Origin of the sequence: Caballeronia sp. ATUFL_M2_KS44 (genome assembly GCF_023630965.1) — a bacterium.
Taxonomy (GTDB): Bacteria; Pseudomonadota; Gammaproteobacteria; order Burkholderiales; family Burkholderiaceae; genus Caballeronia; species Caballeronia concitans.
This window is the reverse complement of the sequence record NZ_JALQEA010000045.1, coordinates 1-56,724: the sequence shown is the minus strand read 5'-3', so window position 1 is coordinate 56,724 and position 56,724 is coordinate 1. Positions and strand designations below refer to the sequence as shown.

The following is a 56,724-nucleotide window of genomic DNA, read 5'->3' as shown; positions in this document are numbered from 1 at the left end:
TTCGGCGGACGGCATCGCAACCGGCTCTTCATGGCGGCGAGCCACGGTTTGTATGCGTTGTACGTGAATACGCAGGGCGTGCGGGGCGGCTGAGCGCAGTCAGCTTCGCGCGATCCGTTCCATGATCCGCTCGGGATGCTTCGGCGCCTGGAAGCCGAAATGCGCGTAAAGCCCGTGCGCGTCCGACGTCACGAGCATCATGCGCCGCAAGCCCTGCAAGTCGGGATGCGCCATCACGCACTCGATCATCCATTTGCCGAGGCCCGCGCCCTGATGCTCGGGCAGCACGAAGACATCGGCGAGATAGGCGAAGGTCGCGGTATCGGTGATCATGCGCGCATAACCGATCTGCCGCTCGCCCCTGAAAAGCCCGAACGCGAGCGAATGACGCGCCGCGCGTTCCACCTTCTCGCGCGCGATGCCCGGCGACCAGTACGCCACTTCGCTCAGGTAACGGTGCACGACGCCGAAGTCGAACGCATCGATGTCGGTCGTCACGCGGTAATCGTCACGTGTCCATTGCATTGCGCCGCTCCGTTCGCGATCAATGCACTTTGTACACGCGCCCCGTCTCCGCACCTTCGACACTTCGGCTATAAGCGAGCGCCACGCGCGCGCCGCTCGCCGCTTCGAAGCCGCGAAAGTAGGGGGCGTAGCTGTCGAGCGCTTCCACGAGCACCGTCGGGCTGACCGCATTGATGCGCAGGCCGCGCGGCATTTCGATCGCGGCGCCGCGCACGAAGCCTTCGATCGCGCCGTTCACGGCGGCCGCGCTCGCGCCCTGACGGATCGGCTCGGCGCCCACGATGCCGCTCGTCAGCGTGAACGAACCGCCATCGTTCAGATAGTCGCGCGCCGTGAGCACGAGATTGATCTGGCCCATCAGCTTGTCGTCGAGACCGACGCGGAATTGCGCGGGCGTCATTTCCACGAGATTGCCGAAGTGGACGCGCCCCGCCGTGGCGACGATCGCATCGACGCGGCCGATCGCATCGAAGAGGCGCTTGATGCTGTCGGCATCGAGCAGGTTCACGCGATGCGTCCCGCGCGTCGCACCGATTTCGATGACTTCGTGACGCGCTTCGAGTTCGGCGCGGACGGCCCGGCCTACCGTGCCGGTCGCGCCGATGACGGCGATTTTCATGAGCGGCCTCGCTATGCGTTGCGGTTGAGGAGTGGCAACGCATTGTGCACGCGACGCGGCACGAAGAAAAGCCGCGGACGCTGCGAGGATTCAGAAGGCGTGCGCTTACGCGACTTTGTAAGCGGCTTTGCGCGAAGGCATCGGCGAAAGCAGTAAGAGCGATGCCGCGAGCCTGCACGCGAGCATCGCGCCCGACAGCACGGCGGCCGAGGGGAACACATGCCATTGCATCGCGAGCGTCGGTGCAACGAGCGCAACCGATACCAGCCCGAGCGCCACCGTCAGCCAGCGCGCCCATTGAAACCGCGAAGCGACGCACAAGTAAAGCAAGCCGAGCAGCACGCGCGATACGACCGATGCCGCGACCGGATGGCTCGCTGCATCGCCGGGAAAGCCCATCGCAATCGACAGCCCCAGTTCGGCCCAGGACAGCGCGTAAGCAGCGCCCAGACACGCGAGCGCGGTCTTGAAGCGCTGTTCCGCCGGCGATCGCGCGGGCGCGGCGGCGCGGGTTGCTTCCAGTGGCGGCTGTGCCGCGATTTCAATGGTCTCGTCGGTGGTCGCGCTGCTCGCGCTGCTCATATAGCCGTCGTATGCCTGACTCGTGCTCATGTTGGCCATCCTTTTTTTCTCGGTTGACGCAGTCGGTCGTCTAGTTTTCGTTGCGGCGAAGGGATTGCGCAATCGCTGTGCCTGCTCCTGAGCGGGAACGTTGGTTGCTCGACACACTCGCGACATCAACCGACTCGCCGCGTGCGAGTCCACGACAAAGGAGCCGACGATGAGCAACACCAAGGAACAGAATCCCACTTCCGAGCGCGATGAAGATATCGTCGACAAGGCTGTCGAAGACACCTTTCCGGCAAGCGATCCGCCCGCGACGGGCGGCGTGACCCGGATCGAGCCTGAAAAGGACGGAGAGAAAAAGAAGGACGAGTAACGCGATAAGACGATCCAGGCCGCGCTTCATACGCGGCCTGTTTTTTTGCGCCTGACGAGCGATACGTCACGAACGCTCGATCTCGATCAGCCGCGATGGCCGCAGATGATTCATTGCATAGTGCTTACGGCCACGTAACGTATGACCGCGCGCATCGCGTGCTTCGAAGCGCAATTGCGCTTCCACTTCCGGCACCGCCGGCGCGACCATTCCCCGGTCGATCATCCGATAGCCGCGTTCCAGCGCGAGCGCAAGGCCATTGCGCGCGGGACGGCTGTCGAAGCCGCCAAGTCCGTCGCCCGGCTCGGGGACAAAGTTCACGAGCGTCGCGTTCGACGAGATGACCGCATCCGGATCGTGCGCGCGCATTTCCGCTTCGCGCTTCGCATGGACGTTCTTGCCGTCGGTGTCGACGGTGTCGTCGAGCGTCTCGTCGTTGATCACGTCGATGCCGCGCGGATGGCGTGCCGACCGCGCATCGCCACGCGCCGACAAGTCGTCCCCGGCGCCCGCGCCTGCGTGCGCTTCGCGTCCGGCCTCGGCTTTTCTTGCATCGGACATGCTGACGTGAGCGGTCTCGGTGGAAGGCGTCTTGATCGGGCTCTTGGCCGCGCGATCGCTCTGATTGTCTTGCGATTCGTTGGCTTCGGCGTTGTTCATGGTGACCTCCAGCTAAAGGCGTGATGGGCGATGCGCTCTTGCAAGACGCGTTCCAAATTTTTGGCGGCGGAGCTGCGGGCCTTGCGCGCCAAGCCCTTCATCGACGTAAAAATTCAGAGTTTTTTTCGATGCTCAGGGGTTTCACTACCAGTATTATTTGTAGCTTGTCCGCAGCAAAGCGCAACATGCGGGACGCGAGTAATCAGGAGGGCGCGTCGATACGCCGCCGGATCCACGCAACGCCATTCGAAAGCAGGGCACTTATAGACGGGTGACTCATGCAACACGATGCAGCCTTTTCACATCGAGGCTATCTTCTCAACTGCGCGCCCGCCCGGACCGCGGACGGGAAATATCAACCGTATGTCGTGATTTCACGTTCGAGCGATGGCGAGCTCGTTGCGAACCGCTTTTTCCCCGCGGATTTGCACTTTCGCAGCGAGGCCGACGCCATCGCGCATGCACGCGACTGGGCCGTGCGCTGGATCGATGCAAGCCACGTCACGGTGTAGCAGGGGTACGACCGTTCGACAAAATGGCGTGAGAATGCGCCAACTTCCTGCCGTGCGGGTCCGCGCGAACGCACATCCGGTCGAAACCGGTTACGCTTGAGCTTGTATCCGTCGTGCACGCCACGGCGGCCGTTTCCTTTCGACTGTGTGGATATGCAGAACACGCCTTCGCTCATGACTTCAATGCCACGCGACGTTGCGTCCGATTCGCTCGACGACGCGCCGCTTCATACTTCGCGCGAATGGGGCTTGTCGCGCATCGTCGCTGAACTGCGCGAGTCGCGTGAGGAGTTGCATCGCACGCGGCATCCGCTCGGCATACGTGAATTACCTTCGCGCGACGCGATCCTGAAGATCGTCAATGGGCTGCGCTCCGCACTCTTTCCAACGCATTACGGCGCGCCGGATCTAACGGACGAAAGCGTCGATTACTACGTCGGCCAGACGCTCGAAAACACGCTGCGCCTGTTGCACGAGCAGATTCGCCGTGCATTGCGTTTCCTGCCCGAGCATCGCGATACGAACGAGGCCGAACTCGCTGCGCGAGCCTTCGCCATTGCGCGTGAATTCGGCACGCGGTTGCCGGCCATCCGCGCGCTGCTCGTGTCGGATATCAAGGCCGCTTTCTCGGGCGATCCCGCCGCGCAGCACATCACCGAGATTCTGTTGTGCTATCCCGGCGTCTGGGCAATGACGCATCATCGGCTCGCGCATGCGCTGCATGAACTCGGCGTGCCACTGCTCGCGCGTTTCATCAACGAGATCGCGCATTCGCTGACGGGCATCGATATTCACCCCGGCGCGGCAATCGGGCCGAGCTTTTTCATCGACCACGGCACGGGCGTGGTGATCGGCGAGACGGCGGTGATCGGCGAGCGCGTGCGCGTTTATCAGGCCGTGACGCTCGGCGCGAAGAGCTTCCCGTCAGGCAACGACGGCATGCTCGTGAAGGGCAACGCACGGCATCCTATTGTCGAGGACGATTGCGTGATTTACGCCGGCGCGACGATTCTCGGGCGCGTGACCATCGGAAAAGGCTCGGTGATCGGCGGCAACGTGTGGCTCACGCACAGCGTTCCGCCGGGCAGCAACGTCTCGCAAGGCAAGGTGCGCGAAGGCGCCGGGGCCGATGCGCCGCGCAATGGCTTCAACAACGGCAACGGTGCATGAACAAGAAAGAGCCTTCGTTTGAAGGCTCTTTTTGCGTAGGCCTCAGGTGTTCGTCACACTAAAGGCGCTCGACTGACCGACGATTGCAAGGAACTCGCGCCGCGTGGAAGGATCGTCACGGAACGATCCGAGCATGCGCGACGTCACCATCGCGACGCCCGCCTTATGCACGCCTCGCGTCGACATGCACTGATGCGCGGCTTCGAGAATCACGCCGACGCCGAGCGGTTGAAGCACTTCATCGAGCGTGTCGGCGATCTGCGCGGTCATCTTCTCCTGAATCTGCAGACGCTTGGCGAAGGCATCGACGAGGCGCGCGAGCTTTGAAATGCCGACGACGCGCTTGTTCGGCAGATAAGCGACATGCGCCCGGCCGATGATCGGCACCATGTGATGCTCGCAATAGCTCTCGAAGCGAATGTCCTTGAGCACGATCATCTCGTCATAGCCCTGCACTTCGGAGAATGTGCGCGCGAGGATGTCGTGCGGATTTTGCGCATAGCCCGCGAAAAACTCTTCATAGGAACGCACGACGCGCGCGGGCGTGTCGAGCAGACCTTCGCGGCGCGGATCGTCGCCGGCCCAGCGCAAGAGCACGCGCACGGCGGCTTCGGCTTCCTCGCGGGTCGGACGATCGGCTGAATCAGCGGGCATGTCCGAGCCGGTGAGATGATTTTTGCGCGGGCTGCTCATTGATAACTCCTTTTGTTTCTGTTCGGATTTGCGGATAGCGCCTTATTGTTCCACGTTTTCGAAGGCCCATACGCCTGTCCGGTCTTTCGGAGTCGATGCGCTGCCCGCGCGGCGGCTTGCGTCAGGCGGGCTTGTTCTCCACGCCGCCCAGCACCATCCACGATACGCCGAACCTGTCCTGAACCATGCCGAAGCGCTTGGCGAAGAAAGTTTGCGTCATCGGCATTTGCACCTGGCCGCCGTTGCCGAGTGCGTTGAAATACTTCTCGGCCTGCTGTTCGTCGTTGGCCGTTAGCGAAAGCGATACGCCCGCGAAATTCGGCTTGCCGCTGCACATGCCGTCGGAGGCCATGAGCATGGAATCGCCGATGGTGAATGCGGTGTGCATGACCTTGTCTTCCGAACCCGCGGGCATGCTGCATCCGCTCGCCGCTTCGCTCGCGCCTTCTTTCGATGCATCGGGGTTGTCCCTGAAGCGCATCATCATGAGCACTTGCGCGCCGAGATGTTCGCGATAGAACGTGACCGCTTCTTCGCAACGGCCTTCGAAAAACAGATAGGGTTGAACTTGCATGTTGGCTCCTTGAAATGGGACTGTCAGGACTTCTCGTCGGGGTCCATATCCATCATGAGCGGCACCGATGCGTGTTCGTGCACCACGCGCCAGTCGCCCTCGATTCTTCTGAAACACACGGTGGCGCGCACGATGTCGTCGCGCCCGCCCGCCGTCACGCGATTCAGCACGTGCATGTACGCGAGATCGCCGCTCACTGCGACATGCATGTCCCTGAACTCGAACGAAAACGGACGGCTGATGCTGTCGAACCAGCGCTGCCAGTTCTCGCGATAACGCTGCACGCCTGACATCGATGCAGGCGGCACGACGTCGAACACAACCGCATCCGGCGCGTAATGCGCGACGAGCGCGGCCGTGTCTTTTGCGAGTACCGCTTGCCGCCACGCTTCTGCCAGCTCACGAATGCGCGCTTCGTCATTTGCATCGGGACGAGGGACGGACATGCTTGCCTCCACGAATGACCACGTGATTACGATGCGCGCCTGTCGTGACAGCACAACGACAAGCACGAAAGCGAAATTATTCTTCGCTTGTGTACACCGTCCACAAAAAGTAGCAGAGATAATGGACACTGTCCACATGAGGGATAGTCCGGGCAATCAAAATGACAAAACGAAACGTCGCACATGCGATGAAGGCGACGAAAGCGCGAAGCACTTACAGACATGGCGATTTAAGGCGCGCATTGATCGACGCCGGCCTTGAGCTTGCGCGCGAAGGCGGGCCGGATGCAATCGTGCTGCGCGAAGCCACGCGTCGGGCGGGCGTGGTGCCTAACGCCGCGTATCGGCACTTCGAGAACAGGCAGGCATTGTTGTCGGCGGTGCGCTCGGCGGCGTTGTCGTCGCTCGCGCAGGCGATGGAAGATGAACTGGCCGCGCGCCCGAAGAAACGACGCCGTGCCGACGCAGCCCGCTCCGGATTGCGCGCGATCGGCACTGGTTATTTGCGATTCGCGCAAGAAGAGACGGGATTGTTTCGCACGGCGTTCGCCGCTCCCCAGGCCGAATGGGCAGAGCACGAAGCGGCTTATGGCGCCGGACCGAGCGGGCTCGATCCGTTTCAGTTATTGAGCCGCGCGCTCGATGAAATGGTGGAGGCGGGGGCGCTGGAAGCGCGCCGTCGAACGCAGGCGGAGTACCTGGCGTGGAGCGCGGTGCATGGCTTTGCGCTCCTGTTGATCGAAGGGCCGCTGCAAGCGCTCGGACCTGAAGAAGTCGAGCCGCTTGCAGCGCGTTTGCTCGCGATGGTCGAGCAAGGGTTATGAGTTTAGGGCAAAACGCAGGATTGATTACGCGAGTCCGAGCGCGCTGGCGGTGGCATCGATTGCCGCTTTGGCTTTAGCGATCATTTCGTCGATTTCCTCATGCGTGACCACGAGCGGCGGCGATAACAACATGCGGTCGCCGCTTGCGCGCATCACGAGATTAGTGTCGAAGCAGAAATTGCGGCACATCGTGCCGACGTCATCGCCATTGGCGAATCGCTTGCGCGTGGCCGGATTTTCCGCGAGTTGAATGCCTGCAACGAGTCCGGCGCCCTGAATCTCACCGACAATCCGATGACCACTTAGCGCATCGCGCAATCGCATTTGAAAATACGGCCCTGTGTCTTCCTTGACGCGCGCCACGATGCCTTCATCGCGCAACAGCTTCAGATTCGCGACTGCCACTGCCGCCGCGACGGGATGCCCCGAATACGTGAATCCATGATTGAACTCGCCACCATTTACAAGCGCGTCCGCAATGCGATCCGATAGCGCAACCGCGCCCATTGGCACATAGCCGCTCGTCAGACCCTTCGCCATCGTGATGACATCCGGCTCGAAACCCATATGCCGATGCGCGAACCATTCACCGGTGCGCCCGAATCCGCCGATCACTTCATCGGCGATTAGAAGCACGTCGTGCTCGCGGCAGATGCGCTGAATTTCAGGCCAATAGCTCGATGGCGGAAAGATCACGCCGCCCGCGCCCTGAAACGGTTCACCGATGAACGCCGCAACATTCTCCGCACCGAGTTCGATAATTCTGGCTTCGAGCTGACGCGCACGCGCAAGTCCAAAGGCTTCGACATCCATCTCACTGCCTTCGCCGAACCAGTAAGGCTGTTCGATATGCGCGACGTGCTCCATCTTCGACGGCATCTGCTCATGCATATAACTCATGCCGCCGAGCGTTGCGCCCGCGATGGTCGAGCCGTGATAAGCATTGCTCCGCGCGATGATATAGCGCTTGTTCGGCTTGCCTTGCAAAGCCCAATATCGATGCACCGCGCGCAGCGCCGTATCGTTTGCTTCTGAACCGCTGTTGCAATACAGAAAGCGATTGAAACACCGCGGAGTAAGTTGCGCGAGCAATTCGGATAGCTCGATTACCGGCGGATGCGTCGTTCTGAAGAACGTGTTGTAGTAGGCCAACGTCTGCATTTGCGCGTAGGCGGCATCGGCGAGTTCGCGGCGTCCATAGCCGACGTTCACGCACCACAGGCCCGCCATTCCGTCGATGATGCGCTCGCCCTCCGAGTCCCAAAGATAGACGCCTTCCGCTTTCACGATGACGCGGCTGCCCGCGCGATTGAGTTCCGCCATATCCGAAAAGGGATGCAGATGATGCGCGGCATCGAGCGCGCGATAGTGAGCCGTCGAGTGAATACGATCGTTCATGTTCGCCTCCGCAATCAAACGTGCAGCAATAAGTGTTTGCGTTCCCATGAACTGATGACACGGAAGAACGCTTCGTATTCGGTTTCTTTCAATGCCAGATAGGCGCGCACGAATTTCTCGCCGAGCATGTCCGCGAGCGGTTCGCACGCGCCCATCAAGGTGAGACCTTCGTCGAGATTGCGCGGCAATTGAAAGGGCAGGCGATAACCATCGCTCGCAAGCGGCGCAGTAGGTTCGAGATGCTGTGTCATGCCGAGATAGCCGGCGGCAAGCGTCGCGGCAATCGCGAGATAAGGATTGCAGTCCACGCCCGGTATGCGATTCTCGACGCGCCTTGCCTGCGGCGATGCATGCGGCACGCGAAATCCCACTGTGCGATTGTCATAGCCCCATTGCACGTTGATCGGCGCGGCCATGAAACGCGAAAGCCTTCGATACGAATTGATATACGGCGCGAAGATGGGCATGAGCGCGGGCGTGTACTTTTGCAGGCCCGCGATATAGCCATGGAAGAGGCCGGTCGCCTCGCCATCGCGTCCGGTGAAGAGATTACGCCCCGTCTCTTCATCGACGATGCTTTGATGCACATGCATGGCCGAGCCCGGCTCGTTCTCCATGGGTTTGGCCATGAACGTTGCATACATCTTGTGACGCAGCGCCGCCTCGCGCACGGTGCGCTTGAAAAGAAACACGCGGTCCGCGAGATTCAGGGCGTCGCCATGCAGAAAATTGATTTCCATCTGTGCCGCGCCGACCTCGTGAATCAGCGTGTCGACTTCGAGTTCCTGCACCTCGCAATACTCGTAGATGTCTTCGAAGAGCGGATCGAACTCATTGACGGCATCGATGGAATAGGCTTGCCGGCCCGTTTCCGCGCGCCCCGTGCGTCCGACGGGCGGCTGCAATGGCAAGTCCGGATCGCGATTGACATCGACGAGAAAGAATTCGAGTTCCGGCGCGACAACGGGCCGCCAGCCTTTCGCCTCGTATTTCTGAAGCACTTGCCGCAACACGCGGCGCGGTGAAATGGCGACGGGCGTGCCGTCGAAATGCACGCAGTCGTGAATGACTTGCGCGGTCGGATCGGTGGCCCACGGAATCAGGCGGATCGTCGATGCATCGGGCACGCAGACCATGTCGGGATCGGTTAAGCCGGTGAAGGTTGCGTCGTCGGGATAATCGCCCGTGACGGTCTGAATCATCACGGCTTGCGGCAGTCGCATGGATTCGCCCGATTCGAACTTGCTGCGCGGAATGATCTTGCCGCGCGCAGTCCCTGCCATGTCGGGAATGATGGCTTCTATCTCTGTGATGCGATGCTTGCGCAGGAATTCGTCTATGCGTTCCATTTCAATCTCTCTCTTTCACAAGCGTTTTGACTGGGCGCGCGAAGCCCCGGCCGATGCGCGCGAACGAACCGCATCGGACCGCATTGAGTGCAGACGAGCACAAGCCGCGCAAATGCGCGCTTAACGGCTGTCCAAGGAATCAAACGAAGAGAGGCGCTACGGCAGCAACGAAGCCGCGCCGACGCAATGCACGGCGATGAACGCGCGCGCCGCGATGGCGTTACGCCGCCGCACGAAGCGGCGAGAGAGAATGGTGATGACCGACATGAAGCGGCAATCGGGATGGATGCCGCAGCGATCGGCGAGGGAACGGCTTGCGTTCCTGCTTACCAGAGGGCTTTGGACGCTCACGATCATGCTCGTTTGGCGAGTTGAACTGCGTGAGGGAAGCGGCGCATGCCGACAATTCCCTTTAGCGAGGATATACGAGCCATTAACGCCGTCAAGCCGTGTTTTCCACAGACGCAAGCGTGCCGCGCGGCGAAGGCTTTTTTTCGCAAAGGCGAACGTCGCGCGCAATTCACCGATAATGTCGCCTCGTCGCTCTTTCGCTTCTTCTGGTCTTTATCCGGTCTTTCACGCGCCCGATGCTTGCCAACCTGCTCGTCCAACTCGTCAACGGCCTTGCCGACGCCTGCGCGCTCTTTCTCGTCGCATCGGGACTGTCGCTGATATTCGGCGTGACGCGCATCGTCAATTTCGCGCATGGGTCGCTGTACATGCTCGGCGTGTATGTCGCGTACAGCCTGACGAGCCGCTTCGGTGCGAGCGTGCTGGGCTTCTGGGCGTCGATTGCAGGGGCGGCCGTCATCATCGGCGCATTGGGTGCGTTGATCGAAGTGGGCGTGCTGAGAAGGATTTATCGCGCGCCCGAACTCTTTCATTTGCTCGCGACGTTCGCGCTCGTGCTGATTTTCCGCGACGCCGCGCTTTATCTGTGGGGCCCGGAAGATTTGTTCGGTCCGCGCGCGCCGCATCTCGCGGGCGCGGTGCAATTTCTCGGCCATGCGTTGCCGACTTATAACCTCGTGCTCATCGTGACCGGTCCGCTGGTGCTGGCGGCGCTCTGGTATGCGCTGACGCGCACGCGCTGGGGCACGCTGGTTCGCGCGGCAAGTGCCGACCGTGAAATGCTCGGCGCGCTCGGCGTGAATCAGGCATGGCTCTTTACCGGTGTGTTTTTCGTGGGCGCATGTCTCGCGGGGTTGGGCGGCGCGCTGCAAGTGCCGCGCATGTCGGCGAATCTGTCGCTCGACATTGCGACCATCGGCGATGCCTTCGTTGTCGTCGTGGTCGGCGGCATGGGTTCGATTCCCGGCGCGTTCGTCGCGGCATTGCTGATCGCGGAAATCAAGGCGCTGTGCATCGGCATCGGGCATGTATCGATCATGAACATGGACTTCTCGTTGTCGAAGTTCACGCTCGTTGCGGAGTTCGTCGTGATGGCGGTCGTGCTCGTGCTGCGTCCATGGGGCCTCTTCGGTCGTCCGCAAGCGATCGCGCGTTCCGCCGCGCCCGCCGACAAGCCACTCGTTCCCGCATCACGCCGCATGAAGATGGCGGCGGCTATCGTCGTGTTGCTTCTCGCACTTGCACCGCTCGCAGCCGATGCGTTTCCCTACATGCCGGTGCTGCTCGTCGAGATATTGATCGCAGTGCTCTTTGCCGCGAGCCTGCATTTCATCATGGGACCGGGCGGCATGCATTCGTTCGGGCATGCGGCTTATTTCGGACTGGGCGCATACGGCGCGGCACTATTTTTAAAGGCATTTTCCTTGCCGATGGAAGTCGCGCTGGTCTTGGGACCGGTCATCGCGATGCTGGGCGCAATCGTATTCGGCTGGTTCTGCGTGCGCTTGTCGGGCGTCTATCTGGCCATGCTGACGCTCGCGTTCGCGCAGATCGTGTGGTCGGTCGTGTATCAGTGGGATGCCGTGACCGGCGGAAGCAACGGCATATTGGGTTTGTGGCCATCGCCATGGCTTTCAACGCCCATTGCGTTTTATTATCTGACGCTCGTGGCCGCGATATTGGGCGTATGGCTCTTGCGCCGCATGCTCTTCGCACCGCTTGGCCTGGCGATGCGCGCGAGCCGCGATTCACCGTTACGCGCGGAAGCAATCGGCATTGGCGTGGCGCGTGTGCAGTGGGTTGCGTTCGTCGTCGCATCGCTCGTATGCGGGCTTGCGGGTTCGCTCTATGCGTTCTCCAAAGGCAACATCTCGCCGGAAGTCATTAGCGTTTCGCGTTCCGTGGATGGCCTCGTGATGGTCCTGCTCGGCGGCATTCAAACACTCGCCGGGCCGATTGTCGGCGCTGCGGTATTCACGTGGCTGCAGGACGCTGTCGCGCGACAAACCGATTATTGGCAGGCGCTCCTCGGCGCGAGCATTCTCGTGCTGGTGATTGCGTTTCCACAAGGCATCGCGGGCTTTCTGCGCGATCGATTCACGGAGGCGCAATGACGCTCCTTCGCATCGAACGTGTATCGAAGTCATTCGACGGCGTCAAAGCCGTGCATGACGTGTCTTTCTCACTCGAAGCAGGTCAGTTGCTTGCGCTGATCGGCCCGAACGGCGCGGGCAAATCGACATGCTTCAACATGATCAACGGACAACTCAGGCCCGACGCAGGATCGATTCTTCTGGATGGACATTCGATAGCGGGCAAGCGTCCTCGCGACATATGGCGCCTCGGCGTGGGCCGCACGTTTCAAATTGCAGCCACGTTCAATTCAATGAGCGTGCTGGAAAACGTGCAGATGGCATTGCTTTCACGCGAGCGGCGCGTATTCAGCCTGTTTTCACGCGTCGCCTCGTGGCGCGAAGACGAAGCCATGGCGCTGCTCGATCTCGTCGGCATGAGCGCACATGCGCGGCGCAGTTGCGCAGTGCTCGCTTATGGCGATGTCAAGCGTGTCGAACTCGCGGTTGCGTTGGCGAATCGCCCTAAATTGCTGCTGATGGATGAACCGACTGCGGGCATGGCGCCCGAAGAACGCAATGCGTTGATGGCGCTCACGGCGCGGCTCGCAAAGGAGCGCAACATCGGTGTGCTCTTCACGGAGCACAGCATGGACGTGGTCTTCGAATATGCGGACACGCTGATCGTACTGGCGCGCGGCGAATTGATCGCGCAAGGCAATGCGAATGCCATTCGCAATGACTCACGCGTGCGCGAGGTCTATCTCGGCACGGGCGCATCGTACAGCCCGCACGCGGCGCTTGAGCGAGGTGCCGCACGATGACACTTCTCAAGGTCGATGCTCTCAATGCGTTTTATGGCCGCGCGCAAATTCTTTTCGATGTCGGTCTGGATGTGCGTCGCGGCGAAGTCGTTGCGTTGATGGGCCGCAACGGTGCGGGCAAGTCCACCACGATGAAAGCCATCATGGGCTTGCTGCCGCATACTACGGGCGCGGTCACGTTCATGAACGAAAGCATCGCGGGCAGGGCGCCTTATCGCATCGCACGCATGGGACTCGGTTATGTGCCGGAGGACCGCCGCATATTCGGCGACCTGACCGTGATGGAAAATCTCGACGCGGGCCGTCAGCCGCCACGCGATGATGCGCCGTCGTGGACGCCGGAAAAGCTCTTTCGCGTGTTTCCCAATCTGGGCGAAATGCGCAATCGTCGCGCGAGCCGCATGAGCGGCGGCGAGCAGCAAATGCTGACGATTTCGCGCACGCTGATGGGCAATCCGCGCGTGGTGTTGCTGGACGAGCCATCGGAGGGCGTGGCGCCTGTCATCGTCGAACAGATGGCGGACATGATTGTCGAACTGAAGCGTGAAGGCATCGCCATTTTGCTGTCGGAGCAAAACCTGCACTTCGCGGCGCTCGTGAGCGACCGCGTCTATGTGCTGGAGAAAGGCCAGATTCGCCATGAAGGGCCGATGAATGAATTCGTGCGCGACGACGCCGCGCGTCGCGCTTACCTTGGCGTTTGAGCGCACACGCTCGCGTCTAAAGAATAATCGCTAGAGGAGAGTTGTTCATGAGCATTCGTGCTGGAAAATTGCTGAAGCTGAGCTTCACCGCGTTGGCGGCCTTTGCTGTTTTCGAAGCCCACGCGGACACCATCAGGATCGGCGAAATCAATAGCTATAAAGCGCAGCCTGCTTTTCTGATGCCCTATAAAAATGGCTGGAATCTCGCGCTCGATCAGATCAATGCCGCAGGCGGCATCAACGGCAACAAGCTCGAAGTCGTCTCGCGCGACGACAACGGCAATCCCGGCGATACCGTGCGCGTCGCGCAGGAACTCGTCACGCGTGAGCAGGTGAAGCTCCTCTTCGGCGGCTATCTTTCCAACACCGGTCTCGCGCTCGCGGACTACGCGAAGCAGCGGCGCATCTTCTTCCTTGCGGCCGAACCGCTCACCGACAAGATCGTCTGGCAGGACGGCAACAAGTACACGTATCGGCTGCGGCCATCGACGTATATGCAAGTGGCGATGCTCGTGCCGGAAGCCGCGAAGCTCAAGAAGAAGCGCTGGGCGCTCGTCTATCCGAACTATGAATACGGGCAGTCTGCGGTCGCGACATTCAAGCGCCTGCTCAAGGCCGCGCAGCCGGATGTGGAATTCGTCGCGGAGCAGGCCACGCCGCTCGGCAACGTGGATGCAGGCGCGGTGACGCAAGCGCTGGCGGACGCGAAGCCCGACGCCATCTTCAACGTGCTCTTCAGCGCGGACCTGGGCAAGTTCGTTCGCGAAGGCAACACGCGCGGGCTCTTCAAGGATCGCGCGGTGGTGTCGTTGCTGACGGGCGAGCCGGACTATCTCGATCCGCTCGGCGCGGAAGCACCGGTTGGCTGGATCGTGACGGGTTATCCGTGGTATTCCATCGATACCCCCGCGAACAAGCAATTCGTCGCGGCATATCAGGCGAAATATCACGACTATCCGCGTCTTGGCTCGGTCGTCGGCTACACGGCGATGATGTCGCTTGCCAATGGCCTGAAGAAAGCCGGCAGCACCGATGCAGACAAACTCGCGGCTGCGTTCAAGGGCTTGCCCGTCGATACGCCCTTCGGCCCGATCGTTTATCGCAAGCAGGACAATCAATCGACGATGGGCGCTTATGTCGGCGTGACGGCGCTAAATGACGGCAAAGGCGTGATGACGAATTTTCGTTATATCGATGGCGCTAGCGTGCAGCCATCCGATGACGAAGTGAAAAAGCTGCGCCCCGCGGATTGATCAATCCTTGGGGAAGGGCTTGCTGAAGAATTTCGATCCGGCAAGCCCGAAGCGCCAGGGCACGTCCATCGCCTTGCTAATGCCGATGCGCGGTCCGCTAACAATATCGAACGCTTCTTCGGGCGGCTCGACATGAAACGGCGCTTCCAGCAGCGACATGCCATTGTTCTTGTGCGTGATGCCGAGCGCCTGCGCGACGCGCCCCGGTCCCGAACACAGCAGCTTGAGCGGTTCGAGGCCGCGCCGTTCGCGCATTGCGTCGATGCCGGTCAATGGCTCGATCGCGCGAATCAGCACTCCCGCGCCGTGGCCGGCTTCACGGCACACGAAATTCAGGCACCAGTGAATGCCATACGAGCGATAGACATACGCATGCGCGGGCGGCCCGAACATGACCATGTTGCGCGGCGTGGGGCCTGAAAAGCTGTGCGATGCAGGGTCTTCGCGATCGTACGCTTCGGTCTCGACGATACGTCCGCCCACGCCGTCCACGGTCACGATTGCACCGATGAGATTGCGCGCGACCTCATCGGATGGCGCGGAGAAATCGAGGGGAGTGAGTTTGGTTTTCACATGCGCATTCTACGGGCGAATGCGATGCTTCGCCCGCGCTCATGTCGTCATGTCGCCATGTCACTGCGTCAGGCGAAGCACGCCGAGATTGCCCGCGATTTGCTGGAAGATCGTAGTGAGTGTCGCATTGTCCGGTGCGTGGTAATAGTCGCCGGGACTCGCGCAGTTCTGCATCGTGACTTGCGCGCTCGAACTCGATGCCGAAGCACCGAATGTGATCCCATAGATCGTGATGCCTCTTGCCTTGATCGCCGTGCAGATGGCCAACTGAAACGTGTTGGCGTCATCGGGCCAGCCCGCGTTGTTGCCGCTCGAAGGATCGCGCGGATCGCCGCCATGCAGTTCGGCGGAGTCCGTGCGCGCATTGCTCATCGAGGTGTTGTCGGCACGCAGGACCGTCGGCGCGGAAAGGCTGTTCGTCCCCACGCCCGAGAGTCCGTTGAAGTACAGCGTGTTCGGAATGGAACCCGCCGCGCCGATCTGATTGAGGCCGTCGGTCAGCACGATCATCACGCGCTGAAGATTCTGCACGCTGCCATCGATAGGCTTGGGCAAGGTCGTATCCGTCGATATCCAGCCGTTGCCCTTGCCCGCGACGCTTTGCGACCACGCGGGTTCCAGCATGCGCCAGCCCCACAGCAACCCGACCGGAATGACGGTGGAGCCGGACGCCGTCATCGAATTGACGGCATTCGTGAGCGCGGTTTCATCTTGCGAGAGAAAGGTCACCGGTGTGCTGAGGCATCCGGAGTTCTGCGTCAGCGTGGTGCCTGAAGACGTGTATTGATCGTAGCGGTAACCGATGCCCGTTCCCTGTCCGGAGCTGGGATAGTCACACAGGTTCGCTCCGCCGGAACCGAGCGTGACGGGAACGTTCGTATCGACGGTCGGCGAGTAGTTTCGCGAAACGCTGCAATTGCTGTAGTTGGACCGGCTGCTATACGTATAGATGTTCAGGCCATTCGGCGGGACGTTGTAGTAATAGCGCCCGAACTTGCGCGTGTCCGAAGGCGAATATGCTTCGGGCGAAAGGTTGCCTCCGCTGCGCGGCTCGACGGTGCAGCCGCTCCAACTTGCCGTCTTGATCGACGACGTCGCGTTATAGACCGGCCATGACGAACTGAGCCAGCTTCCGCTCGACGACAACGCGCCGTTCACGTTCACCGTGCTCGCAAACGGCACGAGCCCGATATAACTCTTGTTCGACGCGGAAGGCAGCACGCTGTCGATCAGCGTGTTCGCTGCCGTCTTGAGGCCGCTCATCTTCGTGGCGCCGCTGACGCCGTTCGCGGGCGAACTCATGGACCCGGTGTTGTCCAGCACCATCACGAGTTCGAGCGTGCTTTCGGGCAAGCGCAGCGCCGTGTTGGTTGCGGAGACGAGTGACGTGCTGGGCATCGGCGAACCCGATCCGGAGCCCGAACCCGATCCCGAGCCGTTCATGCCGGCGCTGAGTACCTTCGGCGCGAAGAGCATCATCGATCCCGATGCGGACAACGAGATCTTCTGACCGCTCGCGGGCGTGCCCGAAACGGTCGCGGCGAAGTTGGCGTCCGGCATCGTGAAGCCGAGCATGTTGCCCGGCATGTTCGCGTCGTAGTACGCGCGGGCGTCGGCTTGCCAGGTGGCCAAGTCCGTGCCGGTCGGCGTGTTCGTGAAGTGCGAGAGGTCGGCGCCGGCCGACAGCGTGGCCACGTCGAGCGCCATCTGCATGCGGCCCTGTGTCATGGCATAGTCGATCGCGTCGAGCGCCATGCACATCGCGCCGACCGTCGAGCTTGCGCACATGGCGAAGAGAATCGCGATGGCGCCGCGATCGCCCCGGCGCAAGCGGCGCGCAAAGCGTCGCGCGGCGGGAATCGCCATGAACGTGATCCTTCGTGATCGTCGTGCGTGCGGGTCCATGTTCATTGCTTCGCGAGCGGACTGTTGGTACGCGTGCGCACATAGACGCGGCGATAGATGATCTGCTGGCCCGGCAGCCCCGACATGAAGTTCGACGTCATCGTGAACGGGTTATACGAAAGAAAGACCTCGACGATGACGGCCGAATCGCCGGTGCGGAACGGCCACTTCACCGGCAGCAGATTCGTCTTCGACACTTGCGACGCCATGCCCGTGTTCTTCGTCCAGCCGGACGGCGATGCGCTCCAGGAGATCGTCGGCGCGCCCGCTTTCATGGGATTCGATTTGTCCATGTAGGCGCACGGCAGCGAGTCGCACACGGACGTGACATACACCATGCCGTTGCCGTTGAGTTGATAGGGCGCGGCAATCAGCGCGGCCGCGCGCCAGATGGATGCGGTGCTGTTGGCATCGGTGCTGTCGGTGTCGTCGACGATCACGCTCGTCATCTGTCCGAGCATGTTGGCGACGGTAAAGGCCGTGCGGTCCACCGCGCTCACCGCGCGCATGTACATGTACATCTCGGTGAAGCCGAGCAGCACGAGCAGCATCAGCGGCACGACGACCACGAACTCGATCGACACGCTGCCGCGATCCGAACGCAGCATCGCACGCATTGCACGCATTGCACCGAACCATTGCGCGAATCGCCGGGCCATGTTCATTTCTCGTTCTGCACGATGTAATTGCGTTGGAACGTCAGCTCGTTCACGCCGAACATCTTCGGAATGCCGGTGATGCCCTGCATGGTGAGCTTGATGTTGTAGACCACGACATCGCCGTACGCGCCCATGTCGCTCGTCGGCGTGTAGCTCGCGTTCGCCAGGTTGCCGAACGTGCCGTAGTTGGATTCGGTGACGACGACGTTCGCGCCGATCTTCGTCCATCCGCTCAGAATCTTGTTCACGATGGCGAGCGCCTGTTGCTGACGCGTGCCGCTCGCGGGGGAGGTCGTGGTCAGTCCCACGCGTGACGCTTCCTGCGCGGCGACCTGCACGGTCGCATCGACGATCATCTCCAGCGCAAGCTCGATCGTGCCGACGATCAGCACGACCGCGATCATCAGCACGGCCGCGAACTCGATGGCCGCGATGCCGCTGTCGTCGCGAAGAAAGCGTCGGGCGTTCACTTGAGGCTCACGGTTTGCGCGGAAGGCGTCAGCCGTTCGCGCTGGATGTCGTAATAGCGCAGGTTGTCGTCGACGGAGGCCTTCGGCAGATCGCGCGAGAGGATTTCGGCGGCGGCTTCCCTGTTGCCGAGCAGGCCATACGCGAGCGCGAGATCCTGACGCGCTTGCGGCGGCGCGGCGGGAAAGCGCGTCACGTCGAGCAGCACGTTCGCGCCTTCGCGCGGATCGCCGCCGAGTATCAGCGACAAGCCGAGGTTCACCGACAGCATCGGATCGCCGACATGCTTCGAGAGCGCATCGCGCAGGAACGCCTGTGCAGCGGCGTGATCGCCTTTCATGTCGATGGCCGCGCCGAGTCCGGCGAGCGCGAGCGTATCGTCGGGCGACATCGCGATCAGCCGGCGATACGTCGCGATCGCGTCGTCGAAGCGGCGCTGGCGCAACGCCACGCGCGCCATGCCGATGAGCGGCGCCGGCGCGTTCGCATCGGTCTTGTTCGCGCGATCGTAAAAGACGCCCGCGCGCGTGAAGTCGCCGACCGCGTACAGCGTGTTGCCGAGACCGGTCAGTCCCGCGGCCGAATGCGGATCGGCCTGCACGATCTTTTCGTAAAGCGACGTCGCGAGTTCGAGATTGCCGGATTCGAGCGCCGTATCCGCGATGCGCAGTTCGCTCATCGCGCTGGGCGCGGAGTTGCGCAGGACCGGGTGCGTGTCGGCGACCTGGCGGGTCGTCGTGGTGCAGGCGCCGAGCGCGATCACGAGCGATGCCGCGCAGGCTTTCATCGCAAGGTTCAGCGCGCCGCGCAAGTTGAGTCGAGTGTTCATTTCTTTGCGAAAACGCTCATGAGTTGAATGACGGCCGGGCCGGCGGCAATGAGCATCACCGCAGGGAGAATGAAGACCATCATCGGGACGGCCATCTTGGGTGCGAGCTTCGCCGCCTTTTCTTCGAGCGACACGATATGCGCAAGCCGCTCCGTATGCGAAAGCGTGCGCAGCGCCTGCGTGATCGGCGTGCCGTATCGCATGGACTGCGTGAGCGTCGAGATGAGCGCGCGGATCGACGGCAAATCGATGCGATCGGCCAACGCCTGCAACGCGCGCGCGCTGTCGCCGGAGAGCTTGAGTTCGTCGGCCGTCAGCGCGAACTCGCCGGAAAGCGGCGGGCAGATCATCTTCATTTCATCGGCGACGCGGCGGATCGACACGCCGAGACTGTTGCCCGCGTTCGTGCAGATGACGAGCAGATCGAGCGCATCGGGCAGGCTCCCGGCCATCGCCTTGCGGCGGCGCGCGGCGAAGAACGCGAGCACGTATTCCGGCAGGATCATGCCGACCACGAACACGAGCAGCATCATCACGCCGCGCACGGCGGGATACGCGCCGACCACGGGAATGCGCGAGCCGAGCATCACCGCGAACGCGGCACAGACGAGACCGACGACGAACTTCACCGCGAGCAGCACGGACACCGCCGCCTGGCTTCGATAACCGCTGCGCACCATCTCCTTGCGCAGCTTCTCGCGATACTTCGCGTCGAAGAGCGGCAGACGGTCGCCCAGGCGCGCCAGCCGATGCCCGGTGCGCGCGAGAAGGCTGTCGTTGCCGTCGTCTTCTTCCTGCACGCTGTCATTGCGCTGCACTTGCCCCGCCTGACGCACGCGGTCCGCAATGCGCCCGCGCTGGCCGCCATGCTTGGTCGCCCACCAGATCGCGATCGCGACCACGAGCGTCAGCAGCATCAGCAGGTTGATGAGTGTTTCGACGTTGTTCTGGCTCATCGCGAGGTATCCAGTTTCGACATCTTGTGAACGACGCCCAGTCCCATGACGAGCGAAACCGCCGCGCACGCCAGCACTTTTTGACCCGTCGCGGTATCGAACAGGACCATCAGATAGGCCTTGTTCAGCAGATACATGCTGCCGAGAATGACGAACGGCACCGAGGCGAGAATCTTCGTCGTGATGCGCGCCTCGCCGGTGAGCGCACGCGTTTTCTGCCGGATTTCGCGGCGTCTGCGCACAATGCCCGCGAGGTTTTCCAGCGTCTCGCCGAGCTGCCCGCCGGTTTCGCGCTGCAGCAGCAGACACACGCAGAAGAACGAGAAATCCGCGATGCCGATGCGCGCGACCGCTACATCGAGCACTTCTTCGAGGTCGAGGCCGACCTTGAGCGCATCGCCCATCAGCTTGAACTCGCTTCTGAGCGGCTCGGGGCATTCTTCGGCCGCCGTGCCGATCACATGCGTCACCGGCACGCCCGCACGCACCGCGCGCACGATCAAGTCGATGAGATCGGGAAAGCCGTCGAGAAAGCGGCGCTTGAAGCGTTCGATGAGAAAGCGGTACGCCTGCATCATCGCGAGCACGGGCATGCCGATCAAAAGCACCGGCGTGGCGATGGACGGCAACGGCACGAAGCGCGCGATCACGAGCGCGATGATCTCGCCGACAATCGCCGCGCCGATCACCACGCGCAATCCGTTCGCGCCGGCCACGGTCTTCAGGCGCGCGATGCGCGGCGCGAACCACAGGCTGATCGCGTTGTCGTGACGGCTCAGCGTGTACAGGTCGGAGTGATCGTGGCGTGCGTCGAGAGGACGCGTGCCGTCGGACGGAAACGCCTTCTGAATGCGCGCGCGAATGCGTGCATCGGGCCGCTGATTGCGCATGTCCTGCAGGACGAACGCCATGATGCCGAGCAAGAGCGCGCACGCGAACGCGCAGAACGTGAAGAGATCGACGGAACTCATGTGCGCATGGCCTCCAGCAGGGCGTCTTCGAGGCCGTAGTACGCGGCGCGCGTGGCGAACGACGGCCGCACCGCCGAACATTCGTAGACGCCCTTGACTTCCTCGCTATACGCGCTCGCGTCGTAGCGGAACGCGAACAGATCCTGCGTGATGATGACGTCGCCTTCCATGCCGACGAGTTCGGTGATGCGCGTCACGCGCCGCATGCCGTCGCGCATGCGCTCGATCTGCACGATCATGTGCACCGCGCTCGCGATCTGGCGGCGGATGGACAGCAGCGGCAGATTGCCGTTCGCCATCATCACCATGCTTTCCAGACGCGTGATGCCGTCGCGCGGCGTGTTCGCGTGGATGGTGGTCATCGAGCCGTCGTGGCCGGTGTTCATCGCCTGAAGCACGTCGAACGCTTCCGCGCCGCGCGTTTCGCCGAGAATGATGCGGTCCGGGCGCATCCGCAGCGCATTGCGCACGAGATCGCGCTGCGTCACCGCGCCGAGTCCTTCGGCGTTCTCGGGCCGCGTTTCGAGACTCACGACATGCGGCTGCACGAGCTGCAGTTCGGCGGCATCCTCGATCGTCACCGTGCGTTCGCCATGACCGATGAAGTGCGAGAGCGCATTCAGAAGCGTCGTCTTCCCCGAGCCCGTGCCGCCCGACACGATGACATTGAGCCGCGACGTGCTCGCGAGCTTGAGCACGGTCGCCATCGCTTGGGACATGTTGCCTTGCTGCGCCATGCGATGCAGCGTGATGTTGCGCTTCGAGAACTTCCGGATGGAGATGGACGCGCCGTGAATCGCGAGCGGCGGCAGCACGACGTTCACGCGGCTGCCGTCGGCGAGACGCGCATCGACCATCGGGCTGCTTTCGTCGACACGCCGCCCGACGCCCGCCGCGATGCGCTGCGCGACGTTCACCACATGGTTGTTGTCGCGGAACTTGCAGTTGGTCAGCTCCAGCCGCCCGTGACGTTCGACATAGACTTGATCCGGGCCGTTGACGAGCACGTCGGTGATGGAGTCGTCGGCGAGCAGGGGTTCGATCGGGCCGAGTCCGAACATGTCGTTCAGCAATTCGCCGACGATCTGCTGCTGCTCCGCGATCGTGATGTTCAGGCGTTCGCGTTCGGCCACGTCGAGCACGAGCGTTTCGACGCCCGGCTTCATCTGCTCGCGCGTCTTGCCGACGGCGGCCGACGGGTTCATCGCGGTGAACACGCCGTTGCGGATGATCCTGAAGAGGTCGGAGCGCACCAGCACTTCGTTGCCTTCGGGCGCGTTCGAACGCGCGGGCGCGGCCGCGGCTACCGGAATCTCGACCGGTGCGGCGGGCTCGGCGCCGGGCGCCGCGTCCGTCTCGGGGACGATCCGGGAGGCCTGCTTTTGCCCGAACATCATCCTCTCCGGAGTTTCAGCTTATTGAAGAAGGAACGCTCGGCGCTCGTCTGCTGCCCGGTGAGGTCGCCGCCGATGCGCGTGATCATCTGATTGAAGCCGTTCGCCGCTTTTTCCTTGGGCGCTTCGCCGAGGTTTTCGGCGGTCGCGAGCGCCTTCGCTTCGAACGGAATCTCGTACAGCACGGTGCGTCCGACCGCCTGCATGAAGTCGCCGGGCTGCACCTTGCCGCTCGTCGCCGCGTTCGGATTGTTGAGCAGGAGCGAGGTCGGCGGATTGTTGTCGCGATCCTCGATATGACGCAGCAATCGAATGGTCGAGCGCGTTGCGTGCACCGAGCGGTCCGCGACCACGTACACGCGCGCGGCGTGATCGAATGCTTCGGTGGCGAGCGGGTCGCTCACGTTGCCCACGTCGAGAATCACGTAGTGGAAGCTGTCGCACAGCAGTTCGAGCACGCGCTGCAGCGCGCCCGCGGAGAACGGCCGCGCCGCGCCCAACTCCAGTTCCGCCGACAGCATGAAGAGCCGCGTTCCCTTTGCGACGAGCGTGCGCTCCACGTATTGCGGGTCCAGCCGATGCACGTTCTGCAGCACATCGACGAGACCGTTGTTGGTTTGCAGGCCGAGCATCGAATTGGCCGCGCTGCCGTACAGGTCCAGATCGACATACGCGACCCGCCGATGCGTGTCCTCGGAAAGATGCCGCGCCACGTTGAGCGCGAGCGTCGTGACGCCGACGCCGCCGCGCGCGCCGGCAAAGGCGATCGTCTTGCCCGCGCGGGCGAGCATCACCGGGCTGACCTTGCCTTCCGTCACGCTGATGGTGCGCTTCAGCAGTTCGATCGTCACCGGCTTCACGAGATAGTCGCGCACGCCGATCTTGAGCAGGCTGCGGAACAGGCCGACATCGTTACGCTCGCCGAGCGCGACGACCTGCACCGACGGCTCGCACACTTCCGCGAGGCGGCCGAGATCGGAAAGCGGCATCACCGATTGCTGCAGGTCCACGAGCAGGAACAGCGGCGAGCGGTCGATCTTCGCGAGATAGGCAATGGCGTCGTCCACGTTGCCGACGGCGATATGCGCGTGCGGCATCGCCTGTTCGAGCACGAAGCTCTTGACGATCTGCTCGGTCTTGCGGTCCGCGACGAAGGCGATGAAGTCCGCGTTGCGCGTGCCGGACTTGCTCTTCGAGAAGGAAAACTCTGTGCTCATGGCTGGCCTTGTCTGCCTGTTGCTGCGTTCCGGTGGGTCACTGGCTGCTGCGCGACGTCGTCTTGTCGAGTTGGATCACCCGGCCGGTTTCATATCGATGCACCGCGCTCGCCGCGACGGCGGCATCGGCGGGGCCGAGCGTTTGCGGGTTCACGATGTCCTCGGGGCGCGCGACCTGCGCCGCGAGATTGGTGTACGTGGCGCAGCCCCATTGCATGCTTGGGCGGCGAAACCCGCCGTCCGTCAGCAGCGACGAACGCGCGAGGCTCGCGCAGTCGGGCGGCACGGCGGACGTGCCGTCGAAGCCGATCACCGACGCTTCCGGCATGTTGCGCGGCGGCTTGAAGCAGCCGGTGGCGCTGGCCGCGAACGCGACGGCCAGGAGCAGCGAGAGAAGTCGTGTCTGTTTCATGACGGCCTCAATAAACATAGCCGGCCGCGCCGACGAGACGCGGCTGGCCGCTTTGCGCGGCATCGCCGTTCTTGCGGTGGAAGCCGTATTCGACATCGCTCGAAGGCGAGACCAGCGATTCCAGCGGCGAGCGCAGATTCGAAGGATTCGTCGGCTCGACGATGTACGGCGTGACCATGATTACCAGCTCGGTCTTGTTGTTCTGGTAGTTCGTCGACGAGAACAGCTTGCCGAGCACGGGAATGGAGCCGAGACCCGGCACCTGCGAAACGATGTCGCTCGTATTGCTCTGCAACAGCCCGCCGATGGCGAAGCTCTGTCCGCTCGCGAGTTCGACCGTCGTGTCCGCGCGGCGCACAGAGAGGCCGGGCACGGTGATGCCGCCGGTCGTCACGCTGGCGGTCGAATCGATCTGGCTGACTTCAGGGCGCACTTTCAGGCTGATGCGGCGGTCGTTGAGCACGGTCGGCGTGAAATCGAGCTTGACGCCGAACTGCTTGAACTCGACCGAGATCGCGCCGTTGACCTGCGACACCGGAATCGGGAATTCGCCGCCCGCGAGAAAGCTCGCCGTCTGTCCGGACAGCGCGACGAGATTCGGCTCGGCCAGCACGGTGAGCAGGCCTTCCTGGTTCAGCGCATCGACGAGCGCGCGGATATCGACGTTGTTCGTCTTGAAGCCGCCGAAAATGGAGAACGCGTTGTTCGCCGCCAGATTCACGGGATACGACACCGAGCCGTTCGATCCCGTGATCGGCTGGCTCAGGTTGTAGATCGAGCGGCCGCTGAAAATGCCGCTATAGAAGTTGCCGACCGCGTTGCCCATCGCCTGCCAGTTGATGCCGAGCTGCTGCGTGACATTGCGATCCACTTCCGTGATGCGCACGCGCAATTGCACCTGCAGCGGGCGGTCGATGGTCATGCGGTTGATGAGCACTTCCTTTTCGGCGAGATACGGCGTGACCGCCTGCACGATGGCGTCGGCGTCGGCGGGCGTCGCGGCCTGGCCGGTGAGCAGCAGCGAGCCCTGGCCCGTGCTGACCCGCACGTTCGTGCCCGGAAAGCGCGCGGCGAGCGAGGCGCGCAGCGTCAGCATGTCGCGCATGACGACGACCGTGCGCTGCACGATCGGCTTGTTATTCGCGCCGAGCACGTAGAGCGTCGTCGTGCCGGTTTTCTTGCCGAGCACGAACACCGCTTTCGGCGACGGCACTTGCACGTCGGCGATGCCCGGATCGGCGATGAAGACGGACACCGCCGCTTCGCCGAGCGGCAGGAGCGTGCCCTTGCCGGCGTCGAGCACGAGCGGGCTCTGCTGGCCGGCATACGCCGGCGGATGCACCGCGACGGCTTGCGCGGCTTGCACGGCTTGTGCTGCGTGCGCCGCGTGCGTGGCTCCGGCGGCGAGCGCGGCGCACAACGAGAGCGCGGCGAGACGCGTGGCGTCGGTACGGATCGAACTGAACTGCATTTTCATGAACCTGAATCCTGGCGATGACACGCTTTCGGGACGGTGACGCGGTTTCAACGCTCGGCGGGCATCGCGGGCAGCGGCGGCGCGACGCCCGCGATGCCCGGCGCGCCGCCGCCCGCCAGCGCGACGCTCGACGAGTCGGACTTCTCGGAACCGCGATAGATGGTCACCATGCGCGGTGCGGCCTGCGCGGCCGGTGCCGCATTCGCGGCGCTGTTCGACGGCTGGCGGCTGCGCGGCAGATCGCGCACGGCGCGGGAAATGTCGCCGGCCCAGATCGGCTTGCGTTCGTTGGCGCCCGACGCTGACGATGCCGACGGGACGGCCGGATCGCGCGTGACGGTCGCAAAACTGCGCAGCGCGAGCGACAGACTGCCGAGCCGCGCCGCGACCGCGACGACTTCGCCCATGCGCGGCGTGACTTCGAGCGTGACGGTGCGCGCGCGGGCAATCGCGGCGTCCTGGCCGTCGCTGTCGTTCTTCGGGCGGCGGATTTCGGAGCCGACCGCGAGCACGCGGACATGCTCGACCACCGTTTCGCTCGATACCGCGAGATCCGGCGAATCGGTGCGGCGATCCATCTGTTGCGTGAGCAGCAGATCGACGTAATCGCCCGGCTGGATGAGGCCCGCGTTGCCGGAGACGTCATCGACGGCGACCGAGACCGCGCGCATTTCCGGCTTGAGCGTCGCGGCGAGAAAGCCGGGCGCGCTCGGGAGAATGACGTCGTCGGCGACGAGCACCGCGCCGCTTTCCACCGGATGACGCAGGAGCGCGCCCTTCAGTTCGGGCGCTTTCGGGTCGCCGGACACGATGGCGTTGGGCGGCATCTGCGACTTGTCGATGGGCTTCCACGAGAGGTCTTCGTCGCGCAGCAAGAGACCTTGCGGCAGGCTGGCCGCGCTCACGAGGACTTTTTCCGTCGTGACGGCAGGCTTTTTCGAATGCGAAGCATTCGCGACAACAACGCGCACGATCATCGCGATCAGGAGCGCGCCGACGAGCAGAACCGCGAATTTGATGATGTTGGACATGGGGATGCCGTCCTATTGCGTCGAAAGAAGGCGCAGCAAGGCGGGCAGCACGATCACGGCGCCGCCGCCGAACGCGAGCGCCACGCCGTACGGCACGCCGCGTTGAGCGGAGAACATCGCCAGTGCGCGCAGCGGCAGCAGGCGCTGCGACGGATTCATGTTGCGCGTGGCGAGACTGATGACCGAGACGATGAGTCCGGTCACGGAAACGAGCGTGAGCGTCGCGAGCGACAGGCCGAAGCCGACCCACAGAAAAATGACGGACGCGAGCTTGGCGTCGCCGCCGCCGAGCAGCCGCGCGGCGAACAGCAGCGCGCAGGCGAGAAAGACGATGACCGCAAGCAGAAGATGCGCGATGACGTCGTCGAGCGGCAGGCCGGCGATCAACGCATCGATGAAAAAGAGGGCGCCGATCGCAAGGACGATGTTCGTCGGCAGACGTCGCGAGCGCACGTCGATGACCGCAAGCCACAGGAGCCCGCAGACGGCGACAAGACGAATGACCACGGAAAGAGTCGGCACGATGGATCGCTCGGGAAGGGGCTAACGCGCATGAGGCAAGACAAGGAAGATCCGGCGAGACGCCGCGCGGATCTCCCTTCCATCACGGCGATGATTACGACGGTTTCGCGTTGTTGATGGCGGTCGTGATGCCCGACCACAGGCCGCTGATGGCGGTCGAGAAGCTGGAGCCGGCCGCGACCAGCGCGATCACGACGATACCGGCCAGAATGGCGTATTCCATCGCGCTGACACCGCGCTCGTCGCGCACGAAGGCCTTAATGAACTTTTGCATGGTTGCTTCCTTTTGAAAGGGAGTGAGAGGAACGGCTTCAGGCGCTGCAGGGGTTGCGTAACGGTCGAAGCATATCCATCACCGCGGCAAGCCAATTCGTCGAACAGGAGGCGGAAACCGGCCTATTTCCAGACTGCTCGGCGGTGGGGTGGATAGACCGCTTATCGGCAGAAACCCGCAGGTCTTTAGCGCGATTCATGATTGCTTTTCGGCATCGAATAGCGGGCGATGCAAGCGGTCGCCGTAAGCGTCCCGGAAATGGATGAGCGCAATCGTTTGCGCGACGCTTTTTGCGTGGAATGCCCACGGGCACATCCGTTGCTCAATCGGTCAATGCGACATCTTTCACAAGGAGTACCGACATGCCGGAAAAGAAAACCGTCGAGCGCGCGCACAAGGCGAAGCGCGAGGGCAAGTCAGCGAGCACGCAGGCGGGCGCGTTCGTGAAGGAGCAGATCGATCACATCCGCGAGGGCAAGCACGGCGCGAAGTCGGCGAAGCAGGCGATTGCGATCGGCCTGTCGGAAGCGCGGCGCTCGGGCGTCAAGCTGAAGACGCCGAAGAAGGGCGAGGCCTCCGAAAGCACGCGCAAGAAGGCCGCGCAGGATACCAAGGCCGCGCATCGCAAGACGAAGAGCCCCAGCACCGAATCGAAGGCGAAGCGCTCCGCGACGTCCACGCGCGTGCTGAAACGCGAAAGCACGAAGGCCGCGTCGCACAAGTCGCTGTCGAAGCAGGCGCATGCGAGCGCGAGCCGCCGTTCCGCCGCCGACCGCTCCGCATCGGCGAAGAAGGGCTGGGAGACGCGTCGCGCGCACGCGGCGGGCAAGAAGAGCGCGTCATCAGCTTCGCGTCACGCGTCGCGGTGAGCTTGCCGCCGGCAGCATCCGCGCGAACGATACGGCCATCGTCGCGAGTTCTTGCGCCGCGGGCGTGAGCGGCACGCCCGCGCGCCGCAGCATGCAAACGGGCGCGCCCGCCGCGCGCTCGGCGATGGGCGTAACGACGATGTGATCGCGAAAGAACGCGTGACCGGCGAGGCTGGCGGGTTCGAGCGCGAGATAGTCGCTCGCGGCGATGCAATGCAGCGTGTCGAAGACGGCTTCCGTCGTCGCGGCGATGCGCGGCGGCGGCAAGCCCGCCTGCTCGAACATCGCGGCCAGCCTGTTGCTGCGCTGATGTTTATGCCGCGTGCTCACCCATTCGGCGTCGCGCAGTTCGGCGAGCGTGCGCGCGCCGGCGAGCGGATGACCGCGCCGCGCCATCACGGCGACGTCGGCATCGAAAAGACGCGTGGTCTCCATGTCGTGCAGATCCGCGTCCGTCGCGATGCTCGCGAGCGCGAAATCGAGGCTGCCTTCGCGCACCCACGAGGTCAGCACGCGCGACGTCGCGCTCGTCAGATGCACGTCGATGCGCGGACAGCGCTCCCGAAAGCTCGCGAGCAGCGCGGGAAAAAGGCGCATTGTCGCTTCGGCGGCGAGTCCGAGCGATACGCTCCCGACCAGTTCGCCGCGCAGTTGCCGCATTTCCGCTTCCGTCTTCTCGCATTCGCCGATGATCAGATCGGCCCGCACGCGCAGCCTCTCGCCGATGGGCGTGAGCCGCACGCCGCGCACGTCGCGTTCGAAAAGCGGCCCGCCGACGTTCGTTTCCAGCTTGCGCAACTGCTGCGTCACGCCGCTCTGCGCGATGGAAAGCCGCCGCGCCGCCGCGCGCAGACTGCCGGCCTCGGCGACCGCGATGAACATGCGTAGCTGCGTGAGAGTCAGTTCCACGATGCCTTCCGAGTGATCGCAAAAGCTGATCATGATAAGCAAACCGGCACTTTTTAGGCGCATTTTGCGGCTTTAGTATCGGCGGGCCGAAATTCTTTTGATACCGTCATGCGCCCATCTACCTCGTCTCTCATCGCTTGCGTGCTTGCCGGCCTGCTCGCGTCCTCCACCGTCGTCGCGAAGGAAGCGAACGCGTTGCGGCTCGGCATCGATCCCGGTTATCCGCCGATGGACGTCAAGACGCCCGACGGCCACGTCGCGGGCTTCGACGTCGATCTCGGCGATGAAATCTGCCGCCGCATCGCGATGCATTGCGAATGGGTCGAACTCGAATTCTCCGGGATGATCCCCGCGCTCCAGGCGCGCAAGATCGACGGGATCATGTCGTCGATGGCGATCACCGACAAGCGCATGAAGCAGATCGCGTTCTCGACGAAGCTCTTCCAGTTCCGCTCGCGTCTGATCGCGAAGAGCGGCGCGCCGCTGACCGCGAGCGCGGACGGCTTGCGCGGCAAGCGCGTCGGCGTGCAAAGCGGCAGTCAGTTCGAAACCTACGCGCTCAAGAACTGGCAGCCGGGCGGCGTGGAAGTCGTCGCGTATCAAAGCCAGGAGGGCGTGTTCAACGATTTGATCGCGGGACGCATCGACGCCGCGCTGCTCGGCTCCGTCGAAGCGGAACACGGCTTTCTGAAGACGCCGCGCGGCGCGGGCTTCGCGTTCGTCGGCGCGCCGCTTTCGATGGGCGATCACGGCGTCGGCATGGGCATGCGGCTCGACGACACGGCGCTGAAAGCGAAGGTCGATAAAGCTGTCGCCGACATGCGCGCCGATGGCACGTATCAGAAGATCGCGCGCAAGTATTTCGATTTCGACGTCTACGGGGACTGACATGCACGTTCAACGCACGCCGCTCGTTTCGACGACGCTCGGCACCACACGCGATCTCGTCAGTTTCCATTTCGGCGCGGGACGCGGCCGGGAAAAGATCTATATTCAGGCATCCTTGCATGCCGATGAAACGCCCGCGATGCTCACCGCGTGGCGCCTGAAACAACGCCTCATCGAACTCGATGCAGCCGGGCGCATGCGCGGCGAAGTGGTGCTGGTGCCGGTCGCGAATCCGATCGGCTTGTCGCAGCATGTGCTGGGGCAATTCATCGGCCGGTTCGAGGCGAACAGCGGCCAGAACTTCAATCGCCAGTTTCCGATGCCGGCTGCAAAGGCGCTCGTGGAGCGCGTCGGCTCGCGCTGGTGTCGCGATGATGCGGCGTACAACACGCGCCTTCTGCGCGCCGCGGTGTGCGAGATGCTCGGCGAAACGACGCCGCGCAACGAGTTCGAATCGCTGCGGCTCGTGTTGCTGAAACATGCATCCGATGCCGATATCGTGCTCGATCTGCACTGCTCGCTCGAAGCGACGATGCATCTCTACACGAGCCCCGCGAGCTGGCCCGCCATCGAGCCGCTTGCGCGCTATCTCGGCGCGAACGGCGTGTTGCTCGCGACGGATTCGGGCGGCCAGTCGTTCGACGAAATTCACGCGCTGCTGTGGAACGAGGTCCGCGCGCTGCTTCCCGGCGACGTGCCGCTCGGCGCGCCGAATGTCGCGGCGACGCTGGAGCATCGCGGGCAGCGGGATGTCGATTACGAGCATGCCGATGGCGACGCCGAGGCGATCGTGTCGTTTCTCATCGCGCGTGGCGTGATCGAAGGCGAGGCGCCCGAGATGCCCACGCTCGATCAATCCGCGACGCCGCTTGCGGGCAGCGAGCAGTTGATCGCGCCGGTGAGCGGCATCGTGATTTATCGCGCGAAGGTGGGCGCTGCGCTGAAGGCGGGCGATGCCGTGTTCGATATCGTCGATCCGCTGACGGACGCGGTCACGACCATTTCCACGAAGAACGACGGCGTGTTCTACATGCGCCGCGCGACGCGCTTCGTTTATGCGGGCGCACCGATGGGGCGCGTGACGGGCGCGAAGGCGTTCAGGACCGGCGTGCTCATCGGAGCATGAGAAAGCGGGGCTCGCGTGTGCGATGAACAGCGAGCCCCGCCATCGACTTACCGCGCGTCGGTGACCGTCTGATTCATCGCCTGCCCAGCGATCATCGTATTGACGAGCTTGATGTCATGCACGTTGTACGCGTAGATCGGTCCCGGCGATGTCGCCGTCGCCGGTCCGGCCGCAACGGGCGTGCCGAAGTCGCAATTGGTGATCGTGACGCCGGTGATCGCCGGAATCGCGGGCGTCGGCGCGGGGCCGTTGTAGTCGAACGCGACCGGACCTTGCGCGACGATCGCCTGAAAGCACGAGCCCGTCACGCCATTCAGGTTCACGTTGCTCGCCTTCACGTTCGATATGTTGACGTTCTGTACGAGCGCGGGCCGCGTGCGGATGGCGTCCTTCGACGGCTGATAGTCGCAGTCGAACGTGATGATGCCGCCCTGCGCCGCCGACGGATTCGCCGCCGCCGCCGTGACGACGCCGAGCGGCACCGTCGCGTTGATCGGACTGCCCGCGAGCAGGCTGCTGCCATAGCCGGAAGGCGTGAGGCTCACACCGTTCGGCAGCGTCACGTTATCGACATAGAAGTCCTTCACGAAGCCGCCGCGATTCATGTTGGTCTTCACGCGAATGGCGATGTTCAGCGAGTTCGTCGCCCAGAACTGATTCAGCATTTGCAGGTTGCGCGCGTAGATCTGCTGCACGCCGCCGCCCATTTCGCTGCCGAGCGTGATGCCGCCGTGACCGCTGTTCATCGTGCAATTCTGGATGACGTGGTTTTGCGCGGGGCCATATTGCGTATCCAGATCCTTGCCCGATTTGATCGCGATGCAATCGTCGCCCGTGTTGAACGTCACGTTCTCGCAGAGCACCATGTCGCAGGCGTCGGGATCGAAGCCGTCGTTGTTCGGACCGATGCTATCCACCGTCACGTTGCGAATCACGACATTCCTGCAATCCGTCGGATGATGCTGCCAGAACGGCGTGTTGATCGTGCGATAACCCTGCATCAAAACGTTAGTACACCCGATGAACTCCACCATGCAGGGTCGCAGATAATGGCCGACGCCGAAGATGCGTTTCTCGATGGCCACTCCCGCTTCCGAGAGTGCTGGAAGGTAGTTCTGGTCCTGCTGCCACGGCGTCGCGGGGTCGGTGAGCTTCGCGTAGAGCGCGTCCGATATGCCGGGCGCGGCCGATTTCAGATCGACGTTCTTCGGATTCGCGTACGCCTGCGACGGCGTCGACGATCCCGCGTATCCGTACGCGCCGCTCGTGCCTTTGTACGTCCACCAGCATGTCGCGGTGTTGCCGCTGCCGGCGAACGGCGTCATCGCCTGGCCGTTGAGCACGGACGTGTCGCCTTCGCCGGTGATCGCGATGTTCGTCTGGTTGCGCGCGTAGACGGGCGGGCCGTAGTTCAGGCAATCGTTTGCCTGCCAGCGGCTGTAATAGAGCTTGCCGTTCGCGCCGCAATCCACCGGGCCGTCTTTCGCGAAGTCCGCCGGATTCTGGCTGAAGAAAATCTCGCAGTTCGCGCTCAGGTGAAAGTCGACGTTCGACTGCAGCACGATCGGTCCCGCGCAATACCAGTTGCCCGTCGGCACGACGACGCGTCCGCCGCCCGCCGCGCTGCACGCCGCGATGGCCGCGAGGAACGCGGGGCGCGAATCGAAGGAGCCGGGCGCTTGCGTCTTGTCGGCGCCGGTGCTGAGCGGCGACTTGGCCGGATCGGTGTACGGATTCGTCGCGGCGACGGCCGCGCACGGCTGCGCGCCGTAATCGGTGACGAGGAACTGGCGGCTCGGCACCATCGACGTCGAGACGTTTTGCAATGCGTTGACGATCTGCGTCGCCGAACCGGTCGGGCCCCAGATGGGATCGGCGGCGGCGGTCGGTGTCGATGGGTTCGAATCGTCGTGGCCGCCGCAACCGGCGAGCATGCCGAGGCTGCCGAGGCCGCCGATGAGCGGCGCGCCCGCGGACACGCCGGCGAACTTGAGAATGCTGCGGCGTCGCGGCGAGGTGACGGTCTGGTTGCGGTCCTTCATGCGTGTCTCCATTCCGGTCTGGCCGGATATGTTGTGGGAATATTGCACGACGTCGTACGAGTGTTCCGCTTTTGTTCGCGTGTTTAGGCGATCAAGCGGGAAACCGTTTACCTTGATGGACGATACCGGGCGTTCAAAGCAGGCGTCAAGGTTTGACTTGCGGGCGAAGGGTCGGGACTTTCCCGTAGGCCCGCTGGTACGACGTCATCCGTCATCGATCGCTCGCGTGAAGGAAAACGTGTAACGCGCCATCGCCCTAGAATGAAGCTTCCGCGTCCTCACGAAGGAGCCGTCATGCTGAATTTCGACCGCCACGCCGAAACGCCGACGCTGAACATCGCTTATGCCGATACCGGTCCCGCCGACGGCCCCGCCGTCCTTCTCCTGCACGGCTGGCCCGACGCCGCCCGCGCGTGGACGGCGGTCGCGGCGCGGCTGAACGACGCCGGCTTGCGCACCGTCGTGCCGGAGTTGCGCGGCGCGGGCGGCACGCGTTTTCTGCACGACGACACCGTGCGCGACGGCTCGGGCGTGGCGCTCGCGCGCGATGCCGTCGATCTCGCCGATGCGCTGGGCATCGCGCAATTCGACGTGGTCGGCCACGACTGGGGCGCGCGCGCCGCGTACACCGTCGCCGCGCTTTTCCCTGAGCGCGTGCGCCGCATCGCCGCGATCGCGCTGGCGTTCCAGCCGCGCGGCGAGTTCGCGCTGCCGCCGGATTTCGCGCAGGCGCGGCGCTTCTGGTACCAGTGGTTCATGTCGCTCGATGCCGCTCCCGCCGCCGTCGCCGCCGATCCCAAAGGCTTCGCGCGCATTCAGTGGGACACGTGGTCGCCGCCCGGCTGGTTCGACGAAGCCGAGTTCGACGCCACCGCGTGCGCCTTCGAGAATCCCGACTGGGTGCCGGTCACGCTGAACGGCTATCGCCGCCGTTGGCGCAGCGATCAGCCGTCCGATCCGGCGCTTTCGCCGCTGTACGAGCGACTTCGCGGCATCGAGCGAATCGGCGTTCCCGCGTTGATGATCCAGGGCGGCGCGGACAGCTGCGACGATCCGGCGATGTCCGAAGGGCAGGACGCGTGCTTCACGGCGGGCTATCGGCGCGTGGTGATCGACGGCGCGGGGCATTTTCCGCCGCGCGAAGCGCCCGATGCGGTCGCGGAGGCGCTCATCGCCCATCTGCGCTGAAGGCCGCGAAAGCACGACCGGGCGAGCTACTTGCAAGGACACAGCCGCACACTTCCTGCGCGTTTGGCGACACATACTGTATAGGTGTACAGTACTGTTCGCTGCGGCAGGCGCGCGCCGCCGAACACTCGTGCGCGCCGCCCACGGCTGTCGACAGACGCGCGAGAGCCGTCCATCACATTGAACCGGTTGAAAAATTGGCATCGAACAACGCAATCCGCATTCGCGGCGCTCGGCAACATAACCTCAAGAATCTCGACCTCGACCTGCACACCGGCCAGATGACGGTCGTGACCGGCCCGTCCGGCTCCGGCAAGTCGAGCCTCGTCTTCGACACGCTCTACGCCGAAGGCCAGCGCCGCTACGTCGAAACGTTCAGCGCGTACGCGCGCCAGTTTCTCGACCGCATGGACCGCCCGCAGGTGGATCGCGTGGACGGCGTGCCGCCCGCCATCGCCATCGACCAGACGAATCCGGTGCGCAGCTCGCGCTCGACCGTCGGCACGATGACCGAACTCAACGATCACCTGAAGCTGTTCTACGCGCGCGCCGCCGAACTGTTCGACAGGAAGACCGCGCATCGCGTGCGGCACGACACGCCCGAGACCATCTACGCCGAGCTGCTGGAACGCACGCGCGCCGGCGATCCGCGTCTCGCGATCACGTTTCCCGTCGAACTGCCCGACGCCACGAGCGACGACGAAGTCGCGCAATGGCTGTCCGCGAGCGGCTACACGCGCGTGCAGGCGAAGCGCCACGTTCAGACGGATGCGGGCGCGCGGCAAGTGCTCGATGTCGTCGCGGACCGCTTCCGCTTGCAGAACACGGAGCGATCGCGCGCGCTGGAAGCCATCGAAGGCGCATTGCTGCGCGGCACCGGGCGCGTGAACGTCTACGTGCTGAAGGAAGAGGGCGAGCCGGACATCTGGCGCTTCTCGACCGGCCTGCACAGCCCCGAAAGCGACCTGCGCTACGCCGATCCGCAACCCGCGCTGTTCTCGTTCAACTCGGCGTATGGCGCGTGCGAAACGTGCCGCGGCTTCGGGCGCGTGATCGGCGTCGATTACGGCCTCGTCATTCCGGACGAAAAGAAGACGCTGCGCGAAGGCGCGGTCAAGACGCTGCAAACGCCCGCGTGGAAAGAGAATCAGGACGACCTCGTGCGATACGGCGCGAAGGCGGGCATCCGGCTCGGTGTGCCCTGGAACGAACTCACGCAGCAGGAACGCGACTGGGTCATCAAGGGATCGCCCGACTGGAGCGGCAAGTGGAATAGCCAGTGGTACGGCGTGCAGCGCTTCTTCGACTATCTCGAGTCGAAGGCGTACAAGATGCATATCCGCGTGCTGCTTTCGAAATACCGCAGCTATACGACGTGTCCCGCGTGCGCGGGCGCGCGTCTCAAGACCGAATCGCTGTTGTGGCGTCTCGGCACGAAGGAACAGGCCGATGCCGTTCTCGCGCCCGCCGGCCGCTTCATGCCGAACGGCGTCGACTGGACGCGCGATCAGCTCGAAGCGCTGCCGGGCCTGACCGTGCACGATCTGATGCTGATGCCGATCGACCGCATCCGCCGTTTCTTCGATTCGCTGACGCTGCCGTCCACCTTGCTCGACGAAGCGCTCAAGCTGCTGCACGCCGAAGTGCGCACGCGCCTCAAGTATCTCTGCGACGTGGGCCTCGGTTATCTGACGCTCGATCGCCAGAGCCGCACGCTTTCGGGCGGCGAAGTGCAGCGCATCAACCTGACGACGGCGCTCGGCACGTCGCTCGTGAACACGCTGTTCGTGCTGGACGAACCGAGCATCGGGCTGCATCCGCGCGATCTGAACCGCATTGTCGAAGCGATGCATCGTCTGCGCGATGCGGGCAACACGCTCGTCGTCGTGGAGCACGATCCATCGGTGATGCTGGCGGCGGATCGTCTCATCGACATGGGGCCGGGGCCGGGCGAACGCGGCGGGCAGATCGTCTATGACGGCACGCCCGGCGACATTCAATCGAGCGACACGCTCACCGGCGCGTATCTCGGCGGCAGGCGGCACGTCGCGCATTCGGCGAACTGGACGCGCCGCGTCGTGGATGCGAACACGCCGCGTCTCGTGCTCGAAGGCGCAAGCGATCACAACCTGCAGGACGTGACGGTCGATATTCCGTTGCAGCGTCTCGTCTGCGTGACGGGCGTTTCAGGTTCAGGCAAATCGACGCTCATTCAGGACGTGCTCGCGCCCGCGCTGATGCGTCACTTCGGCAAGGCGACCGAAGCGCCCGGCGCGTTTCGTGCGTTGAAGGGCGCAGAGCAGCTCGGCGACGTGGTGTTCGTCGATCAATCGCCGATCGGCCGCACGGCGCGCTCGAATCCGGCAAGTTATGTCGGCGCGTTCGATGAAATCCGCAAGCTCTTCGCGAAGGCGCCGCTCGCCGCGCAACGCGGTTATGGCGCGAGCATGTTCAGCTTCAATTCGGGCGACGGACGTTGCCCGACGTGCGGCGGCTCGGGCTTCGAGCACGTCGAAATGCAGTTCCTGAGCGATGTCTACTTGCGCTGTCCCGATTGCGACGGACGGCGTTATCGCGCGGAAATTCTCGAAGTGAAGATCGAGCGCGATGGCCGCGAACTGAGCATCGCGGACGTGCTCGAACTGACCGTCAGCGAAGCGGTGTCGCTATTTGCTTCGGATGCCGAAGTATTGCGCGTCCTTCAGCCTATCGTCGATGTCGGCCTCGAATACGTGAAGCTCGGCCAGCCCGTGCCGACGCTTTCGGGCGGCGAAGCGCAGCGTTTGAAGCTCGCGGGCTTTCTGGCGGAGACGGCATCGCCGAATCAGAAGGACCGGCTTTTCATGTTCGACGAGCCGACCACGGGCCTTCATTTCGACGACATCGCCAAGCTGATGCAGGCGTTGCGCCGTCTGCTGGAACGCGGTCATTCGCTGATCGTGATCGAGCACAATCTCGACGTGATTCGCGCGGCGGACTGGATCATCGATCTCGGTCCCGAAGGCGGCGACGGCGGCGGACAAGTGGTGTGCGTCGGCACGCCCGACGATGTGGCCGCGTGCGAGCACTCGCATACGGGCCGCGCGCTCGTCGATTACGAAGAAGCGATGCAGCCCGGCGCGGCGGAGAAGCGCGCGGGCGTGCCGTTGCAGCTTGCGGCGGAAGTGGCGAGCGCACGGCGCGCGCTGCAGGGCGAGGACGTCGTGCGTATCGTGAATGCGCGCGAGCACAACCTGAAGTCGCTCGACGTCGATATTCCGCACAACAAGTTCAACGTGGTGACGGGCGTGTCGGGGTCGGGCAAGTCGACGCTCGCGTTCGATATCCTTTTTCACGAAGGCCAGCGCCGCTATCTGGAATCGCTGAACGCGTACGCGCGATCCATCGTGCAGCCGGCGGGCCGCCCCGAAGTCGATGCCGTCTACGGCATTCCGCCGACCGTCGCGATCGAGCAGCGTCTTTCGCGCGGCGGACGCAAGAGCACGGTCGCGACGACGTCGGAAGTCTGGCACTTCCTGCGTCTGCTTTACGTGAAGCTCGGCATTCAGCATTGCATCCACGACGGCACGCCGGTGCAGGCGCAAAGCTCCGAATCCATCGCCGCGCAAATTCTGCGCGATTTCAAGGGGCAGCATGTCGGCTTGCTCGCGCCGCTCGTCGTGAATCGCAAGGGCGTTTATACGGATCTCGCGAAGTGGGCGAAGGCGCGCGGCAACACGCATCTGCGCGTGGACGGCGAGTTTCATTCCGTCGATCCGTGGCCGAAGCTCGACCGCTTCCGCGAACATACGATCGAACTGCCGGTGGCGGATCTCGTCGTGTCGGCGGATAACGAAGCGGAACTGCGCCGCGTGCTCGACGACACGCTCGAAATCGGCAAGGGCGTGATGCATCTGTGCGCGCCGCTCGATGAACTGCACGGCGCGTTGTCGAACGGCAAGCGGCGCGGCAGCGAAGAGACCATCGTGTTCTCGACGAAGCGCGCGTGTCCGACATGCGGCACGAGCTATCCGGAACTCGATCCGCGCATGTTCTCGTATAACAGCAAGCATGGCTGGTGCAACACATGCGTCGGCACGGGCGTGAAGCTCACGCGCGAGCAGCGCGCCGCGTTCGACGATACCGTCTTCGCGCAGGACGATCGCGGCCGCGAGCAGAGCATCGGATCGGTGGATCAGGAACCGGACGATATCGTCGATCAGCCGTGTCCCGAATGCGAAGGCACGCGCCTCAACGATGTCGCGCGCGCCGTCACGTTCGGCAACTATCCGATCACCGAAGTCGGCCGCTGGACCGTGACCGATACGCGCGAGTGGATCGCGTCGCTGAAACTCACGGGACGCGATGCGGACATTGCGCGCGACGTCATCAGCGAAATCGAAGGGCGCTTGCAGTTCCTCGAAGAAGTCGGGCTCGGTTATCTGAGCCTGGATCGCGCCGCGCCGACGCTCTCGGGCGGCGAAGCGCAGCGCATTCGTCTCGCGGCGCAACTCGGCAGCAACCTGCAAGGCGTCTGTTATGTGCTCGATGAACCGACCATCGGCCTGCATCCGCGCGACAACCTCATCCTGCTGTCCGCGCTCAAGAAGCTCAACGACAAGGGCAATACGCTCGTCGTCGTCGAGCATGACGAGGACACGATTCGCCGCGCCGATCACATCATCGATATCGGGCCGGGCGCGGGCAAGCGCGGCGGCACGGTGGTCGCGCAGGGCAGCGTGACGGACCTCGCGGCGCACAAGGCGTCGCTGACCGGGCGCATGCTCGCGAATCCGATCGTGCATCCGCTGCAACCGCGACGCGAAGTGCGCGCCGCGACGGGCAAGCGTCCCGCCGTGCCCGAGCAATGGCTCACGGTGGAAAACGCGACGCTGCACAATCTGCGCAACGTGACGGCGAGCATGCCGCTGAACCGGCTCGTCGCGATCACGGGCGTCTCGGGATCGGGCAAATCGACGCTCGCGCGCGATGTGCTCATGACGAATCTGCTCGATGCCGTCGGCCGCTCGGTGCTCTCGTCGCCGGCGGTCCGGCGCGCGCGCAAGACGGCGCAGGCGGCGGAAGGCAAGCCCGCGGCGAAGTCGCGTGCCAGCGTGCTCGCGCGCGAGGCGCCGCGTCCGAAGTTCGATGTCGTCCACGCGTGGCAAGGCTGTTCGGGCGTCACCGGCTTCGAGGCGATCGACCGCGTGCTGGAAGTCGATCAGACGCCGATCGGCAAGACGCCGCGTTCGTGCCCGGCGACGTACATCGGCATGTGGGACACCATCCGCAAGCTGTTCGCGGACACGCTCGAAGCCCGCGCGCGCGGCTACACGCCGTCGCGTTTCTCGTTCAATACGGGCGATGGCCGTTGTCCCGCGTGCGAAGGCCAGGGCGTGCGCACCATCGCGATGAACTTCCTGCCGGACGTGAAGGTGCCGTGCGACGTGTGCCACGGCCAGCGCTTCAATCCCGAAACGCTCGCGGTGACGTGGCGCGGCAAGAACATCGGCGAAGTGCTGACGATGGAGATCGACGAAGCCGTCGAATTCTTCTCGTCGATGCCGAGCATCGCGCATCCGTTGCAGTTGATGAAGGACGTGGGGCTCGGTTATCTGACGCTCGGCCAGCCGTCGCCGACGCTTTCGGGCGGCGAGGCGCAGCGCATCAAGCTCGTGACGGAACTGTCGAAAGTGCGCGACGACATCACGCGGCGCGGCCAGAAGCCGCCGCATACGCTCTATGTGCTCGACGAACCGACCGTCGGCCTGCACATGGCGGACGTGGCGAAGCTGATCCGCGTGCTGCATCGGCTGGTGGATGGCGGGCATAGCGTGATCGTCATCGAGCACGATCTGGACGTGATCGCCGAAGCGGACTGGGTGCTCGACCTCGGGCCGGAAGGCGGCGTGAACGGCGGGACCATCGTCGCGGCGGCGGACCCGGAAACGCTCGCGAGCCATCCGCGCAGCCACACGGGCACGGCGCTGCGGCCGGTGCTCGGCCGCACGCAGCGCGCGGAGGACGCGGCATGAAAGACTTCAGTGCGCTCTTGGCGTTGCAACACCGGCATTGATATGCTGGCGCACTTTCCACCACCCCGATGACGACTCGATGGACACGCAGGATAAAGCCCTAGCCCTCAAGAGAATGAAGTGGTTCGCCGCCGGCTTGCTGGTCGCGGCGGGCGCGCTGTTCGCGCTCGCCAAAAGCCGGCACGACGCGGGCATGTGGGCGTGGGTATCGGCGTTCGCGGAAGCGGCGATGGTCGGCGCGCTCGCGGACTGGTTCGCCGTCGTCGCGCTGTTTCGCCATCCGCTCGGCGTGCCGATTCCGCACACGGCCATCCTGCCCGCGAACAAGGCGCGCGTCGCCGACAACCTCGCCGTGTTCGTGCGCGACCGCTTCCTCGGCACGGATGCGCTCGTCGCGCGCGTGAACGCATTCGATCCGGCGAGCCGCCTTTCCGTGTGGCTCGCGGAGCCGAAGAACGCCGAACTGCTGGGCAAGAAGGCGGTGACGGCGGTCGGCCAGCTGCTTTCTTTCGTCGACGACGACCGCGTCAAAACGACGCTGTACGAAGCCATTCGCCGTCGCGCCGATGCGTTCGATCTGTCATCCGCCGCCGGCAATCTGCTTTCCACGCTGACCGCTGACCGGCGGCATCAATTGCTGCTGGATGAAGGCCTGAAGCAGATGGCCGCGTGGCTCGACAAGCCCGAAGTGCAGGAAATGCTGGCGGCGCGCATCGTCGCGGTGGCGGGTGAGGAATATCCGAAGCTCGTCGGCATGCTCGGCTTCGTCGGGCTCGATGCCGCCGACCTCGGCAACAAGTTCGCGGCGGGTCTCGTGCGCGGCGCGAATCAATGGCTGCACGACGTGACGAGCGACCCGGAACACGAGCGCCGCCAGGCCTTCGATGCCGCCGTGGAGCGCTTCGTCGAACGCCTGAAGTCGGACCCGGCGTTCAAGGCGCGCATCGATCTGCACAAGCGCGAATGGCTGGAACGCCCGGAGTTGCGCGGTTATGTCGACGGTCTCTGGGACGAATTCACCACGTGGCTCGGCGCGGACCTGCAGCGCCCGGATTCGGCGCTGCACGCGAAGGTGGTGCAGGTCGCGTCGGGCTTCGCGCAGTCGCTCGGCAGCGATCCGGCGTTGCGCGAGTCCATCAACGAGCACATGCGCGACGCGTTGAAGGCGCTCGCGCCCGAGTTGCGCGAGGGCATCGCGAAGCACATTGCTGCGACCGTCAAGCAATGGGACGACGCGACGCTGGTGCGCGATGTCGAGTTGAATATCGGGCGCGATCTGCAATTCATCCGCGTGAACGGCACGCTCGTGGGCGGCGCCGTCGGCCTGCTCATTCACGCGGTGACGCTCTTCACGGCTTGATTACTTCCGCTCGGCCATCACGCTTCCGGGGCCGTGCGGCTTGTCCTCCGCGCTGCTGCCGTTCACCGTCACAGTGAGTCCGGCGATCAGCGCCGTGTTGAGCAGCTCGCTGCGCGCCGGTTCGGCGTGCGTGAGCGGCGGCACGCACCATTCGCTGCCGTCAGCCGTCTGAAGCACATAGACGATGCCCGTGCCCAGCAGATCCGAATCGATCATCCTGACGATGCGGCCCGTCTCGGTGCTGGCAAAGCGCGTCGTGCCGCAATGGAAGGTCGGGCTTCCCGCGTGCGGCAGGCCCACCGCGACGCCCGTGACGACCGAATTGCCGTCGGCGGAAAGCGTGACGAGGAGACTTCGGGCCAGCGCCGACATCAGTATGCGGTGCCGGGCGGTGTGATGCGCCGTGTTCATCTGCGCGCAGTAGAGCGTTCCGTCGGATGTGCGCAGCACGTAGCAGATGGTGTCGAGCCGGTCGGAGTCGACGATGCGCACGAGAATCCCGCTGCGCGTCTCCGTCAGCCTGAGCCCGAAGAGCACGAGCGACGGCGGGGCCGGCGCCGACAACGCACCGACCGATATCGCGGTGACGTAATGGTCCTCGTTGCCGCCGAGCGTGACCGGCAGCCCCGCCCTGAGCGCGATCATCAGCAGATGGTTGCGGTTCGCCTGCTCCTGCCGGTCGACTTGCGCGTGATAGCGCGTGCCGTCCGGCGACCGGACGATGACGATGAGCGTATCCGACACTTCCCTGTCGACGATTTCCTCGATGACGCCGGAGCGCGGCGTGCTCGAAATAAAAGCCGGCGCGGCGGTCAGATGCGGACCGAACGCCCGCGATCCGACCGATAGCGCCGAAAGGTAATAATCCGCGTCGCCCGCGACGGTCGCCGGCAGCTTTCCCCGGAATGCGGCCATCAGCAAGGCGTTGCGCAACCGGTGCTCGTGCGGGCGAATTTGCGCGCAGTGATGCGAACCATCCGGGCTGCGGACGATATACGCGATACTCGCAAGCGTATCCGCATCCTCGATCTGAACGATGGCGCCCGTTCTGACGTCTTCCAGCAAACGCCAGGTTTCACCGAGCGACGGAAGCGGCGGAGTGCCGGGCAATGCCACGGAAATATCGGTGATATTGTGGCTTTCGTTCGCTGTCATCGTCACGGAGAGACCCAATTCGAACGCCATCAGCAAAATCGAATTGCGATCCGGGTGTTGTCGATAATCGAGGTGCGCGCAATAGAGTGAACCACCTTTCGTTCTAAGTACATAAATAACGTTATCCGGCGATACGGACTGGATCGCGCGAATAAGGTTCCCGGTGCGGACATCCGTGAGGAAATAATCCGCGGACGCCATTGACGGCTTGCTGAGTCTGGGCTTGATTCTCTTCATGCTCTGTATTTCTTGCCTGAGCGAGTTGTGCTGCGAGTCCGTGTAGGAGCGATGTCGCACCCGGCTAATTCGATACCCACTCGCCAGGCACGGCCGCTCGATTATATTTAACCGGATCTGGTTTAGTATATTCGCCAAAAATAAATCAAGAAATCGACCGCTTCGTTTTATGATTAAGATCAATCTTGGCTAAATAGGATATTTCTTATTCGCTGCGTTAAACGCGGATATTGTTGAGCGGGCGCGTTTCAGATTTAATCGCATTAATATTTTTCATTCGGAACGGTTGAAACAACCCAGGCGGCGGCCGTGTGCGCGGCGGCCATGCAGAGTATTCGCGCCCGCGCGAGAATGCGAACTTCTCCGTCCGACGCGGCAGCGCGACCCGCCATGCCAGATTCGAATCCGAACATCGCATTGATCGAGCGCTTCTACCGCGCTTTTCAAAGTCTCGACGCCGACGCCATGGCCGCGTGTTACGCGCCCGACGTCCGCTTCGAGGATCCCGCATTCGGCGTGCTGTTCGGGCGCGAGGCGGGCGACATGTGGCGGATGCTGCTGGATCGCGCGAGCGACTTCGCGCTGACTTTCGACGGCATCGAATCGCTCGGACAGACCGCGAGCGCGAACGCTGTCGCGCGCTATACGTATTCGGCGACGGGCCGGCCGGTCGTCAACGAGATACGCACGCGCTTCGCCATCCGCGACGGCCTCATCTTCGAGCAGACCGATACCTTCGATCTCTGGCGCTGGAGCCGGCAGGCGCTCGGGCCGGCCGGATGGTGCTTCGGCTGGACGCCCCGCATGCAGCAGGCCATCCGCAAGAAGGCGCGCCGCGCGCTCGCCGATTACCGCAAGCAGGCGGCGGCATGACGGCGATCGACACCGCGCGCTTCGACGACGAATGGCTCGAAGCGGACGCGCACGGCGGCTTCGCGTCGGGCACCGTGGGCACGATGCGCACGCGCCGCTACCACGCGCTCGTGCTCGCGGCGACGCAGCCGCCCGCGGGCCGCGTCGTGCTGGTGAACGGCGTGGAGGCGTGGATCGAGATCGGCGGCGCGCGCGTTCCGCTGACGATGCAACGCTACGCGCCCGACGTGCTGTATCCGGATGCATCGGCGCATCTGGCGGCGTTCGAAACATCGCCGTGGCCGACGTGGCGTTATCGCATCGGCGAAAACGCGGCGGTCGTCGTGGAAGTGTTCGTCGCGAAGGAGAGCGGGCAGACGGTGCTGCGCTGGCGTATCGAAGGCGCGGCGACGGATGCGACGCTGCACGTGCGGCCGCTGCTGTCAGGGCGCGACTATCACGCGCTGCATCGCGAGAACGCGGACTTTCGCTTCGATGCGAGCGTCGATGGCGAGCGCGTTTTCTGGCAACCCTACGGCGGCTTGCCGGCCATCGGCGCGATGTCCAACGGCGCATACGAACACGCGCCCGACTGGTATCGCAACTTCAGTTATGCGCGCGAACGCGAGCGCGGGCTGGATTTCATCGAAGACCTCGCGACGCCCGGCGTCTTTCACTTCGACCTCGCGCGCGGCGAAGCGCTGCTGATCTTGCACGCCGACACGGGCAACGACCCGCCGCTTCATGGCGATGTCCACGTGCTCGCATCGCAGCTCGACGCGCGGGAGCGCGAGCGCCGCGCCGCGTTCGGCTCGCGGCTCGCGCGATCGGCCGATGCGTATGTCGTGAAGCGCAAGAACGGGCTGACGATCATCGCGGGCTTTCCGTGGTTCACCGACTGGGGCCGCGACACGTTCATCTCGATGCGCGGCCTCTTGCTCGCGCCCGGACATCATCAGGATGCCGAATCAATTTTGCTCGAATGGGCCGATGTGCTGTCGGAAGGCATGTTGCCGAACCGCTTTCCCGACAGCGGCGGCTTGCCCGAGTACAACTCCGTCGATGCGTCGCTCTGGTTCGTGATTGCCGTGCACGACTATCTCGCGACCGGCCACGCGCTCGCCGCGACGACGACCCGCCTGCAACGCGCCGTCGATGCGATCCTCGAAGGCTATGCGCGCGGCACGCGCTTCGGCATCGCGGCCGACGAAGACGGTCTCTTGCGCGCGGGCGTGCCCGGCGTGCAGCTCACGTGGATGGACGCGAAAGCGGGCGACTGGATCGTGACGCCGCGCATCGGCAAGCCGGTCGAAGTCGAGGCGTTGTGGATCAACGCGCTCGCGATCGCATCGGCGTGGAACGCGCGCTGGCAGCCGATGCACGATCGCGCGCGGCAGGCGTTCCAGGCGCGCTTCGTCGATCCGGACACGCACGCGCTCGTCGATGTCGTCGATGCCGATCACGAGCCGGGCAAGCTCGACCGCGCAATCCGCCCGAATCAGATTTTCGCGGTCGGCGGGTTGCCGCACGTGATCGTCGATGACGAGACTGCGCGCGCGATCATCGCGCAGGTCGAGGCGCACTTGCTGACGCCGCTCGGCCTGCGCACGCTCGCGCCTTCGGACCCGGCGTATCGCGCGCGTTATGCAGGCGGCTTGCTGGATCGCGATGGCGCGTATCACCAGGGCACGGCGTGGCCGTGGCTCATGGGCCCGTTCGTCGAGGCGTGGCTGCGCGTGCATGGCGCGGCGGGCGTGCGCGAGCGCTTTCTCGCGCCGCTTCACGCGCATCTGGATCGATACGGCATCGGCCATATCAGCGAAGTCGCGGACGGCGACGCGCCGTATACGCCCGGCGGCGCGCCGTTTCAGGCGTGGTCGCTCGCGGAGCTGATGCGTATCGAGAAGTTGATCGGCGAAACATCAGCGCCGTTTGGGCAAACCGCGGCGGAATCGCGGTAAATTGGGCGTTTTCGAAAGTCGCGACGAGGAGACGCCCATGGACAGGACGCGCACCGTCAATCAGATCGATACCGTTGAAGGCTCGCGGCTGCATTCCGGCGAATGCCCGCGCTGGCAGCGCTGGGGGCCGTATCTGAGCGAGCGCCAGTGGGGCACCGTGCGCGAGGATTACAGCGAGTTCGGCACCGCGTGGGAGTACTTTCCGCACGATCATGCGCGCAGCAGGGCGTATCGCTGGGGCGAGGACGGCATTGCCGGCTTCGGCGACGACAAGCTCAACTGGTGCATCTCGCTCGCGCTGTGGAATGGGCGCGATCCGATCCTGAAAGAGCGGCTCTTCGGCCTCACGAATCAGGAAGGCAATCACGGCGAGGACGTGAAGGAGCTTTACTTCTACATCGACGGCACGCCCACGCATTCCTACATGCGCATGCTGTACAAGTACCCGCATGTGGCGTTTCCTTACGCCGATCTCGTCGATGAAAACGCGCGGCGCGGCGCTGACATGCCCGAGTACGAAGTGCTCGACACCGGCGCTTTCGACGACGAGCGCTACTTCGACGTGCAGGTGGAATACGCGAAGCACACGCAGGACGATATCGTGATGCGCGTGACGATCGAAAATCGTTCGGACCGCGCCGCCGCCATCGACGCGCTGCCGCAGATCTGGGCGCGCAACACGTGGTCGTGGAAGCCGACGCCGATCAAGCCGTCGCTCAGGCGCGAAACGGTGCAGGGCGCGACGTATGTCGCCGCCGAACACATGGGCCACGAGCCGATGGTCGTCACCGCATGGTCGCCTAATGTTCAGGATGCCGAATGGATATTCTGCGAGAACGAGACCAACGTGAAGCGCCTTTACCACATGGAAGGCGCGGGCACGTTCAAGGACGGCTTCAACGACTACATCGTTCACGGCGATGAAAGCGCGATTCGCCGCGATGCCGGCACGCGCGCGGCAGCCCGCTTTCATCTCGAACTCGCGGCGCATGCGAAGGCGACGGTCTATCTGCGCTGGCGTCCCGAATCCGAGCCCGACGCTGCTCCGTTAGACGCCGACGCCTTGTTCGCGCGGCGCATCGCGGAAGCGGACGAGTTCTACGGCGCGCTTCAGCACGATATCGCCGATGCCGATCAGCGGCTCGTGCAGCGGCAGGCGCTCGCGGGCATGCTGTGGTCGAAGCAGTACTACCAGTTCGACGTGACGCGCTGGCTCGACGGCGATCCGCTGCAGCCCAATCCGCCGAAGCAGCGCCGCTCCGGACGCAACTACGACTGGCGGCATCTGTGCAACGCGGACATCGTATCGATGCCGGACAAGTGGGAATATCCGTGGTACGCGTCGTGGGATCTCGCGTTTCATGCGGCGGCGTTCGCGCTGATCGATCCCGAGTTCGCCAAGCGCCAGTTGCTGTTGCTCGTGAAGGACCGCTATCAGCATCCGAACGGCCAGTTGCCCGCGTACGAATGGGCTTTCGGCGATGCGAACCCGCCCGTTCATGCATGGGCAACGTGGCGCGTCTACGAGATCGATCGCGCGATCACGGGCTTCGGCGACCGCGACTTTCTGGAGCTAGTCTTCCACAAGCTGCTGCTCAACTTCTCGTGGTGGGTCAACCGCAAGGACGCCGATGGCCGCAACATCTTTCAGGGCGGCTTTCTCGGACTGGATAACGTCGGCATCTTCGATCGCTCGTCGCCGTTGCCGACGGGCGGTCACATCGATCAGGCCGACGGCACCGCGTGGATGGCCGCGTATGCGCTCGACCTCATGCGCATCGCGCTGGAACTGGCGTATGCGAACAAGGTGTTCATCGACATCGCGGTGAAGTTCTTCGAGCACTTCCTGTATATCGCGGAAGCCGTGAGTTGCGAGGACGGTTGCGACACGGGCCTCTGGGACAGCGAGGACGAGTTCTTCTACGACAAGCTGCGCCTGCCCGACGGTTCCAGCGTGCCGATGCGCGTGCGCTCCATAGTCGGGCTCATTCCGTTCTTCGCCGTTCACGTACTGGAGCCGGGCGTGCATGGTTCGCTGCCCGGCTTGCGCGACCGGCTGCACTGGTTTCTCGAACATCGGCCGGACTTGTCGCGGCTCGTCTCGCGATGGAACGTCGCGGGGAAAGGCAATAGCGTGCTGCTTTCGCTGTTGCGCGGGCATCGCATGAAAGCGCTGCTCAAGCGCATGCTCGACGAGACCGAGTTTCTCTCCGACCACGGCGTGCGCGCGCTCTCGCGCGTCCATCTCGACGAGCCGTTCGTCTTCTATCACAACAGCGAGAGCTTCTGCGTGCAGTATCAGCCGGGCGAATCCACGTCGCGCGTGTTCGGCGGCAACTCCAACTGGCGCGGGCCGGTGTGGATGCCGGTGAACTATCTGCTGATCGAATCGATCCTCGAATTTCACCGCTATTACGGCGACGATTTCCGCGTCGAGTATCCGACCGGATCGGGACAAAAATTTTCGCTCGCAGAGATCGCCAATGAACTCTCGCGCCGCGTGACCACGCTTTTCCTGCTGGACAAGAACGGCGAGCGGCCCGTGATGGCGGCGTATCCGCTGCTACAGGCCGATCCGCGTTCGCGCGATCTCGTGCTCTTCCACGAATATTTTCACGGCGACAACGGACGCGGCGTGGGGGCGTCGCATCAGACCGGATGGAGCGGCCTGGTCGCGCTGCTCTTGCAGCCTCGCGCGATGGGGCCGTCGGGCGTCGTGCCGCTCGCGGGCGAGGCCGATGCCGAGGTTCAGGACTTCGCCGGCGTGAAATGAGCGCAGAACGAAGCGGTTCGCTGCCGGGTTGCCTATTAAACGTTCGGACAGATCTGATACCGCTGTGCGCTTCATCTGCGTAACTTTGCCAACCACACGCTTGTAGCGGCTTGGAGGGAACAAAGTGGACGCAATGGCAGGAATCTACGAGTTGGAACGCGGTAATGCAGCGGTCGCGCGCCGCGCCGGCTGCCGCACGGAGCATGAAGACACGCCGCCGTTCGGCCTCGTCATGCTGGTGTTTCTCGCGGCAACGGCGGGCGGCGTCTGGGTATCCTTCGCGTTCGACAACATCGCGTTCGGATGGATGGCGTGCGTCGGCATTCTCGCGGCGCTCGGCGCGGCCATCGATCGCTTCTTCTGCGGCGCCGCCGCGCTCGAACGCCGCCTGAACGCGCGCTCACGGGCGCGTCATCAGGCGCTTCACAAATCCGCGCTGAAGCACGGCCTCAGGCCGCAATGGCTCGGCTGGCAGAACGCAACAACACGGGAATGGACTTCGATGTCGGCGTACCGGCGCCATCCGCGATAGACGAGAGCGGCACGAGCGGATTCGTCTCCGGGTAGTACGCGCCGAGACAGCCGCGCGGAATGTCGTACTCCACCAGCGTGAATCCTTCCACGCGGCGCTCCACGCCGTCATCCCACACGCTCGTGATATCGACGACTTCGCCCGGCTCGAAGCCGAGCATGTCGATGTCCTCGGCATTCGCGAACAGCACGTGCCGCTGGCCGTACACGCCGCGATAACGGTCGTCGAGACCGTAGATGGTCGTGTTGTACTGATCGTGCGAGCGCGTGGTCATGAGCGTCAGCAGGCGCTCGCCGTGCAGCGCGCGGGCGCGGTGAATCGGCGTGTCCACGGCAATGGCGTGCACGATGAACTGCGCCTTGCCGCTCGGCGTATTCCACACGCGATCCCGCGACGCCACGCCGAGATGAAAGCCGCCCGGCTTCTTCAGGCGCTCGTTGTAGTTCTCGAAGCCGTCGATCACCTTTTCGATGCCATCGCGGATCAGCGCGTAGTCGTTCGCATGCGCGAGCCAGTCGACCTTCGCGCTGCCGAGCGTCGCGTGGGCCATGCGCGCGACGATCGCCACTTCGCTCAGCAGATTCGGCGACGCCGGTTTGTTCATGCCGTACGAGATGTGCACCATGCTCATCGAATCTTCGACGGTGACGCCTTGCGCCACGCCGTTCTGCATGTCGATTTCGGTGCGGCCGAGCGTCGGCAGGATCAGCGCGTCGCGGCCATGCACGAGATGGCTGCGGTTCAGCTTCGTCGTGATGTGGACGGTGAGATCGCATGAACGCATCGCTTCCCAGGTGCGCGGCGTGTCGGGCGTCGCGATCGAGAAATTGCCCCCCAAGCCGATGAACACCTTCACGCGGCCTTCGAGCATCGCGTGAATGCTTTCGACGACGTCGTAGCCGTGCTCGCGCGGCGGCTCGAAGTCGTACGCTGCGCCGAGCCGGTCCAGAAACGCCTGCGTCGGCTTTTCCTCGATGCCGACCGTGCGATCGCCCTGCACGTTCGAATGTCCGCGCACCGGGCACAGGCCCGCGCCGCGCCGCCCGATGTTCCCGCGCATCATCATCAGGTTCGACAGCAGTTGCACCGTCGGCACGGAGTTCTTGTGCTGCGTGAGGCCCATGCCCCACGTCGCGATCACGGCGCGGCCCTTCGCGTAGATGTCGGCGAGCTGGAGGATGTCGTCCATCGGCGAGCCGGATTCCGCGACGATCGTCTCCCAGCTTTCCGCGCGCAGATCGGCGGCGAAGGCATCGAAGCCGACCGTATGTTGCGCGATGAAATCGACGTCGATCACGCGCTCGCCGCCCGCGATAAGCGCGGCGTCGTCGAGTTCGATCACGCGTTTCGCGACGCCCTTGATGAGCGCGAAGTCGCCGCCGACTTTCGGCCGGATGAACACGGAGCTGATTTTCACGCCCTTCGGCGACAGCATGTCGAGCGTGTGCTGCGGGCTCGCGAAGCGCTCCAGGCCGCGTTCCTTGAGCGGATTGATCGATACGATCGTCGCGCCGCGTTTCGCGCAGTCGCGCAACTCGCCGAGCATGCGCGGATGGTTCGTCGCCGGATTCTGGCCGAAGAGCAGAAGCGTGTCGGCGTGCTCGAAGTCGTCGAGCGTGACCGTGCCCTTGCCGACGCCCACCGTATGCGGCAAGCCGCGGCTCGTCGCTTCGTGGCACATGTTGGAGCAATCGGGGAAGTTGTTCGTGCCGTACATGCGCACGAACAACTGGTAGAGAAACGCGGCTTCGTTGCTCGCGCGGCCCGAGGTGTAGAAGGCGGCGCGGTCCGGATCGCCGAGTTGCTTGAGATGCGACGCGATCAGTTCGAACGCGGCATCCCATTCGATCGGCACGTAGCGGTCGCGCTTCGCGTCGTAGACGAGCGGATCGGTGAGGCGGCCGTGCTGCTCCAGTTCGTAATCCGATTGCGCCATCAGCGACGACACCGTGTGCTGCTCGAAGAACGCAGGCGTCACGCGCTTGGCCGTGGCTTCGGCGGCGACCGCTTTCACGCCGTTTTCGCAGAATTCGAACGTCGACGCATGTTGCCGGTCCGGCCACGCGCAGCCGGGGCAATCGAAGCCGTCCGGCTGATTCTGCTTGAAAAGCGTGCGGTAGTTGCCGCCCGACACCTTTTCCTTCACGAGGTTGATGGCGACCTGTTTCAGCGCCCCCCAGCCGGCGGCGGGGTGATGGTACGGTTCGATGCGCGGTTCGGGCTTCTTCATGATGGATGCGGCCAGCGTGGTCATTCGATGGCTCAGAGCGTACTGTGTCCCGAATCGCGCACGGCGCACAGAAAATGCGAAATGGGAGGGATACAGTTGCGGCGATTTGCCCTAGACTGCGCTTTGTCGAACGTCAAACATGAAAGCCCGTGAAGCTCTACGAACAACTCGCCGATGAAATCGAAGCCGCCGTGCGACGCGGCGTGTTCACGGCGGGCGAGCGCATCGCGTCGGTGCGGCAGGCGAGCCAGCAGCACGGCGTGAGCATCAAGACCGTGCTGCATGCGTATGCGCTGCTGGAGAGCCGCGGCGTGCTGGAAACGCGTCCGCAATCCGGCTACTTCGTGCGCGCGACACCGCGTTCCGGCGAGGCGCGCGGCGAGCGGGGCGCGGCGGGCGCGATGGCGGTGGCGTCGGAAGTGGACGTGAGCCGCCTCGTGCTGTCCACGTTGCGCAGCATTCGCGCGCACGGCGCCGTGCCGTTCGGATCGCCGTATCCGGATACCGAGCCGTTTCCGTGGCGGCGCATCAACCAGTACGCGAACGCCATCGCGCGGCGGCATGCGAGCTGGAATCTGATCGACGACCTGCCGCCCGGCAATCCCGAACTCATTCGCCAGATCGCGCGGCGTTACGCGGAAAACGGCGTGCCGGTCGATCCCGGCGAGATCGTCATCACGGTCGGCGCGACGGAAGCGATCAACCTGAGCCTGCAAGCCGTCGCGAAGCCGGGCGACACGGTCGCCGTCGAATCGCCGACGTTCTACGCGATGCTCCACGCCATCGAGCGCCTCGGCATGCGCGCGATCGAAGTGCCGACGCATCCCGCCGACGGCATCGACATCGACGCGCTCGCGCAGATCGTCGGCGAGGGAAAGATCGCCGCGTGCATGGTGATGCCGAATTTCCAGAATCCGCTCGGCTTTCAGATGCCGGATGAGCGCAAGCGCCGGCTCGTGGACCTGCTTTCGATGCACGACATTCCCGTCATCGAAAACGATGTCTATCACGAGCTTCATTTCGGCGACGCGCGGCCCTCGACGCTCAAGAATTTCGATACGAAAGGGCTCGTGCTGCATTGCGCGTCGTTTTCGAAGAGCCTGACGGCGTCGTATCGCATCGGTTGGGCGATGCCGGGGCGTTATCGCGCGCAAGTCGAAAAGCTGAAGTTTCTCAACACGCTGACGACGCCATCGGTGCCGCAAGTCGCCGTCGCGGATTACTTGCGTCAGGACGGCTACGACCGGCATCTGCGGCGCGTGCGCAAGCTGTACAGGCAGCAGGCGCGCATCATGATGGCGATGGTCGAACGGTTCTTTCCCGCCGGCACGCGCACGTCCGCGCCGCAGGGCGGCTATGTGCTGTGGGTGGAACTGCCGGAGCGCGTCGATTCCATGCTGCTGTATCGTGCGGCGCTGGCGGAAGGCATCACGGTCGGGCCGGGCTATATGTTCTCGACGCGCAATGCATTCAGCCATTTCATCCGCCTCAATTACAGCTATCCGTGGACGCCGCAAAGCGAGGCGGCGCTGCAACGGCTCGGGCAACTCGTCGGCGAAATCGACGCCCGCGCAAGGGAGACTTGAATATGAACGATGACATCGATCCGGCGCTCGTCGCCATTCTCGAGCAGCTTTGGCGCGCGAAGCACGAGACGCCGGGGCGCGCGTGGTCGCTTGCGAAACTGGCGAAGCAATCCGGCTTGCCGATGAGCGCGCTGCGCCGGCATTTGACCGCGCTGGCGGACGCGGGGCTCGTGGACGTGCAATTGAGCGAAGAGGGCGCGGGATCGGCTGCGCTGACGGCGGCCGGCGTGACGCTTTGCGAGGCGGTGTTCGGAGGGGAACAATGACGTCGCCTTCACCTAACGCGCCCGACGCACAGCCCGAAGAACCGCGCGACGTCTTCGGTCCCTGGCGCGAAACGCTGCACGAGGAATGGCCACCGTTTTCCTAACCACATCGCCACCACGTTGGACATCCACATCACCCTGCACGGCCGGCGCGACCTGACCGGCCAGATCTACGGCCAGCTTCGCGTCGGCATCATCGAAGGACGGCTCGCCGCGAACTTGCGCCTGCCGTCCACGCGCGAACTCGCCGCGCAGCTCGGCGTCTCCCGCAAAACGACGCTCGAAGTCTTCGACCGCCTCATCGCGGAAGGCTTTCTGCGCACGCGCGCGGGCGATGGCACCTTCGTCGCCGACGGCCTCGCGCGGCTGCCCGGCGCGCGGCCTGAGCCAGCGTCGGCGCGCGCACGGGCCGCCGGCATCTGGCGCAAGATGCCCGAGCGCATGGCCATGCCGATGCCGCCCGCGGGCATCACGCTCGACTGCGATTTCAAGGGCGGCGTCACCGACAAGACGCTCTTTCCCTTCGACGCCTGGCGCCGCTGCGTCAATCAGGCGCTGCGCACGCAGGCGCGCGCGGGCGGCGGCGTGGCGTCGTATCGCGATCCGGCGGGCGAGCAGGAATTGCGGCTCGGCATCGCGCGTTATCTCGGGTTCAGCCGCGCGGTGGCGTGCAACTGGCAGGACGTCGTCGTGACGCAAGGCGCGCAGCAGGCGCTCGACCTGCTCGCGCGCGTGGTCATCCAGCCGGGCGATGTCGTCGCGGTCGAAGAGCCGGGTTATCCGCCCGCGCGGGCGCTGTTCTCGGCGCTGGGCGCGCGCATCGCGCATGTGCCGGTGGATGGCGAGGGCATCGTCGTCGGCAAGCTGCCGCGCAATGCGCGGCTCGTCTACGTGACGCCGTCGCATCAGTTTCCGCTCGGCATGCCGATGAGTCTCGACCGGCGCGTCGAATTGCTCGAATGGGCGGGCAAGCGCGGCGCGGTGATCGTCGAGGACGATTATGACGGCGAGTTCCGCTTCGAAGGGCGGCCGGTCGAATCGCTGAAGAGTCTGGACCGCGCGGGGCTGGTCGCGTATGTCGGCACGTTCTCGAAGACGCTGTTTCCGGATCTGCGGATCGGCTATGTCGTGCCGCCCGCGACGCTTCGCGAGCCGCTCTGGAACGCGAAGCAGATCGCGGATTGCCACAGTTGCATGCTGACGCAGACCGCGCTCGGCGCGTTCATGCTCGACGGCGAATACGCGAAGCATCTGCGCCGCATGCACAAGGCGTATGCCGAGCGGCGCGCGACCCTGCTCGACCGCTTGACGGGCGATCTCGCGCCCTGGTTCGAGCCGCTTCCCGCGATGGCCGGCATCCATCTGGTCGCGCGGCTTCGCCGAGGCTGGCGCGAGGAACGCGTCGTGGCGGCAGCGCGCGAGGCGTCGATCGGGCTGTACGGCATTCGCCCCTTCTATGCGGGCGACGCCATCGAACAGGGCATGCTGTTCGGATACGGCGGCACGAGCGCGCAGACGATCGCGCGCGGCATGTCGCGCCTCGCCGCGCTCATGCCGCAGCTATCGCGGTGACGATGCGCGTTACTGGTCGTCGCACAGAAGCAGCAGCTTTTCCTGGCTCGTGCACGTCGATTTCTTCTTCGGCGCGGCGGCGTCCGTGCCTTTCGCGGACACGGTCTGCGCCGAGCCTTGCGACTTCGCCTCCGCCGTGCGCCGCGCGATGCACTGGCGCAAGCGCTTTTCCATCGGCGGATAGTATTTCCAGCCGCGCGTGAGCGGCGGCAAGTCGAGACGCACCTGCTTCCACTTCGGATGCCCGCTCGCCTGCAGCGTGTCGAAGTTCGTGCAGAGCGAATCCGCGAATTTCGACAGCGCGCCGACCGTGCCGCGCAAGCCGTAGTCGTACGTGACGAGGAACGCCTTCACGGTGAGCGTCGGCGTGTCTTCCTGAATCCAGTTCGGATAGCTCGTCGTGCGGATGGTCGCCGGGAAATACGTCTGCTTCGCCTTGGCGGTTTCGGGCGCGGACGGATCGAGGCGCAGCAGCTTGATCTGCTGCAGCAGTTCCGGATTCATGTCCTGAAAGAGCTTGGCCGGCTGGCCCGCGACGATCACCGCGACATCGATCTTGCGCACGATCAGCTTGGCGAGCGCGTCTTCGTTGTCGAGGTGCTGCTCGTTGGCATCGGCAATCGGCTCGCCGAACATCAGCCGATACAGCGTCTCCGCCGACTGCGCCGTGCCGCTTCCAATCGGCCCGACGCTGATGTTCTTGCCCTTGATCTCGTTGATGGTCTTGAGCGGCGAATCCGAGCGCACGACGAAGTAAATCTCCTCGTCATAGAGCGGCATGATGAGGCGCAGCGGCTGGATGATCCGGCCCGCTTCCGCGTTGCCGGAACTCGCCATGTCGAGATACGCCTGATACACGTCCGACTGCACCAGCGCGAACTTCACGCCGGGCTCGTAGCGCATGCGCTGCACGTTTTCCGCCGATCCCTTCGAGGGCAGCACTTCCAGATCGATGCCCGCCGGCTCCGCGACGTACTTCGACAAGTCCTGACCGATCTGGATATACGTGCCGCGTTCCTGGCCGGTGGTGATCTTGTACGGCACGGGATCGGCAAAACTGGATGTCGCCGCGCAGGCGAGCCCGATGACGGCGCACAGGGCGAGCGCGCCCCGCGCGGCATTGCGCATGAAACTGGTCGAGACCATGGTTGACCCTTTAGTCGAGTTTGGACGGGTTCTTTGAAACGCGCGCGATGCGGCTGCACCGCGCGTAATGCGACATGCGTGATGCGTGGGAATCGGGCGGGGCGGTCAGCGCGATGGCTTTTGCGTCGTGTCTCCGCTGCTCCAGCCGTATTGCTTGATCGCGCGTTCGACGTCGTCGGTCTTGTCCGCGTCGAAGCGCGCCGTCATGTTCGATGCGCCCGTGCTCGCCGGACGCGTCGCCGGATTGGCGGCGGCGGCGACGGGCGTGGGTTTGTCTTGACAGGGTTGTGAAATAGGGGGGGGGGGGGGGGTGGGGGGTGCCGTCTTCTGCTTGTAAATTGGGGGGGGGGGGGGGGGGGGGGGGGGGGGGGGGGGGGGGGGGGGGGGGGGGGGGGGGGGGGGGGGGGGGGGGGGGG

52 protein-coding genes (1 of these 52 only partly in view) are annotated in these 56,724 nt (G+C 64.1%); 23 read left to right on the top strand and 29 right to left on the bottom strand.

Annotated features, from left to right (window positions below; all coding sequences use genetic code 11):
• On the top strand, nt 1-93 hold the 3' end of the coding sequence (locus NCR39_RS19495; protein ID WP_250453731.1) for an SMP-30/gluconolactonase/LRE family protein. It extends 846 nt beyond the left edge of the window; the window shows 93 of its 939 coding nt (coding positions 847-939); its start codon lies beyond the left edge, outside the window; the stop codon is at nt 91-93.
• Nucleotides 94-99: 6 nt separating this feature from the next.
• Here NCR39_RS19495 and NCR39_RS19490 read toward each other — a convergent pair whose 3' ends face one another.
• The 3 genes from NCR39_RS19490 to NCR39_RS19480 form a co-directional block, all read right to left on the bottom strand.
• Entirely contained in the window at nt 100-525 is a 426-nt protein-coding gene (locus tag NCR39_RS19490) for a GNAT family N-acetyltransferase (RefSeq protein WP_250453730.1), read from the bottom strand.
• Nucleotides 526-544: 19 nt separating this feature from the next.
• A complete protein-coding gene (locus NCR39_RS19485) occupies nt 545-1,144 on the bottom strand; it encodes a short chain dehydrogenase (RefSeq protein ID WP_040050342.1) in 600 nt (199 codons plus the stop codon).
• Nucleotides 1,145-1,249: 105 nt separating this feature from the next.
• Nucleotides 1,250-1,756, bottom strand: coding sequence for a hypothetical protein (locus NCR39_RS19480; protein WP_250453729.1), 507 nt, complete (start codon nt 1,754-1,756; stop codon nt 1,250-1,252).
• Nucleotides 1,757-1,925: 169 nt separating this feature from the next.
• Here NCR39_RS19480 and NCR39_RS19475 point away from each other — a divergent pair, with 169 nt between their 5' ends.
• On the top strand, nt 1,926-2,084 hold the full coding sequence (locus NCR39_RS19475; RefSeq protein ID WP_250453728.1) for a hypothetical protein: 159 nt from the start codon (nt 1,926-1,928) through the stop codon (nt 2,082-2,084).
• A gap of 66 nt (nt 2,085-2,150) precedes the next feature.
• On the opposite strand, the gene NCR39_RS19470 is transcribed toward NCR39_RS19475, so the two are convergent.
• The gene (locus NCR39_RS19470) at nt 2,151-2,744 is read right to left on the bottom strand and encodes a DUF3005 domain-containing protein (RefSeq protein WP_250453727.1); all 594 of its coding nucleotides are present in this window, start codon (nt 2,742-2,744) and stop codon (nt 2,151-2,153) included.
• A gap of 278 nt (nt 2,745-3,022) precedes the next feature.
• Here NCR39_RS19470 and NCR39_RS19465 point away from each other — a divergent pair, with 278 nt between their 5' ends.
• Together NCR39_RS19465 and epsC are read left to right on the top strand one after the other, a co-directional pair.
• Nucleotides 3,023-3,256, top strand: coding sequence for a hypothetical protein (locus NCR39_RS19465; protein ID WP_040050344.1), 234 nt, complete (start codon nt 3,023-3,025; stop codon nt 3,254-3,256).
• 183 nt (nt 3,257-3,439) lie between these two features.
• Nucleotides 3,440-4,426: a serine O-acetyltransferase EpsC gene (gene epsC / locus NCR39_RS19460; RefSeq protein ID WP_250453742.1), complete on the top strand. Its 987-nt coding sequence runs from the start codon at nt 3,440-3,442 to the stop codon at nt 4,424-4,426.
• 42 nt (nt 4,427-4,468) lie between these two features.
• Here epsC and folE read toward each other — a convergent pair whose 3' ends face one another.
• From folE to NCR39_RS19445, 3 genes are all read right to left on the bottom strand, one after another.
• Nucleotides 4,469-5,119 (bottom strand): GTP cyclohydrolase I FolE, encoded by a 651-nt coding sequence (folE, locus tag NCR39_RS19455; protein WP_040050345.1) that lies wholly within the window; start codon nt 5,117-5,119, stop codon nt 4,469-4,471.
• A gap of 121 nt (nt 5,120-5,240) precedes the next feature.
• Nucleotides 5,241-5,693 carry a VOC family protein gene (locus tag NCR39_RS19450; RefSeq protein ID WP_040050346.1) on the bottom strand — a complete coding sequence of 151 codons (453 nt, stop codon included), beginning with the start codon at nt 5,691-5,693 and terminating at the stop codon, nt 5,241-5,243.
• A 23-nt stretch (nt 5,694-5,716) separates the two neighbouring features.
• The gene (locus NCR39_RS19445) at nt 5,717-6,139 is read right to left on the bottom strand and encodes a YybH family protein (protein ID WP_250453726.1); all 423 of its coding nucleotides are present in this window, start codon (nt 6,137-6,139) and stop codon (nt 5,717-5,719) included.
• A gap of 188 nt (nt 6,140-6,327) precedes the next feature.
• Here NCR39_RS19445 and NCR39_RS19440 point away from each other — a divergent pair, with 188 nt between their 5' ends.
• Nucleotides 6,328-6,963 (top strand): TetR/AcrR family transcriptional regulator, encoded by a 636-nt coding sequence (locus NCR39_RS19440; protein WP_250453741.1) that lies wholly within the window; start codon nt 6,328-6,330, stop codon nt 6,961-6,963.
• 24 nt (nt 6,964-6,987) lie between these two features.
• Here the strand turns inward: NCR39_RS19440 and NCR39_RS19435 are convergent, their stop codons facing one another.
• The 3 genes from NCR39_RS19435 to NCR39_RS19425 form a co-directional block, all read right to left on the bottom strand.
• A complete protein-coding gene (locus NCR39_RS19435; protein WP_250453725.1) occupies nt 6,988-8,361 on the bottom strand; it encodes an aspartate aminotransferase family protein in 1,374 nt (457 codons plus the stop codon).
• A gap of 14 nt (nt 8,362-8,375) precedes the next feature.
• Nucleotides 8,376-9,710, bottom strand: coding sequence for a glutamine synthetase family protein (locus NCR39_RS19430; RefSeq protein WP_250453724.1), 1,335 nt, complete (start codon nt 9,708-9,710; stop codon nt 8,376-8,378).
• Nucleotides 9,711-9,866: 156 nt separating this feature from the next.
• The gene (locus NCR39_RS19425; protein WP_250453723.1) at nt 9,867-10,067 is read right to left on the bottom strand and encodes a hypothetical protein; all 201 of its coding nucleotides are present in this window, start codon (nt 10,065-10,067) and stop codon (nt 9,867-9,869) included.
• 230 nt (nt 10,068-10,297) lie between these two features.
• Between NCR39_RS19425 and NCR39_RS19420 the strand changes: the two genes are divergently transcribed.
• The 4 genes from NCR39_RS19420 to NCR39_RS19405 are packed head-to-tail and all read left to right on the top strand — an operon-like array spanning nt 10,298 to nt 14,914.
• Nucleotides 10,298-12,175, top strand: coding sequence for an ABC transporter permease (locus tag NCR39_RS19420; protein ID WP_250453722.1), 1,878 nt, complete (start codon nt 10,298-10,300; stop codon nt 12,173-12,175).
• Entirely contained in the window at nt 12,172-12,957 is a 786-nt protein-coding gene (locus NCR39_RS19415; protein ID WP_250453721.1) for an ABC transporter ATP-binding protein, read from the top strand. Before NCR39_RS19420 ends, NCR39_RS19415 begins: the two co-directional genes overlap by 4 nt.
• Nucleotides 12,954-13,661: an ABC transporter ATP-binding protein gene (locus NCR39_RS19410; protein WP_250453720.1), complete on the top strand. Its 708-nt coding sequence runs from the start codon at nt 12,954-12,956 to the stop codon at nt 13,659-13,661. The genes NCR39_RS19415 and NCR39_RS19410 overlap by 4 nt, the downstream gene beginning before the upstream one ends.
• A 47-nt stretch (nt 13,662-13,708) precedes the next feature.
• On the top strand, nt 13,709-14,914 hold the full coding sequence (locus NCR39_RS19405) for an ABC transporter substrate-binding protein (RefSeq protein WP_250453719.1): 1,206 nt from the start codon (nt 13,709-13,711) through the stop codon (nt 14,912-14,914).
• Here NCR39_RS19405 and NCR39_RS19400 read toward each other — a convergent pair whose 3' ends face one another.
• The 14 genes from NCR39_RS19400 to NCR39_RS19335 all read right to left on the bottom strand — a co-directional run bounded on the left by NCR39_RS19400 (nt 14,915) and on the right by NCR39_RS19335 (nt 27,602).
• Entirely contained in the window at nt 14,915-15,487 is a 573-nt protein-coding gene (locus NCR39_RS19400; protein ID WP_250453718.1) for a DNA-3-methyladenine glycosylase, read from the bottom strand.
• A gap of 60 nt (nt 15,488-15,547) precedes the next feature.
• Complete coding sequence (locus NCR39_RS19395) at nt 15,548-17,353, bottom strand: vWA domain-containing protein (RefSeq protein ID WP_250453717.1); 1,806 nt, start codon at nt 17,351-17,353, stop codon at nt 15,548-15,550.
• 41 nt (nt 17,354-17,394) lie between these two features.
• Entirely contained in the window at nt 17,395-18,051 is a 657-nt protein-coding gene (locus tag NCR39_RS19390; protein WP_250453716.1) for a TadE/TadG family type IV pilus assembly protein, read from the bottom strand.
• Nucleotides 18,052-18,053: 2 nt separating this feature from the next.
• Complete coding sequence (locus NCR39_RS19385) at nt 18,054-18,521, bottom strand: TadE/TadG family type IV pilus assembly protein (protein WP_250453715.1); 468 nt, start codon at nt 18,519-18,521, stop codon at nt 18,054-18,056.
• Entirely contained in the window at nt 18,518-19,348 is an 831-nt protein-coding gene (locus NCR39_RS19380; RefSeq protein WP_250453714.1) for a tetratricopeptide repeat protein, read from the bottom strand. Before NCR39_RS19380 ends, NCR39_RS19385 begins: the two co-directional genes overlap by 4 nt.
• Nucleotides 19,345-20,304, bottom strand: coding sequence for a type II secretion system F family protein (locus NCR39_RS19375; RefSeq protein ID WP_250453713.1), 960 nt, complete (start codon nt 20,302-20,304; stop codon nt 19,345-19,347). The genes NCR39_RS19380 and NCR39_RS19375 overlap by 4 nt, the downstream gene beginning before the upstream one ends.
• Nucleotides 20,301-21,275 (bottom strand): type II secretion system F family protein, encoded by a 975-nt coding sequence (locus tag NCR39_RS19370; protein ID WP_250453712.1) that lies wholly within the window; start codon nt 21,273-21,275, stop codon nt 20,301-20,303. The genes NCR39_RS19375 and NCR39_RS19370 overlap by 4 nt, the downstream gene beginning before the upstream one ends.
• A complete protein-coding gene (locus NCR39_RS19365) occupies nt 21,272-22,669 on the bottom strand; it encodes a TadA family conjugal transfer-associated ATPase (RefSeq protein WP_250453740.1) in 1,398 nt (465 codons plus the stop codon). Before NCR39_RS19365 ends, NCR39_RS19370 begins: the two co-directional genes overlap by 4 nt.
• On the bottom strand, nt 22,669-23,886 hold the full coding sequence (locus NCR39_RS19360) for a CpaE/TadZ family protein (protein ID WP_250453711.1): 1,218 nt from the start codon (nt 23,884-23,886) through the stop codon (nt 22,669-22,671). Before NCR39_RS19360 ends, NCR39_RS19365 begins: the two co-directional genes overlap by 1 nt.
• Before the next feature lie 37 nt (nt 23,887-23,923).
• Nucleotides 23,924-24,298, bottom strand: a complete 375-nt coding sequence (locus NCR39_RS19355; protein WP_250453710.1) for a CpaD family pilus assembly lipoprotein — start codon at nt 24,296-24,298, stop codon at nt 23,924-23,926.
• Nucleotides 24,299-24,305: 7 nt separating this feature from the next.
• Entirely contained in the window at nt 24,306-25,769 is a 1,464-nt protein-coding gene (locus NCR39_RS19350; RefSeq protein WP_502800246.1) for a type II and III secretion system protein family protein, read from the bottom strand.
• 53 nt (nt 25,770-25,822) lie between these two features.
• Nucleotides 25,823-26,806: a Flp pilus assembly protein CpaB gene (gene cpaB / locus NCR39_RS19345; RefSeq protein ID WP_250453708.1), complete on the bottom strand. Its 984-nt coding sequence runs from the start codon at nt 26,804-26,806 to the stop codon at nt 25,823-25,825.
• A 12-nt stretch (nt 26,807-26,818) separates the two neighbouring features.
• Nucleotides 26,819-27,328, bottom strand: a complete 510-nt coding sequence (locus NCR39_RS19340) for an A24 family peptidase (RefSeq protein ID WP_250453707.1) — start codon at nt 27,326-27,328, stop codon at nt 26,819-26,821.
• Nucleotides 27,329-27,422: 94 nt separating this feature from the next.
• Nucleotides 27,423-27,602, bottom strand: coding sequence for a Flp family type IVb pilin (locus tag NCR39_RS19335; RefSeq protein WP_250453706.1), 180 nt, complete (start codon nt 27,600-27,602; stop codon nt 27,423-27,425).
• Between the two features lie 362 nt (nt 27,603-27,964).
• Here NCR39_RS19335 and NCR39_RS19330 point away from each other — a divergent pair, with 362 nt between their 5' ends.
• Nucleotides 27,965-28,471, top strand: coding sequence for a DUF6496 domain-containing protein (locus tag NCR39_RS19330; protein WP_250453705.1), 507 nt, complete (start codon nt 27,965-27,967; stop codon nt 28,469-28,471).
• Here the strand turns inward: NCR39_RS19330 and NCR39_RS19325 are convergent.
• Entirely contained in the window at nt 28,445-29,380 is a 936-nt protein-coding gene (locus tag NCR39_RS19325; protein WP_250453704.1) for a LysR family transcriptional regulator, read from the bottom strand. The two genes, NCR39_RS19330 and NCR39_RS19325, sit on opposite strands and share 27 nt — an antisense overlap.
• Nucleotides 29,381-29,488: 108 nt before the next feature.
• Here NCR39_RS19325 and NCR39_RS19320 point away from each other — a divergent pair, with 108 nt between their 5' ends.
• Nucleotides 29,489-30,268 (top strand): transporter substrate-binding domain-containing protein, encoded by a 780-nt coding sequence (locus tag NCR39_RS19320; RefSeq protein WP_250453703.1) that lies wholly within the window; start codon nt 29,489-29,491, stop codon nt 30,266-30,268.
• A 1-nt stretch (nt 30,269) separates the two neighbouring features.
• Entirely contained in the window at nt 30,270-31,394 is a 1,125-nt protein-coding gene (locus NCR39_RS19315; protein ID WP_250453702.1) for a succinylglutamate desuccinylase/aspartoacylase family protein, read from the top strand.
• 47 nt (nt 31,395-31,441) lie between these two features.
• Here NCR39_RS19315 and NCR39_RS19310 read toward each other — a convergent pair whose 3' ends face one another.
• Nucleotides 31,442-33,436 (bottom strand): glycoside hydrolase family 28 protein, encoded by a 1,995-nt coding sequence (locus NCR39_RS19310; protein ID WP_250453701.1) that lies wholly within the window; start codon nt 33,434-33,436, stop codon nt 31,442-31,444.
• Between the two features lie 294 nt (nt 33,437-33,730).
• On the opposite strand from NCR39_RS19310, the gene NCR39_RS19305 reads away from it, so the two are divergent.
• The 3 genes from NCR39_RS19305 to NCR39_RS19295 all read left to right on the top strand — a co-directional run bounded on the left by NCR39_RS19305 (nt 33,731) and on the right by NCR39_RS19295 (nt 41,998).
• Nucleotides 33,731-34,624, top strand: coding sequence for an alpha/beta fold hydrolase (locus NCR39_RS19305; protein ID WP_250453700.1), 894 nt, complete (start codon nt 33,731-33,733; stop codon nt 34,622-34,624).
• Between the two features lie 197 nt (nt 34,625-34,821).
• The gene (uvrA, locus tag NCR39_RS19300) at nt 34,822-40,638 is read left to right on the top strand and encodes an excinuclease ABC subunit UvrA (protein WP_250453699.1); all 5,817 of its coding nucleotides are present in this window, start codon (nt 34,822-34,824) and stop codon (nt 40,636-40,638) included.
• Between the two features lie 79 nt (nt 40,639-40,717).
• The gene (locus NCR39_RS19295; RefSeq protein WP_250453698.1) at nt 40,718-41,998 is read left to right on the top strand and encodes a DUF445 domain-containing protein; all 1,281 of its coding nucleotides are present in this window, start codon (nt 40,718-40,720) and stop codon (nt 41,996-41,998) included.
• On the opposite strand, the gene NCR39_RS19290 is transcribed toward NCR39_RS19295, so the two are convergent.
• Nucleotides 41,999-43,183: a hypothetical protein gene (locus tag NCR39_RS19290; protein ID WP_250453697.1), complete on the bottom strand. Its 1,185-nt coding sequence runs from the start codon at nt 43,181-43,183 to the stop codon at nt 41,999-42,001.
• Between the two features lie 597 nt (nt 43,184-43,780).
• On the opposite strand from NCR39_RS19290, the gene NCR39_RS19285 reads away from it, so the two are divergent.
• From NCR39_RS19285 to NCR39_RS19270, 4 genes are all read left to right on the top strand, one after another.
• On the top strand, nt 43,781-44,263 hold the full coding sequence (locus tag NCR39_RS19285; protein ID WP_250453696.1) for a nuclear transport factor 2 family protein: 483 nt from the start codon (nt 43,781-43,783) through the stop codon (nt 44,261-44,263).
• On the top strand, nt 44,260-46,203 hold the full coding sequence (locus NCR39_RS19280; RefSeq protein ID WP_250453695.1) for an amylo-alpha-1,6-glucosidase: 1,944 nt from the start codon (nt 44,260-44,262) through the stop codon (nt 46,201-46,203). Before NCR39_RS19285 ends, NCR39_RS19280 begins: the two co-directional genes overlap by 4 nt.
• A gap of 37 nt (nt 46,204-46,240) precedes the next feature.
• Nucleotides 46,241-48,976 (top strand): MGH1-like glycoside hydrolase domain-containing protein, encoded by a 2,736-nt coding sequence (locus NCR39_RS19275; RefSeq protein WP_250453694.1) that lies wholly within the window; start codon nt 46,241-46,243, stop codon nt 48,974-48,976.
• 133 nt (nt 48,977-49,109) lie between these two features.
• The gene (locus NCR39_RS19270; RefSeq protein ID WP_250453693.1) at nt 49,110-49,508 is read left to right on the top strand and encodes a hypothetical protein; all 399 of its coding nucleotides are present in this window, start codon (nt 49,110-49,112) and stop codon (nt 49,506-49,508) included.
• Here the strand turns inward: NCR39_RS19270 and NCR39_RS19265 are convergent.
• Nucleotides 49,426-51,738, bottom strand: a complete 2,313-nt coding sequence (locus NCR39_RS19265) for an FdhF/YdeP family oxidoreductase (RefSeq protein ID WP_250453739.1) — start codon at nt 51,736-51,738, stop codon at nt 49,426-49,428. The genes NCR39_RS19270 and NCR39_RS19265 overlap by 83 nt on opposite strands.
• 149 nt (nt 51,739-51,887) lie before the next feature.
• Here NCR39_RS19265 and NCR39_RS19260 point away from each other — a divergent pair, with 149 nt between their 5' ends.
• From NCR39_RS19260 to pdxR, 3 genes are all read left to right on the top strand, one after another.
• Complete coding sequence (locus NCR39_RS19260) at nt 51,888-53,324, top strand: aminotransferase-like domain-containing protein (protein WP_250453692.1); 1,437 nt, start codon at nt 51,888-51,890, stop codon at nt 53,322-53,324.
• 2 nt (nt 53,325-53,326) lie between these two features.
• Nucleotides 53,327-53,590: a winged helix-turn-helix domain-containing protein gene (locus NCR39_RS19255; protein ID WP_250453691.1), complete on the top strand. Its 264-nt coding sequence runs from the start codon at nt 53,327-53,329 to the stop codon at nt 53,588-53,590.
• A gap of 120 nt (nt 53,591-53,710) precedes the next feature.
• A complete protein-coding gene (gene pdxR / locus NCR39_RS19250) occupies nt 53,711-55,162 on the top strand; it encodes a MocR-like pyridoxine biosynthesis transcription factor PdxR (RefSeq protein WP_250453690.1) in 1,452 nt (483 codons plus the stop codon).
• A gap of 9 nt (nt 55,163-55,171) precedes the next feature.
• Here the strand turns inward: pdxR and NCR39_RS19245 are convergent, their stop codons facing one another.
• Nucleotides 55,172-56,308, bottom strand: a complete 1,137-nt coding sequence (locus NCR39_RS19245) for a TAXI family TRAP transporter solute-binding subunit (protein WP_250453689.1) — start codon at nt 56,306-56,308, stop codon at nt 55,172-55,174.
• A gap of 127 nt (nt 56,309-56,435) precedes the next feature.
• Between NCR39_RS19245 and NCR39_RS19240 the strand changes: the two genes are divergently transcribed.
• Complete coding sequence (locus NCR39_RS19240) at nt 56,436-56,588, top strand: hypothetical protein (RefSeq protein WP_250453688.1); 153 nt, start codon at nt 56,436-56,438, stop codon at nt 56,586-56,588.
• Nucleotides 56,589-56,724 lie beyond the last annotated feature (136 nt).

Bases quoted from the DNA above. Each gene is read 5' to 3' on its own strand.
- NCR39_RS19305 (WP_250453700.1), top strand. From the start codon at position 33,731: ATGCTGAATTTCGACCGCCACGCCGAAACGCCGACGCTGAACATCGCT.
- NCR39_RS19350 (WP_502800246.1), bottom strand. From the start codon at position 25,769: ATGCAGTTCAGTTCGATCCGTACCGACGCCACGCGTCTCGCCGCGCTC.
- NCR39_RS19270 (WP_250453693.1), top strand. From the start codon at position 49,110: ATGGCAGGAATCTACGAGTTGGAACGCGGTAATGCAGCGGTCGCGCGC.
- NCR39_RS19405 (WP_250453719.1), top strand. From the start codon at position 13,709: ATGAGCATTCGTGCTGGAAAATTGCTGAAGCTGAGCTTCACCGCGTTG.
- NCR39_RS19480 (WP_250453729.1), bottom strand. From the start codon at position 1,756: ATGAGCACGAGTCAGGCATACGACGGCTATATGAGCAGCGCGAGCAGC.
- NCR39_RS19370 (WP_250453712.1), bottom strand. From the start codon at position 21,275: ATGAGTTCCGTCGATCTCTTCACGTTCTGCGCGTTCGCGTGCGCGCTC.
- NCR39_RS19330 (WP_250453705.1), top strand. From the start codon at position 27,965: ATGCCGGAAAAGAAAACCGTCGAGCGCGCGCACAAGGCGAAGCGCGAG.
- NCR39_RS19490 (WP_250453730.1), bottom strand. From the start codon at position 525: ATGCAATGGACACGTGACGATTACCGCGTGACGACCGACATCGATGCG.
- NCR39_RS19435 (WP_250453725.1), bottom strand. From the start codon at position 8,361: ATGAACGATCGTATTCACTCGACGGCTCACTATCGCGCGCTCGATGCC.
- NCR39_RS19430 (WP_250453724.1), bottom strand. From the start codon at position 9,710: ATGGAACGCATAGACGAATTCCTGCGCAAGCATCGCATCACAGAGATA.
- NCR39_RS19410 (WP_250453720.1), top strand. From the start codon at position 12,954: ATGACACTTCTCAAGGTCGATGCTCTCAATGCGTTTTATGGCCGCGCG.
- NCR39_RS19315 (WP_250453702.1), top strand. From the start codon at position 30,270: ATGCACGTTCAACGCACGCCGCTCGTTTCGACGACGCTCGGCACCACA.
- NCR39_RS19360 (WP_250453711.1), bottom strand. From the start codon at position 23,886: ATGAGCACAGAGTTTTCCTTCTCGAAGAGCAAGTCCGGCACGCGCAAC.
- NCR39_RS19440 (WP_250453741.1), top strand. From the start codon at position 6,328: ATGAAGGCGACGAAAGCGCGAAGCACTTACAGACATGGCGATTTAAGG.
- NCR39_RS19365 (WP_250453740.1), bottom strand. From the start codon at position 22,669: ATGTTCGGGCAAAAGCAGGCCTCCCGGATCGTCCCCGAGACGGACGCG.
- folE (WP_040050345.1), bottom strand. From the start codon at position 5,119: ATGAGCAGCCCGCGCAAAAATCATCTCACCGGCTCGGACATGCCCGCT.
- NCR39_RS19255 (WP_250453691.1), top strand. From the start codon at position 53,327: ATGAACGATGACATCGATCCGGCGCTCGTCGCCATTCTCGAGCAGCTT.
- NCR39_RS19465 (WP_040050344.1), top strand. From the start codon at position 3,023: ATGCAACACGATGCAGCCTTTTCACATCGAGGCTATCTTCTCAACTGC.
- NCR39_RS19375 (WP_250453713.1), bottom strand. From the start codon at position 20,304: ATGAGCCAGAACAACGTCGAAACACTCATCAACCTGCTGATGCTGCTG.
- NCR39_RS19290 (WP_250453697.1), bottom strand. From the start codon at position 43,183: ATGGCGTTCGAATTGGGTCTCTCCGTGACGATGACAGCGAACGAAAGC.
- NCR39_RS19285 (WP_250453696.1), top strand. From the start codon at position 43,781: ATGCCAGATTCGAATCCGAACATCGCATTGATCGAGCGCTTCTACCGC.
- NCR39_RS19295 (WP_250453698.1), top strand. From the start codon at position 40,718: ATGGACACGCAGGATAAAGCCCTAGCCCTCAAGAGAATGAAGTGGTTC.
- NCR39_RS19450 (WP_040050346.1), bottom strand. From the start codon at position 5,693: ATGCAAGTTCAACCCTATCTGTTTTTCGAAGGCCGTTGCGAAGAAGCG.
- NCR39_RS19380 (WP_250453714.1), bottom strand. From the start codon at position 19,348: ATGAACACTCGACTCAACTTGCGCGGCGCGCTGAACCTTGCGATGAAA.
- NCR39_RS19265 (WP_250453739.1), bottom strand. From the start codon at position 51,738: ATGAAGAAGCCCGAACCGCGCATCGAACCGTACCATCACCCCGCCGCC.
- NCR39_RS19415 (WP_250453721.1), top strand. From the start codon at position 12,172: ATGACGCTCCTTCGCATCGAACGTGTATCGAAGTCATTCGACGGCGTC.
- NCR39_RS19320 (WP_250453703.1), top strand. From the start codon at position 29,489: ATGCGCCCATCTACCTCGTCTCTCATCGCTTGCGTGCTTGCCGGCCTG.
- NCR39_RS19245 (WP_250453689.1), bottom strand. From the start codon at position 56,308: ATGGTCTCGACCAGTTTCATGCGCAATGCCGCGCGGGGCGCGCTCGCC.
- NCR39_RS19470 (WP_250453727.1), bottom strand. From the start codon at position 2,744: ATGAACAACGCCGAAGCCAACGAATCGCAAGACAATCAGAGCGATCGC.
- NCR39_RS19355 (WP_250453710.1), bottom strand. From the start codon at position 24,298: ATGAAACAGACACGACTTCTCTCGCTGCTCCTGGCCGTCGCGTTCGCG.
- NCR39_RS19445 (WP_250453726.1), bottom strand. From the start codon at position 6,139: ATGTCCGTCCCTCGTCCCGATGCAAATGACGAAGCGCGCATTCGTGAG.
- NCR39_RS19425 (WP_250453723.1), bottom strand. From the start codon at position 10,067: ATGATCGTGAGCGTCCAAAGCCCTCTGGTAAGCAGGAACGCAAGCCGT.
- NCR39_RS19280 (WP_250453695.1), top strand. From the start codon at position 44,260: ATGACGGCGATCGACACCGCGCGCTTCGACGACGAATGGCTCGAAGCG.
- NCR39_RS19390 (WP_250453716.1), bottom strand. From the start codon at position 18,051: ATGGCCCGGCGATTCGCGCAATGGTTCGGTGCAATGCGTGCAATGCGT.
- NCR39_RS19275 (WP_250453694.1), top strand. From the start codon at position 46,241: ATGGACAGGACGCGCACCGTCAATCAGATCGATACCGTTGAAGGCTCG.
- NCR39_RS19310 (WP_250453701.1), bottom strand. From the start codon at position 33,436: ATGAAGGACCGCAACCAGACCGTCACCTCGCCGCGACGCCGCAGCATT.
- cpaB (WP_250453708.1), bottom strand. From the start codon at position 26,806: ATGTCCAACATCATCAAATTCGCGGTTCTGCTCGTCGGCGCGCTCCTG.
- NCR39_RS19420 (WP_250453722.1), top strand. From the start codon at position 10,298: ATGCTTGCCAACCTGCTCGTCCAACTCGTCAACGGCCTTGCCGACGCC.
- NCR39_RS19335 (WP_250453706.1), bottom strand. From the start codon at position 27,602: ATGCAAAAGTTCATTAAGGCCTTCGTGCGCGACGAGCGCGGTGTCAGC.
- NCR39_RS19395 (WP_250453717.1), bottom strand. From the start codon at position 17,353: ATGGCGATTCCCGCCGCGCGACGCTTTGCGCGCCGCTTGCGCCGGGGC.
- epsC (WP_250453742.1), top strand. From the start codon at position 3,440: ATGCCACGCGACGTTGCGTCCGATTCGCTCGACGACGCGCCGCTTCAT.
- NCR39_RS19485 (WP_040050342.1), bottom strand. From the start codon at position 1,144: ATGAAAATCGCCGTCATCGGCGCGACCGGCACGGTAGGCCGGGCCGTC.
- NCR39_RS19475 (WP_250453728.1), top strand. From the start codon at position 1,926: ATGAGCAACACCAAGGAACAGAATCCCACTTCCGAGCGCGATGAAGAT.